Origin of the sequence: Paradesertivirga mongoliensis, from assembly GCF_024436395.1 — a bacterium.
Classification (GTDB): domain Bacteria; phylum Bacteroidota; class Bacteroidia; order Sphingobacteriales; family Sphingobacteriaceae; genus Paradesertivirga; species Paradesertivirga mongoliensis.
On sequence record NZ_JAFMZO010000003.1, the window covers coordinates 865,071 to 922,741 of the forward strand.

32 protein-coding genes (2 of these 32 cut by a window edge) are annotated in these 57,671 nt (G+C 44.3%); 7 read left to right on the plus strand and 25 right to left on the minus strand.

Going from position 1 to position 57,671, the window contains the following annotated elements; translation table 11 throughout:
* The 4 genes from J3P43_RS14925 to J3P43_RS14940 form a co-directional block, all read right to left on the minus strand.
* Window positions 1-1,044, minus strand: partial view of a SusC/RagA family TonB-linked outer membrane protein gene (locus J3P43_RS14925; RefSeq protein WP_255903813.1) — the start only. Its footprint begins 2,097 nt before the window's first position; only the first 1,044 of its 3,141 coding nucleotides appear in the window; its start codon is at window positions 1,042-1,044; its stop codon lies beyond the left edge, outside the window.
* Between the two features lie 322 nt (window positions 1,045-1,366).
* Window positions 1,367-4,399 carry a glycosyl hydrolase family 28-related protein gene (locus tag J3P43_RS14930; protein WP_255903815.1) on the minus strand — a complete coding sequence of 1,011 codons (3,033 nt, stop codon included), beginning with the start codon at window positions 4,397-4,399 and terminating at the stop codon, window positions 1,367-1,369.
* Between the two features lie 223 nt (window positions 4,400-4,622).
* Window positions 4,623-8,690, minus strand: a complete 4,068-nt coding sequence (locus J3P43_RS14935) for a hybrid sensor histidine kinase/response regulator transcription factor (RefSeq protein WP_255903817.1) — start codon at window positions 8,688-8,690, stop codon at window positions 4,623-4,625.
* Between the two features lie 288 nt (window positions 8,691-8,978).
* A complete protein-coding gene (locus tag J3P43_RS14940) occupies window positions 8,979-10,649 on the minus strand; it encodes a UxaA family hydrolase (protein ID WP_255903820.1) in 1,671 nt (556 codons plus the stop codon).
* 478 nt (window positions 10,650-11,127) lie between these two features.
* Between J3P43_RS14940 and J3P43_RS14945 the strand changes: the two genes are divergently transcribed.
* A complete protein-coding gene (locus tag J3P43_RS14945) occupies window positions 11,128-12,012 on the plus strand; it encodes an AraC family transcriptional regulator (protein WP_255903822.1) in 885 nt (294 codons plus the stop codon).
* A 15-nt stretch (window positions 12,013-12,027) separates the two neighbouring features.
* On the opposite strand, the gene J3P43_RS14950 is transcribed toward J3P43_RS14945, so the two are convergent.
* Together J3P43_RS14950 and J3P43_RS14955 are read right to left on the minus strand one after the other, a co-directional pair.
* The gene (locus J3P43_RS14950; protein ID WP_255903824.1) at window positions 12,028-14,196 is read right to left on the minus strand and encodes an alpha-galactosidase; all 2,169 of its coding nucleotides are present in this window, start codon (window positions 14,194-14,196) and stop codon (window positions 12,028-12,030) included.
* 13 nt (window positions 14,197-14,209) lie between these two features.
* Window positions 14,210-16,291: a glucosidase family protein gene (locus J3P43_RS14955; RefSeq protein ID WP_255903826.1), complete on the minus strand. Its 2,082-nt coding sequence runs from the start codon at window positions 16,289-16,291 to the stop codon at window positions 14,210-14,212.
* Window positions 16,292-16,614: 323 nt separating this feature from the next.
* On the opposite strand from J3P43_RS14955, the gene J3P43_RS14960 reads away from it, so the two are divergent.
* The 3 genes from J3P43_RS14960 (at window position 16,615) to J3P43_RS14970 (ending at window position 20,682) form a co-directional block, all read left to right on the plus strand.
* Window positions 16,615-18,144 (plus strand): hypothetical protein, encoded by a 1,530-nt coding sequence (locus tag J3P43_RS14960; RefSeq protein WP_255903828.1) that lies wholly within the window; start codon window positions 16,615-16,617, stop codon window positions 18,142-18,144.
* A 14-nt stretch (window positions 18,145-18,158) separates the two neighbouring features.
* Window positions 18,159-19,301 carry a glycoside hydrolase family 88/105 protein gene (locus J3P43_RS14965; protein ID WP_255903830.1) on the plus strand — a complete coding sequence of 381 codons (1,143 nt, stop codon included), beginning with the start codon at window positions 18,159-18,161 and terminating at the stop codon, window positions 19,299-19,301.
* A 67-nt stretch (window positions 19,302-19,368) separates the two neighbouring features.
* On the plus strand, window positions 19,369-20,682 hold the full coding sequence (locus J3P43_RS14970) for a BNR-4 repeat-containing protein (RefSeq protein ID WP_255903832.1): 1,314 nt from the start codon (window positions 19,369-19,371) through the stop codon (window positions 20,680-20,682).
* A gap of 359 nt (window positions 20,683-21,041) precedes the next feature.
* Here the strand turns inward: J3P43_RS14970 and J3P43_RS14975 are convergent, their stop codons facing one another.
* The 6 genes from J3P43_RS14975 to J3P43_RS15000 form a co-directional block, all read right to left on the minus strand.
* The gene (locus J3P43_RS14975) at window positions 21,042-22,790 is read right to left on the minus strand and encodes a glycoside hydrolase family 28 protein (protein WP_255903834.1); all 1,749 of its coding nucleotides are present in this window, start codon (window positions 22,788-22,790) and stop codon (window positions 21,042-21,044) included.
* Between the two features lie 46 nt (window positions 22,791-22,836).
* Window positions 22,837-23,844, minus strand: coding sequence for a glycoside hydrolase family protein (locus J3P43_RS14980; protein WP_255903836.1), 1,008 nt, complete (start codon window positions 23,842-23,844; stop codon window positions 22,837-22,839).
* A gap of 59 nt (window positions 23,845-23,903) precedes the next feature.
* Entirely contained in the window at window positions 23,904-25,448 is a 1,545-nt protein-coding gene (locus J3P43_RS14985) for a DUF4955 domain-containing protein (protein ID WP_255903838.1), read from the minus strand.
* 15 nt (window positions 25,449-25,463) lie between these two features.
* Window positions 25,464-27,059 carry a glycoside hydrolase family 28 protein gene (locus J3P43_RS14990; RefSeq protein WP_255903840.1) on the minus strand — a complete coding sequence of 532 codons (1,596 nt, stop codon included), beginning with the start codon at window positions 27,057-27,059 and terminating at the stop codon, window positions 25,464-25,466.
* A gap of 30 nt (window positions 27,060-27,089) precedes the next feature.
* Window positions 27,090-28,514, minus strand: a complete 1,425-nt coding sequence (locus tag J3P43_RS14995; RefSeq protein WP_255903842.1) for an alpha-L-fucosidase — start codon at window positions 28,512-28,514, stop codon at window positions 27,090-27,092.
* A 172-nt stretch (window positions 28,515-28,686) separates the two neighbouring features.
* Entirely contained in the window at window positions 28,687-30,240 is a 1,554-nt protein-coding gene (locus J3P43_RS15000; protein WP_255903844.1) for a putative Ig domain-containing protein, read from the minus strand.
* A gap of 404 nt (window positions 30,241-30,644) precedes the next feature.
* On the opposite strand from J3P43_RS15000, the gene J3P43_RS15005 reads away from it, so the two are divergent.
* The 3 genes from J3P43_RS15005 (at window position 30,645) to J3P43_RS15015 (ending at window position 35,162) form a co-directional block, all read left to right on the plus strand.
* The gene (locus tag J3P43_RS15005; RefSeq protein WP_255903846.1) at window positions 30,645-32,021 is read left to right on the plus strand and encodes an RICIN domain-containing protein; all 1,377 of its coding nucleotides are present in this window, start codon (window positions 30,645-30,647) and stop codon (window positions 32,019-32,021) included.
* Between the two features lie 21 nt (window positions 32,022-32,042).
* Window positions 32,043-33,308 carry an RICIN domain-containing protein gene (locus J3P43_RS15010; RefSeq protein ID WP_255903848.1) on the plus strand — a complete coding sequence of 422 codons (1,266 nt, stop codon included), beginning with the start codon at window positions 32,043-32,045 and terminating at the stop codon, window positions 33,306-33,308.
* A gap of 102 nt (window positions 33,309-33,410) precedes the next feature.
* A complete protein-coding gene (locus J3P43_RS15015) occupies window positions 33,411-35,162 on the plus strand; it encodes a polysaccharide lyase 6 family protein (protein ID WP_255903850.1) in 1,752 nt (583 codons plus the stop codon).
* A 101-nt stretch (window positions 35,163-35,263) separates the two neighbouring features.
* Here the strand turns inward: J3P43_RS15015 and J3P43_RS15020 are convergent, their stop codons facing one another.
* The 13 genes from J3P43_RS15020 to J3P43_RS15080 all read right to left on the minus strand — a co-directional run.
* On the minus strand, window positions 35,264-36,475 hold the full coding sequence (locus J3P43_RS15020) for a DUF4998 domain-containing protein (protein WP_255903852.1): 1,212 nt from the start codon (window positions 36,473-36,475) through the stop codon (window positions 35,264-35,266).
* A gap of 8 nt (window positions 36,476-36,483) precedes the next feature.
* A complete protein-coding gene (locus J3P43_RS15025; protein WP_255903854.1) occupies window positions 36,484-37,746 on the minus strand; it encodes a DUF5000 domain-containing lipoprotein in 1,263 nt (420 codons plus the stop codon).
* A gap of 18 nt (window positions 37,747-37,764) precedes the next feature.
* Window positions 37,765-39,693, minus strand: coding sequence for a RagB/SusD family nutrient uptake outer membrane protein (locus J3P43_RS15030; RefSeq protein ID WP_255903856.1), 1,929 nt, complete (start codon window positions 39,691-39,693; stop codon window positions 37,765-37,767).
* Between the two features lie 10 nt (window positions 39,694-39,703).
* The gene (locus J3P43_RS15035; protein ID WP_255903858.1) at window positions 39,704-42,934 is read right to left on the minus strand and encodes a SusC/RagA family TonB-linked outer membrane protein; all 3,231 of its coding nucleotides are present in this window, start codon (window positions 42,932-42,934) and stop codon (window positions 39,704-39,706) included.
* A gap of 334 nt (window positions 42,935-43,268) precedes the next feature.
* On the minus strand, window positions 43,269-45,635 hold the full coding sequence (locus tag J3P43_RS15040) for a glycoside hydrolase family 3 N-terminal domain-containing protein (protein ID WP_255903860.1): 2,367 nt from the start codon (window positions 45,633-45,635) through the stop codon (window positions 43,269-43,271).
* Window positions 45,636-45,655: 20 nt separating this feature from the next.
* Complete coding sequence (locus J3P43_RS15045) at window positions 45,656-45,985, minus strand: L-rhamnose mutarotase (RefSeq protein ID WP_255903862.1); 330 nt, start codon at window positions 45,983-45,985, stop codon at window positions 45,656-45,658.
* Window positions 45,985-47,325 (minus strand): polysaccharide lyase 6 family protein, encoded by a 1,341-nt coding sequence (locus J3P43_RS15050; RefSeq protein WP_255903864.1) that lies wholly within the window; start codon window positions 47,323-47,325, stop codon window positions 45,985-45,987. Before J3P43_RS15050 ends, J3P43_RS15045 begins: the two co-directional genes overlap by 1 nt.
* A 6-nt stretch (window positions 47,326-47,331) precedes the next feature.
* Window positions 47,332-48,540, minus strand: coding sequence for a glycoside hydrolase family 88 protein (locus J3P43_RS15055; protein WP_255903867.1), 1,209 nt, complete (start codon window positions 48,538-48,540; stop codon window positions 47,332-47,334).
* An 8-nt stretch (window positions 48,541-48,548) separates the two neighbouring features.
* Window positions 48,549-50,426 carry an alpha-L-fucosidase gene (locus tag J3P43_RS15060; RefSeq protein WP_255903869.1) on the minus strand — a complete coding sequence of 626 codons (1,878 nt, stop codon included), beginning with the start codon at window positions 50,424-50,426 and terminating at the stop codon, window positions 48,549-48,551.
* Window positions 50,427-50,437: 11 nt separating this feature from the next.
* Complete coding sequence (locus J3P43_RS15065) at window positions 50,438-51,616, minus strand: alginate lyase family protein (RefSeq protein ID WP_255903871.1); 1,179 nt, start codon at window positions 51,614-51,616, stop codon at window positions 50,438-50,440.
* Window positions 51,616-53,766: a glycoside hydrolase family 31 protein gene (locus J3P43_RS15070; RefSeq protein WP_255903873.1), complete on the minus strand. Its 2,151-nt coding sequence runs from the start codon at window positions 53,764-53,766 to the stop codon at window positions 51,616-51,618. The genes J3P43_RS15065 and J3P43_RS15070 overlap by 1 nt, the downstream gene beginning before the upstream one ends.
* A gap of 190 nt (window positions 53,767-53,956) precedes the next feature.
* Window positions 53,957-56,242: a glycosyl hydrolase family 95 catalytic domain-containing protein gene (locus tag J3P43_RS15075; protein WP_255903875.1), complete on the minus strand. Its 2,286-nt coding sequence runs from the start codon at window positions 56,240-56,242 to the stop codon at window positions 53,957-53,959.
* Window positions 56,243-56,804: 562 nt separating this feature from the next.
* Window positions 56,805-57,671, minus strand: partial view of a RagB/SusD family nutrient uptake outer membrane protein gene (locus tag J3P43_RS15080; RefSeq protein ID WP_255903877.1) — the 3' portion only. Its footprint extends 1,170 nt past the window's final position; 867 of the gene's 2,037 nt are visible here — the last part of the coding sequence; its start codon lies beyond the right edge, outside the window; the stop codon is at window positions 56,805-56,807.

The following is a 57,671-nucleotide window of genomic DNA, read 5'->3' on the forward strand; positions in this document are numbered from 1 at the left end:
CCAGCTGTTTACTATTGTAGCTTTATCATCGGTATAAGTAAAACCGGCATAATAGGTAGCGCCTTTCGTGCCCCCGCTTAGATTCAGCGACATAACTTGCTTGCGGCCTGTTCTATACAACAGATCCTGGTAATCATTATCAGAATTCAGATAGGGATTCACGGTATCTGAGGCTGGATTGTTGCCCCTGGCCACCTGCCTGAAATAACGAAGCTCGTCAGCAGATGTTAAACGTAACTTATGAGCCAGCTTGCCCATGGTATTTGTATAATTCGCCGAAATTAAAGGTCTTCCTTCTTTTCCTCTTTTTGTGGTAATCAATATAACTCCGTTCGCGCCCCGTGCGCCATATATTGCAGCGGAAGAGGCATCTTTTAAAACCTCGATTGATGCAATGTCTTGAGGATTGACAAAATTGGCATTATCACTTAGGGCCCCATCTATAACATATAAGGGCGCTGTGGATCCGCCAATAGTAGATGCGTTTCTGATCTGAATCGTTCCCTGGCCCGCCGGGTCTCCGCTATCATTTGTTACCAGGACACCTGCGGCCTGCCCCTGCAGTGCATCAAATAAGGTTACTGGCTGCCTTTCTTCAATTTGCGCGGCAGTAACACTCGAGATGGAGCCTGTTAAATCTCTTCTCTTCACTGCCTGACCATAACCTGTAATTACTACTTCGTCGAGCCCCGTGGTATTATCCTGTAAAGCGACATTTATAATCGTTCTACTTCCTACAACCTCTTCTTTCGTTATTGATCCTATGTAGCTAAAAACTAACACCGACGCCTGGCTGGGTACTACAATTGAAAATTTACCATCATTAGAGCTGGTAACCCCCGTCGCCTCACCTTTTACTTTAATACTCACCCCCGGAAGAGTCTCGCCTTTCGGGTCGGTAACGGTACCCGTTACTCTAATATTCGATTGGGCAAACACATTCGCCTGCAATAAAACAAGCAAGATTACAAGGAATTTTTTCCAGAGCTGGCTGAAAAAAATCCATTCTGGCCTAAGCCTGGTTGAAAGGAAACCTCTATTCATACTACTGAGTTTATTTATCGGTTTAAAGCCCTTTTTTTAAGCGATCCCGCGAAAAAAGAGTCTCGTTAATTTGGTTATTACTTTGTTGGTTACGTCTTGGATTATTGGTTATAATCTTTATGCAAGATAAGCCGGAATCTTCCACTTGTTGTTTAGAAAAATTGGCCTATCATTCATCTATTTTGGCATCATTACTCGAATAAAAACACACAATAAAGAATATACGACTAATAAACTGGTAATTCTTCACAGAGGTAACATGGCCTCAATTGTGGTTCGCTTCAGCAGCTCAGTTATATTAAAAATTTCTTTTTATATCGGTTTATTTCGTTCGCAATGGAAATGTATTTATTCCTTTATGAACAGTGTTCTTTGATACGGAAAGATCCGAGGGTGCGTTACCCCATTTCCCATCGAAAAAAACAGTATTCCGGACAACTATATCCCCAGCATTTTTTAATCCCAGCACCGCATCGTTGTTAGCCGGTCGCAGCATCTTAACATCTGTAATACGGGCACCAATCACATCATCAAAAAACAAAGCATATCGGCCATCTGCCTGTTCATGGCTGAAAGTGCATTTGCTGATATTAAGATCTTGGACATGTCTGGCCCACAATCCGTATGATGGCTGGACTTTTAAATTAGAGATATTGTATTGCCCCACACCTAACTCTGGCGGAACCTGGGATGTATCGGATACGGGATTACCGCCCTTTACCAGAACATTAATATCATTTAAGACTATATTTTTGATGTAACCCGTATGGTTGCCATTCGGCAATTTGAAGTTCAGGCCTCCCTCTACCACAGATGGATCTGGCAAGCTATAGCCTGCAATGATCGGGGTGGCCTTTCTTTGCTTCCCATCGTACGGTTTCCACCTGGTTTTTGCATCGCTATAGGAGCTTCCTCCATAAACTTCAGCGATATCAACACCGTTCAAAATGATATTTTCGACTTTACCTATATTGACATTATTTACCAAAAGTTCGTCGTGTTTTACCCCATTTTCATCAAACTTATGCCGGCTGACATTTGCTCCCAGAATGCGCGCCCGGTTAGAAATAGAAATAAAGAACGGAGCAGTGGTACGGAACATTTTGGAACGCGAATGCACTTTACCCGTGTGTCCGCAATTGAGGTGGATATCTTTAATATGAGCGCCGTCGTTTGTTGAGATAGAGAAACCTGCCTTGTTAGCCCCGAGGACGTAAATATTATCAACATGAACATCTGTGATATCGTCGGCTGTTTCAGAACCGATCTGGAAAAGATTGCAGTTGGTATCTCCTATTATATTCCGAACCATATACCCGCTGGCTGGGCGTGTAAATCCCAGAGAACAATCTGATCCCGGTTTGACAATATCATCTGAACTTACCTTTGAATAAATATTGGTTACCTTAACATTATTGCAGGCCATAAAATCATAAATATCCCTGGCATTAGAGGTATGATATTTAGCGAAATAGGTATCATGTACATTGATATTATCTGTTCCCGTCGCCAGTAATACAAAATGACCCGCACGATCAATTTTTAGCATATTATCAAGATCTTCGATTTTCGACCCATCTCTGCCTATATAATAGGGTTCGTCTTTCCCGGGGTCGTACCACAAGTCTTCCTCTCGGGCAAGGCCGCCTATTTCCAGATTGGTGCAAAGTTTAAGCGTAAACATTTTGTCTGCACGGTTTTCCGGAGGGTTATTCATTACACGGTCGCCGGTTACCAGATTTCCATTCCCAGAAATATATCCATTGCCAATAATCTTAACGTTATCCAGCCGTTCACCAAAAAACATCGTATTTCTAAAATAATGGTGTCCCACATCTTGCTTGGTGAGGTAATTTTCGGGATCAGCATAAGGACCGGAGTCTGTGGGAGAAAGCCCGGACCGATATTTTTTGTCGCTAAACCAGGTGGTCTCGGGAGCATCCGCACCTTTGAGTGCTAAAATGCTGGCCCCTTTATTCAGATACAGATAAACATTGCTTTTTAAATGAACCGTTCTGACCGAATATACTCCGTCGCTAAACAAAAGAGTGCCGCCCCCAATTTCGTTCAGATAAGCTATGGCTTCATTAATTTTCCCTGTATCATCACTTTTACCATCGCCCTTTACTCCGAAAGATTTTATATCAAGCATCCCAGAATAATACCGAACAACGTTAGAAAGGCCTTTATTTTCGCCGCCTTTAACCTTAAGTCTGAAGCTATAAAACCTATCAGGCTGCAGATTTGTAAGGGTTGCCGCAAAGTTTCCCGGCTTGACGATCGAGGCATTCCAGGTTTTTCCGTTATCCAGCGACTGCATCAATTCCACAGAAGAATTATTTTGGCCGTTCCAGTTCAAAGTTAAGGTTGTATACGTTTCTGGCAGGTCTCTATACTGAAGAGATCTGTTTACGACCTTTTCAAGGTTTGAAATAGTTTGCGTTGCTCTAAGTATCGCCGTTTCTGGACCAACACCCGGGCTGGTAAGTACTTCTGGTTTGGATGTAGTATAGTTTGCTTTAAACACGTAGCTGCCCGCCTTAGGCAAGTTAGCTTTATCGATGACGATTTTAAGATCAGGACCATTTGCCGGACGAAGGTCCAGGTGTTTGAACAAGAGGATTGATCCTCCGTCCTCAGATTTTAGAATTTGTACCTCTCCTACTTTAGAGTAAGAATAATTGGTGCCCACCCGCCCGATAGATTGCGTGTGCAGGTCTGCTAATTTAACGTCGCCGCGGCCAATTACGTTAACGGTAGTATTTTCAAGATTACAATTTATCCCGGGAGGAAGAAAAATTCTAACCGTAGCATCAGGAGACCTCTGTCCGGCGGTAAAGAAAATAGTTACGTTTCTATCGCTCTTCATAGTTATCTCATCTTCAGCCAGGCTTAACTCACCACTTAGGGCCATTGACTGTACTGAAATGTGATAGGTCTTAGTTTTTTTTTCTTCCGGGGAGCTAACTAATAAACGATCGCCGCTCTCAAAATTGCCGGATGTTTTTATAGCACCATTGGCTGAAATAACTTTATAGATTTGGATTGAGCCGTCTTTAGATTCTATTTGTGAGGATAGATTCTCTACACGAAGCTGCGTTGAGCTGAGCCCCTTGTCTTCCGGAGTATCAACCGTATACCGGTAAGTTGTACCGGTAATAAGCACGAGAGTGTCGGCGCCGATCCTGGCGATATTTGTCGACTTCATTTTAGAGGTAATCTCTGTAGCCGGTTGGCCAGCTCCGTAGCCAGCTGAAGCTCCCGAAAGGAGACAAAAGACATTTAGCAGGAGCAATAGAGTAACCCTTTTCATATTTCCTGATAAAGTCATGAACGTCTTAACACATCTGCTCATTTGCAAAATTTTGGAGTCGTGATTCACTAACTAATAAAATATAATAGTATGTCGTATCCCGACAGGTTTATTATTGGTTATTGGCAAAAAGCTGTGGCCTTTTTACTTTTTATAATCTTTTAGATATGCTAAATTAGTGTTGAGCCAGATCACAAGCTCTCATTTTTGTATGAAAATCTCTTCTATTTGTACAATAGGCGTGGAAAGCCTATTTCGATTGCAACTACAGGACAGGCTCCTTAAACTGTTCTATAAAAGCGGTTGGCGAGATTTTAAAATTCCGTTTAAAGCAAATACCAAAATAGCTGGGGGAGTTAAAACCAACCTTGAAGGCAATTTCTGAAACAGTATGATCGGAAGTTTTTAAGAGATGAGCCGCCCTCTTTAGACGGATATTAATTATAAATTCGTTGATCGACAGATCGGTCAGAGAGCGTATCTTCTGATACAACGCTGTTCTGCTCATGTTCATTTCTTTTACAAAAGCATCCACGTCAAACTCAGAATTGTCCATGTTTTTTTCGACCAGGGCAATAGCTTTCATCACAAACTCCTCGTTAGCCGAATTAGCGGCAACTTTTTCGGGTTCTGGACTTAGTTTCTTTGCGAAGGCTTCGCGTTGAGCTTTCCGGGTTTGAATAATATTTTTTACCTGGAGCTTGAAAAACTCAAGATCGAAAGGCTTTTCGATATAAACATCGGCCCCAGACTCCATACCTTCCAAACGCTGAGTGTCTGTGTTCGAGGCAGTAAGCAATACCACAGGTATATGGTTGAACTCTATATTCTGTTTAATCTCCCTGCACAATTCTACACCGCTTAGACGCGGCATCACGATATCGGAAATGATTAACACGGGATGTATCTTTTTAGCCAGTTGTAAGCCGGCATACCCATCACAGGCTACAGTCACTTTGTATTCTTTCGCCAGGGCATTGAACAAAAGCTCTCTAAGCTCTTTATTATCTTCAACCAATAGCACCGATGGTGCCTTCTCGTTGACATCTTTCGGTTCTATGGTCTCTTTCTCAAATTTTAGTATTTCGAGTAATTGCTGAGAGTATACAAATCTGTCGGCATTTAGGTCCGGCTTAACTCCCATGTCTTGTTCGAGGGTCTTAACTTCAGGAATATTTACAGTAAAACTCGTCCACTCGTCATCGCTTTCGGCGCCTATCGACCCTCCCAGAAGTTCGACCAGCTCCTTGGTAAATGCCAGTCCGATACCCGTATTCGGTTGTACCAGAGAACTCGGGCGATCGATATGATAATAATTTTCGAAAATGTGAGGCAATTGATGAGCGGCTATTTTTGAACCCGTATTACGTACTCTAAACTGCAGAACGGGAGTATCGAAGGATGTGTCGCCGACACTAAACACGCTTTTCCGTTCAACAGACACCTCGATAATACCACCATCCGGAGTGAATTTCACCGCATTTGACAGAAGGTTGTAAAAGATTTTTTCGATTTTATCCGAATCAAAATAAGTGATGATGCTTTTTGGCTTCCTACAATCGATCCTGATATTATGTTCTTCGGCAAGAGGCTCAAAAACCTGGGTTAAGTCTATGACGAAAGCGACAATGTCGCCTTTAATATAATGCGGCGCCACCGTATCATTATCAATACTTTTAAGCTCCATTAGTTGGTTAATCAGTTTCTGCAAGCGCAAGGCATTACGTTTTATATAGCCCAAATGCTTGCGTTCATCCTCATTTTGGGCGATCCTCATTAACTTGTTCAGAGGACTCAAAATCATGGTTAAAGGCGTTTTAAACTCGTGCGAGATATTAGTAAAAAACTGGGATTTAATGGCATGCAGCTCCTGTAGCTTGTTCTGCTCAAGCTGGGCGATGTGAAGCTGTGTCTGGAAATTTTTGTATCTCAGCCACAGATAAATAATTCCGCCAAGTACTGAAAAATAGAAAAGATAAGCCCACCAGCTTTTCCAGGGTGGAGGCAATACTTTAATCTCTAAAGTGGTAGGAACATCGTTCCAGAGACCGTCGTTATTTGAGGCCTTGACTTTGAATTTATAGGTCCCGGCCGGCAAACTCGAATAGCTTGCAATGTTCCGGACACCTATATAATTCCATTCCTTTTCCAAAGGCTCCAATTTATAAGCATATTGATTATATACGGGCGACGAAAAATTCAGAGCGGCAAATTCAAAGGTTATTACCGATTGTTTGTAGTTCAACACCAGTTTTCGCGTTGTACTGATACTTTCCTTTAAAGGCGAATTATCTTCATTTACTTTAACCGGCTGATTAAAGATCTTAAAATCGGTGATAACAACCTTCGGAATAACGCGATTATCTTTAATACTGTCCGGATAGAAGTAGTTAAATCCGTTACTGCCACCAAATATGATATGACCGTCTTTGGTCTTATAACTTACATACTTCTCAAATTCATTTCCCTGCAGGCCTTCGGATACGTAGTAATTCCTGAACTTCCTCGTTGAGAGACTAAACTTTGACAATCCATTAGACGAACTCATCCAGAGATTGCCCTTATTATCAGTTTGAATACCACAAATGATATTGCTTGGCAAACCCTCGTCTACCGTATATGATTTAAATTGCTTTGTTCTGGGATTAAATTGCATTAAACCCCTCCCCACCGTGGTGAGCCATAAATTGCCGTCGGCACCTTTTACAATCCCGGTAATATCTGGTAAAGCCCCACTATTTAAATTATTATTTTCCTTATGAAATCTTATAATTTCGCCGGTTTTCCGATTGTAATGGAACAGACCTCTGCGACCGCCAAAATAAATTTCGTTGGGGCTGTAATCATAAAAGCACTTTACATAATCGATACCATCTACCAGATTGAACTTACCGGATTTTAAGTCGAAGGTCTGTAACCTTCTGATGCTGGCCACCCAAATCTTGTTATATCTATCCTTAAAGACTCCGGGCACCATATTATTGGCAAGCGAAAACTTATCTTTTGGATTGTTAAGGTACTTCACAAACCGTCCGTTCTTTTTGTCGAAGATTATTAAGCCGCCCTCATGGGTCCCTATGAGTAACAGGCCGGGCTTAGCCTCTGCAATGGATAATACAAAGAAGTTTTGGGCACTCCGGGGATTAATCAGCATCCCGTCGTAATGGGTAAAAGTTCCCTTCTCGGGATTAAATTTGCTTAGATATCCTTCGTCTTTAGTCCCGATCCAGATGTCGCCATCGCTGTCCTGGAAAGCAGTTCGCACATTATTACTGCGCAGCCCGTCAGATTTAAAATTGATTTTGTAATGCGCAAATAGCTTATGATTCTTATCGATAAAATTTAATCCCTTAGCCCAGGTGCCTAACCATATGTTTTTAAACTTGTCTTTATAGATGGCCGTAAGTACCCCGCTACTTATACTTGAGGGATTATAGATATCATTGGCTAATATGGTGATAGTATTTTTTTGATAGTCCAGATAATGCAGTCCGCCACCATCACGCACAGCGAAGAGCATATTTCCAAACTCATCTTCAACTAAACCATGAACTTTATTACTTCTTAGAAAATTATTTTCAACCGCATATCTCCTGACTTGACCATTACGAAAGTTGAAAGCACCAGATGCTGAAGTGACCCAAATATCGCGCCTGCTGTCTTCCGAAACCGAAAGAACGCTCACTACAAAGGGCGTATTTAAACCGACCTTCTTAAAACGCTTTTTTTTATTGTCGAAGACAAAGAGGCCAAAAGTTGTCCCTGCCCAAACATTCTTTTTCGAATCTTCATAAAGACAGGCCACATTGCCCGCCAGGCTTGGATCTGTATTTCTCAGCCTCAGAACAGGTTTGTCAGATTTATCAGGATAAACAAACAGTCCTCGGGCAGTGCCTACCCACCTGTTGTTTTTACTATCTACCAATACCGAAAATATGCTGATGTCTTTTAGAACGGTATCTGCATGAGTCGATGCGGAGTAAATCTTGTTATCGGTCCGGTTAAGATAGTTTAAGCCTTTAGCAGTTCCAATCCAGAGATTTCCATTTCGAGGATCTTCATAAACACAATTAACGTAGTTGTTACTAAGGCTAAATTTATTCTTGGGATCGTGCCTGTAGATCAGGAAGTTTGCACCATCAAAGCGGGTCAACCCATCCTCTGTTCCAAACCACATAAAACCTGTCTGGTCTTGAGTGATGCACAGAACTTTATTCGACGATAATCCCTCATCTTTTGTGATGCGCTTAAAAAACAGATTATGTTTTTGAGCACGGGCGTTATCAGAAATAAAAAAAACAACAGCAATTACCCCTAGCAAAAACCTCATCATAACAGCTGGAAATAGTTAAATATTGCTATCGGAGCGAAAACTTATCGACATGGTACCACCTCTTGATTAACCAAATTCACACAAAAACCACACGTCACTAACCTATTAAAGCGATTTTAATGTATAAAAATAAGAATAATTAATTAATGAAAATAGAATTCTTGATTTTAAACACAGGGGTTAATGCCGATAAGCCGGGTAGCGTATAGAGGGAAGTAAAGGGTAACGCCAAGGGGTACTATATAGCCCGGCAGGCTGATTAAAACGAGCAATTTTCAGCAAATGCAGTTACAAGGACACCCCTCTTCTCCAGGGAATAAAATCATTTTGTTGTAAGATGCTGGATTTTGCCTGGACTTCACCACTGGCCACTTTAATCACGAAATCGATAATCCTCTCTCCTACCTCCTCAATCGTTTCACTGGCGGCTATTATCGTCCCACAATCAATGTCGATAATGTCTGGCATCCTGTTATAAAGCATGGTGCTGGTAGAGAGCTTAATCACCGGTGCGATCGGATTCCCTGTGGGAGTACCCAAGCCTGTGGTGAATAAAACCACGTTTGCGCCTGCGGCTACCTCGGCGGTGGTGCTTTCAACATCGTTACCCGGTGTACACAAGAGGTTTAACCCCGCCCGTGAAACTTTATTGGGGTAATCCAGAACGGCTACAATCGGCGAAGTGCCACCCTTCTTTGCTGCCCCGGCAGATTTGATAGCGTCGGTAATTAAGCCATCTTTAATATTACCCGGCGATGGATTAGCGTAAAAACCAGATCCGTCGGCCTCTGCCTTTGCGTTATAGATCCTCATTAGGTCCATAAATTTTTTCGCGGTCGGTTCATCCACACAACGATCGCATAACTCCTGTTCAACTCCGCATAGTTCCGGAAATTCTGAAAGTATGACTGATGAGCCAAGAGCAACAAAACAATCAGAAACGAAGCCTAGAGCCGGGTTTGCAGAAATGCCCGAGAAACCGTCGGAGCCGCCACACTCGAGCCCTATACACAGTTTTGAAAGGGGTGCCGGCTTGCGCAAAATTTTATTGGCTCGCACAAGTCCATTGAAAGTAAGTTTAATCGCCTTTTGTAATAATTTTTTTTCTGTACCCTCTGCTTGCTGTTCGAGAATGATAAGTGGCTTTTTAAAACCAGGATCTCGTTTTGAAATCTCGTTCTGGAGGATACTTGCCTGAGAATGCTGGCAACCTAAACTCAGCACCGTAGCGCCCGCAACATTAGGATGAGTAATATATCCTGCAAGCAAGCCGCAGAGTGCGTCAGAATCAAGCCTGGTGCAGCCGCAGCCCAAATCATGTGTAAGAAATTTTATTCCGTCGACATTGGGGAAAACGCGGGTGTCATTTACCTCTACCGGATGGTCGGTTAGTTCAGTATTAAGTATATCATCCAGTGTCTTTCCGTTGCGGTACATCGAAAGAATCTGCTCTACATTTTGTTCATATATCTGCGGAACACCATAACCCAATTTATTAATAAATGCCTCTTTCAACACCTCAACGTTCCGGTTTTCACAAAACACCAGAGGTATTACAATCCAGTAGTTGGCAGTACCAACGCTTCCATCTTCCCGATGATAACCCATAAAGGTTTTGTCTTGCCATCTTTCCACATCTGGTTTTTCCCAAAACAGCTTTCGCTCGCCCAGGTCAAAGTCTTTAGAAGCATGCTTTATATTTTTTAAGGAGATAAGCTCCCCTTGTGGAATAGCCGTAATTGCCTCGCCAACTAAGACTCCATACATGTAAATTTTATCACCTGGATTAAAGGCAAGCGTCGAGAATTTGTGCTTTGCAGGAACATCATTTTTTAAGGTGAAACTTGTATTTAGAAAACGTACCTGGCTATTGGCCTCTAAATCCTGCAATGCTACCAGCACGTTGTCTGAAGGATGGATATGTAAAAATCGGTTAGGTTTAGTAATAGTTTCTGCCATTTGACTTCCCTGTGTTTATGATCGGGAATAGACAAAGAAATATAAATCGGCCAAAAAGAATAAGTGTCGGATTTACATGTTATTAAATGATTTTACCCATTTTTCGCGTCAGGGCTTTAACAACTGAAGTTCGCCCGAGATATCAGCCACGAAACACGCCATCTGTACAAAATTCGCAAAGATGCGTACGCAAATGAGAGCCTCCCGCTGCATTAACTGATAAATTGCATTCAATATAAACCAATACCCGAACACCATTTTAAGATTGAAATCAGTGCAGCTCGCTATAAACGGGAGGCCTTTACGAATCGTTAATTTTTAAACGGAGTTGATATGAAGAAAGTAAAAATTAGAATGCCGACTTAAGCTGAGAAGTACTATTTCAGTAATCTGACAAACAACATTCGCTGTCAGTCAGAATCTAAAGCAATTATTAAAAGACCAATTAACCAATTTTTCTAAATAAGAATATAAGCTGATGAAACCGCAATTATTGAAGGTACCTACCGGACCTACGCGATCTTTTAGCGTAAGACAAGATCTTGTTCCTTATGTCAATAACAAATGGCACTATCATCCCGAAGTAGAGCTTATCTATTTCAAAAAAGGCACCGGCACCCAGTTCGTCGGAGACAATATTAAACGATTCCGCCCGGGTGATGTAATTTTAATAGGCACACAACTACCTCATTACTGGCGATTTGATGATGTATACTTTCAAAAAGACACCAAGGCTACCGCTGATGTGCGCGTTGCGCATTTCTGCGAAAACTTTTGGGGCGATAAATTCCTCTCTCTGCCAGAAAACCAACACATACGCTCTGTGCTCGAGAAAGGCAAAAGAGGAATACAGATAACTGGCAAAACGAAAAAGGACGTATCGGAAATTTTAAATAAATTACTGTATACTGATGGATCGCAGAGAATTATGCTGCTGATGGAAGCTTTAGAAGTAATTGGCAACTGTAATCAGATTGTTCAGCTTTCGTCTATGGGCTTTAAAAACAACTTCGAAGAACCCGAGAAAAGCAGGATAAACGCTATCTATGAGTATTCTATGAATAACTTCAGAAGGAAGATCCAGCTTGAAGAAATCGCAGATATCGCCAGAATCAGCCCAAACTCGTTCTGCAGATATTTTAAATCCAGAACCAGAAAGACCTACACACAATTCATCATCGAGTTGAAAGTGGGACACGCTTGTAAGCTTTTGATCGATAATGAATTAAGCATTAAGCAGATCTGTTATGAAAGCGGCTTCAATAACTTCGCCGGCTTTCACAAGTACTTTAAACAGATTACGGGAAAGAGTCCGCTGATTTATCAAAAGGAATTTTTTCATATTCAGCAAAAAGCCGGTTAAACCGGCTTTTTGTTTCTATTGTGCAGTTATTTCAAAAACAGAACTTGTTATCGGGTTGACTCTGCCAGGTGCCAGATTAAACCCCACCTTCATCAAATAATCACCGCTAAAGGTCTTACCATTATCCGGGTGAGTAGATTTTGTATCCGGGAGTAAATTAATCTCTTCAAATTTATATTGTTTCGAAGGATCTAAGCCATCTAAAAGTACCTTTCCGAGATATTCCTTTCTTCGATAGTTCAAAATATAATTGAACAACACAGCTCTGTTTTTATTTTCGCTGACGTACATCAGCGCAGCTCGCGGTTCTTCGTAGGGGGATACAAGACGATAAAGGTCGCCAAACCAAATTACATCGCTTATACGCTTATAATTTTTAACTGCTTCATTACTGAATTTTATCTCCTGTTCGGTCATGTTGTTCACACGGATGTCATAACCCATCTTTCCCATCATGGCAACATCTGTGCGAAACTTGACTGGTTGTTTACCCATTGATGTAACGTGACTGGAAACCGTAAGCGAAGGAAAAAAATTGAGGTATCCCCACTGAATAAAGACACGTTCAAAAGCATCGGTATTATCACTCGGCCAAAACTCTGTAAAGTACTTCAAAGCCCCGTAATCGGTACGACCGCCCCCGCCTGCGCATAACATGATGGGTAAATGAGGGTACTTTTTTCTAATCCGTTCCAGAACAGAGTACAGGCTTTTTGTATAATCGATAAACAGATTCGATTGATTCTCCTTGAGATAAGGTGAATACTGGTTGGTCATCATGCGATTACAATCCCATTTAATGAATGCTATACCCGGATTTTGGGTCATTAAATCATCAACGATCTTGTATACAAAGTCCTGAACTTTGGGGTTGCTGAGATCCAGAACCAGTTGATTTCTGGAATAATGTTCCTCCCGGTTTGGGAGCTTTAAAACCCATTCGGGATGTTTTTCATAAAGCTCACTCTTGGGACTAACCATTTCGGGTTCCAGCCAGATACCAAACTTTAAATCCTTGTCTTCCGCCTGCTTTACCAAATAGCCAATACCACTCGGGAGCTTCTTTTTGTCAACCTGCCAATCGCCCAGCGCTGTTTTATCAGCATCTCTGGGATATTTATTTCCAAACCAGCCATCATCTAATAAAAACAGATCGACACCTAGTTTTTTAGCGCCGTCAAAAAGCTCCACCAACAACTTTTCGTCAAAATCCATGTGGGTTGCTTCCCAATTGTTAAGCAAAGTTAAACGTGGTTCTTTACCGTCGAGAACACCATAGTTCCTGGCCCAGCGATGTAGGTTTCGGCTGGCCTGCCCCTTCCCCTTTTTTGTATAAGTGAAGATGAATTCGGGGGTTACAAAGGTTTTTCCCGGTGCTAGTTTATACTCAGAGGCATATGGATTCATTCCGGAAACTACACGTAGTCCATTCGACTGATCAATTTCGAAAAGACACTGAAAGTTGCCCGACCAGCCCAGTGTACCTGCAATTAATTCGCCACTTGTCTCATCAGATGGCTTGTTTAACGACAGATAGAACACGGGGGTTCGGTACATATGAGCTCTCGTACCCAATTTGCTGTCCAATACCTTCATCCCCGTACTCAATTGGTTTTCTTTCATCCGCATCTCCGTCATGTAGTCCCCGTCAAATTGAGTGAGCCAATATTTCGAAGCGTCAAAATGCAGCATAGAAGATGCATAGTTAGTCAGGGTAACAGCCTTTTTCTCCTGGTGTTTAATCTCTGTCCAGGTCCTGATAATATCCTCGTTAAAGTGTGCTGCATAGTGCAAGGTTACTTCTACCGGATATTTGGGGTCTTTTAAATAAATAGATGTTACGGTGATGTTGTCGCCTTGTTTAACACTGCTATGTTTTGTGTAAAGCAATTGTAAGGAAGGATTTCCATCGGCATGTACCATGCGAATGGCGGGTTCAAATAAATCCTCCATCCCGGCGGCGATGTAAGCCTCTTTACGGGTGACTTTTAGCAGATCCCTGTCTGAAGGATGACTTAACTTTTGTCCTAAATAACTTTGATAAACCTTATTATTACTCCCTACAGTAAGAAGCAGTTCGGTATTATTAGTTTGGATGGCGATGGTTTTGCTGCCCGACTGTGCATAGAGATGTTGTTCAGACAGCAGACAGAAAGCCAGCAGTAGCGCGAAATAGCGAATCATGGATGTGAAATTATTATAATGTGATCTTTTGAGTTGCACCTTCTTTAACGGTGTATTTTTTTGTTTTCCCGTCATTATTTACAGCTATGGTCAGCTTTTGCCCCGGAGCTCTGTTTATAGTAATATCGAATTTGCTCCCGAATGAATGTACGTTTTTTAAAGCCATCTTATCCCAGCCTTTCGGTAATCTGGGAGTGCAATCAAAGCTTCTGAGACCAACCGGACGCATTCCGAACAGGCCTTCGGTAAAAATGCGACAGTATAAGCCACTTTCAGCAGATAAATGTCGTTGATTTCCTTCGGGATAGGCTTCTACCGGATAAGGTACATGCTCGCCAAGCAATCGCCTGCGGGAATAATAGCGGATGAAATCCATCGCTTTCTCGGTTTCACCTGCTTCTAGCACGCCCCGTAAAGCGTAAAGAGTTGAGCGGTCCCAGAAAGTACCTTTGCCCGCTTCCGTCGCCAATCCATCTTTTGTCCATAGGCGCGGAGAGAACAGGGCATTGATAGTACCTTCTTTACGATCAAAAATACCCACGGTCAATGGGAGACAAATCCAGGCTCTGAGCACATTGAGTCCCTCATGATACCGATACGTTTCAAAACCCTCTACATTTGCAGCGAAGTATTTATCGATATTTTTTCGCAGCTCTGCTGCTTGTCGCAGATATGCCTCAGTTTGTGACTTGGGCTTTCCGAGATGCTCTCCAAGCATCGCAGCAGAACGCAGTGCATCGTAATATAAAGTATTGGTAGAAAGGTTTGCTTTACCAGCAGAGAAACGATTTTCCAGTTCATCACTGTCCGAGGTCACTACCCCATCGCCATTTAATTTTCGCCGGCTGTATTCCAGGCTCCACTCAATTAAGGGCCATAACACTTTGGCAGAATCGATATTTCCATACGATAGCGCATAGCGTGACGCCCCGTACGCAATCATTGCCATGTCCCCGCGGTCTTTAGCACCATGCCAAAAAGCATCTCCTTCGGCGACTATCGAACTGGGGATGGGTTTATATTCCGGATTCATATAGCGGGCAAAATGCCTGTAAGCATTCATCGCCGAGAGATTGCCAACCCTGTCGCCTAAAAAAGCAAAAAACGGGTTCACATACTCGGCCTGATCGTTCGCCCAAATAGCAGCGTAATAAGCCAGCCCGCCCGGGCCATGCATGTATCCGCCTTTGGTTTTATAAATACTTTCGGTTGCCCGGATCTTTGCGAAATCGAAAGCAGTATTTAATATCTTATCCGGGGTTTCTAATTGCAGGCGATCTAACACTCCTTCAACACGTTGAATACGTGCTTTTTTCTCTTCTTCGGTATTAATTGCCGCCAAAGCATTCGGAGTATCGCTTGCAAGGAAATACACTGTAAACGATACCGTCTTTCCGGGAGCAATTGTAACGCTGCCATCATTCACAGTTCCGGTAATAATAGAATGCTGCGCGGCTTTGCTGCGTGTAGGGTCAGTTCTCACCTCTCTCCTTAGATATTCCATAAAAACAGTTAGCGGCTGATCGGTAATGTTCTTAAACACAAACTCTTCCAGTGCCATTGGTCGCTCTGTCGACGGAAACAAAGACCGTTGGATGCTCACCATGGCAGGGCTCCCCGCCTGAGCATTTACCCGCATTACACCTTTATGACTGATATCTTTTATATTATAGGAAAGATCGCCGGTGCGGCCCTTTCCGTTTACTGCCGAGTCGAGTCTAATCAAGCGGTTGTTAACATAGAACCGCGGCAGGTCGCTATCGCTAAATGAATGACTGATATGTGTACGTGTACCATCGGGAAGCATCCGGAACGTAGGAAAAACTACCGTTCGCGAAATCTTTGATCTTCCAGCTTTATCCAGCCCGTATTGCACCCATAAAGCCACCTTCTCGCCCGCCATCTCAATGTGGTCGGTATGTGGTAAGCGGTTTTGAATATTCCACTTAATACTTCCATCGGGTTGAATCGCCCAGCGGTCATCCTGAACGGGCAGTGTCGTGTTTTGTGCCGACACGTCAAAACCAGCCAGGCAAAGAAAGAAGAAAGTTATAACCAGTTGAATTTTTCTAAAGATGAATTTTTCGGTTCTCATATAATCGTATGGGTGTATTTTAAAATGCTGCAATGCATCGGCTGTTGGCGGTCAGTTTCGCTTGCTTAACCGACGCATTTTTTCACTCTGCTATCAATCAAGGAATCATTCAAAAACTTTGGTTTTCACTCAATATAATTGGAGTATGCAATTGAGAAATAAAACCAAAGTTTTTATTTAGCATAGTTAGCTTAATATTCAACTGGATTACCATAATGGCCCAAAAACAGGCCAAAACAGCTCAATACGCAACTTTCCGCATCGGGCCGGATTTTTTATACAGGATTTTGGACTTACCTTTAATCACCGATTAATAATCCTGTATGAAGTTTTTAAGAGTTAAAATGTGTGTAGCCTTTTTCGCGGCTTTGATTTTGTTTTCTTTTCAACCTGCCTACTGGCAATCTAAATTCATTAAAGTAGATCAAGACGGAACGATCAGTTACATTCCCGATGAGAAAGGAAATATCATCCCAGATTTCAGCCGGGTGGGGTATCATAAAGGGAACCGGGATATTCCTGTTTTACCGATCGTAAAAACCCTTTCGCCATCGGGAAGCAGTACCGATGAGGCGGCAATCCAGTCAGCCATTAACGAGCTCTCCAAAAGAGATCCCGACAAGAACGGATTCAGAGGGGCTATCCTCTTAAAAAAAGGAGTGTATAAAATCCCCGGAACTATTCACATAAATGCCAGCGGTATTGTTTTACGAGGAGAGGGGGACGAACAATACGGGACGAAGTTAATAGCCACCGGAAAAGACAAGCGAAATCTAATTTCTATTAGCGGCCAGGGATCGCTGGCGGAAGTTACCGGCAGTCGCAGGAAGATCGCAGATTCATATGTACCGGTAGGAGCTTTTTCATTTATGCTGGAGTCGGCCTCCGGATTAAAAGCAGGCGACAAAATTGTCGTGCTCAGACCGGGCACTAAAAACTGGATCTCAGATATCAAGATGGACCAGATCGTAGAGCGCCAGGGCACCAAGCAATGGCAAGCCAAAGAATACGATCTTCATTTCGAGCGTGAAATCACCAAAATAGAAGGCAACAAAGTCTTCATCGACAATCCCGTGGTGATGGCAATGGAAGCTAACTATGGAGGAGGTGAAATTTATAAATACAGCTTTAATAACCGCATTGCTGAAGTGGGAATTGAGAATATGCGATTTGAGTCGGAGTATGCAAACGACACCGATGAAGAGCATTCATGGATTGCGGTGGAAATAAACAAGGCAGAAAATTGCTGGGTTAAGAACGTAACTTCTAAATACTTCGCCTACTCCTGTGTAAGCCTCGAAAATGACGCAAAGTTTATCACCATAAGGGATTCGAAATGCCTGGATGCAAAATCTGTGATTACGGGCGGGCGCCGGTATTCCTTTAATAACGACGGGCAGTTGAATCTGTTCATGAACCTGGAAACTACCGAAGGCCGGCACGATTTCGTTACCGGAGCCAAAGTACTCGGGCCTAATGTATTTTACAATTGCAAAGCATCCCAAACACATGCCGATATCGGACCTCACCATCGCTGGGCTGTGGGTACTTTATACGACAATGTGCAAACAGACGGCGCCATCAATGTTCAGGACAGAGGTAAAATGGGAAGCGGACATGGCTGGTCCGGAGCTAATCAGGTGGTTTGGAATTGCAAGGCAAAAGAAGCAGCTGTACAGAATCCATGGGCCTCGGCAAAAAACTATTGCATTGGATTTCAGGGAAAAAAAGCCGGTGGGGCATTCCCCGACCGTACCGATGGTGAATGGGAAGGACATAATCAACCCGGGCTTACCCCTCCATCCTTGTATCGTGCGCAATTGGAAGCACGCCAAAACTCAAAAGAAGAATAACAATCGATAATTATATGAGGACAACTATTGTTAAAAGTTTAATATGTGCTGCAGCCTTTCTGCAAATAGAAAGCACTGTTTATGCCCAATCAAAAACTGCGGATTATTTTAAAAACTGGCCAAAAGGAACTTCACCAAAACAAATAGGAGATCGTGTGGCGAACCGGTTTATCGAAACCCCGCATCCCAATTTTGGCCGCCCAACGCCGCCCGCCCGTATCACCTATCCGGAAGTATGTGCATGGTATGGTTCATTAACGTTTGCAAGGGAAAGCAATAATAAAGGTCTTACTAAAAAGCTGGCGAAACGATTTGAGCCCCTTTTTGGCGAAGAAGCTAAACTAGTGCCCCTCCCCGACCACGTAGATCATACCGTTTTTGGAGCTGTGCCATTGGAGCTTTACATGCAGACAAAACAGCCGAAATATCTCACGATGGGGCAGCACATGGCCGACAAGCAATGGGGGCCGCCGGAAGGACCTCGTGTAAAACCAGAATCGCATGAGTTTTATAAGCAGGGATTCACCTGGCAAACCCGACTTTGGATTGACGATATGTTCATGATTACGGCCGTACAGGCTCAGGCTTACCGCGCCACCGGTGACCCGAAATACATCGAGCGGGCAGCCAGGGAGATGGTTTTTTATCTTGATAAATTACAAAGACCAAACGGATTGTTCTATCATGCGCCAGATGTTCCTTTCTTTTGGGGCAGAGGAGACGGCTGGATGGCCGCCGGAATGGCTGAATTATTAAGCTCGCTGCCACAAAACAACCCCAACCGGGAGCGCATTATGCAGGGTTATAAAACGATGATGTCCTCCTTATTAAAATATCAGGCCGAAAGTGGCATGTGGCGTCAGCTGATCGACGACCCCGAATCATGGCCCGAAACTTCTTCAACCGGAATGTTCACGTTCGCTATGATCACCGGGGTAAAAAACGGCTGGCTCGAGAAAGATACTTATGGTCCGGCTGCCCGGAAAGGTTGGCTTGCGCTGGTATCTTATATCGATGAAAATGCCGATGTACGTGAGGTATGCCAGGGAACAAACAAAAAGAATGACCGGCAATATTATCTCGACAGAGAGCGTATAACCGGCGATATGCATGGCCAGGCGCCGGTTCTGTGGTGCGCAACAGCCTTACTTCGTTAGATAAATCATGCTTGTTTAATGCCCTTCATTGTAGATATTGATGAAGGGCATTTTTTATTTCTGCGATATGTACAAATCAACTTTAAAAAATGTCTTCGGTACGCTTTTCATCATAGCCGCTGTGCAATCCTATCTGTTAGGCCAGGAACGTTTCTCTGTCTCGAAACTCAGCGAAGACGCAAATATCCGCTCGGACCAACGGCCAATCAACATAGGTTTTTATGATAAAACCAGCGATCAAACATTTGTAACCTGGATGGGAGCAAAAAGCACGGCGGTAGTAAAAGCATTGAATCATAAAACCAATGTCTGGTCGGATGATAAAGTTATTGGCAATTCCCCTTTTGTGGACAAACACAATTACCCGGGCATGCTAAGAGGTAAAGATAACCGGCTTTATGTATTCTATGGCTGCCATAATTCCACGTTAAAATTGAGTATTTCGCCAAAGCCGCTCAGTATTGATGGAATTTGGGATGACAAGTTTATCGACATAGCCGAGCGGGCATCTTATCCTGCTCCGGTTATTACAAGCGATGGGACTTTCTATGTCTTTTACCGCGACACCCGCCAAACCAATAAGTACTCAGACGACCGGCCCTATCAATTTGTAAAGTCAACAGATATGGGAAAAACATGGACACGGCAAATGGCGATCGATCCTTTCCCCAGAACCACCGACAATATGTGTGAAGTTTACAATGGAAAAGTGACTTACCAGCCAGCCAGCAGAGGACAAAAAGCCAAAATCCACCTGGCCTGGACCATAGCAGGCGAAAAACTGGGCAAGCATGCCCATGCCACCTACGGGCGGAATGTTTACTACGCATATCTGGATCCCGCAAACGATCACTTATACAACATCAGTGGCAGAGACCTTGGAAAAACCATCGAACAGACCGAGCTTGACGACCATTGCCTTGTACTCGATACCGGTATCCCGGAAACGGGCCACTTAGCCGGACTGCAGGTTTCTGTCCACTACCGCGACAATGGTTTTCCGCTGATCTATTTCGACAATCAAAAAATGGGCGGCCCCGGATCTGCTACCTGGGACGGCTCAAAGTGGATTTTTGCCAGTATCGAAAGTCCTGGTAACAGTGTCAGGGATTTAAGGGATCCGCGGGAACTTGAAAAATTTGGCCCGGAGTCTTTTAGAGTCTATAAGCCTTCAAACGACTTAATTAAAGTTTATAAAACCACAAACGGGGGCCTGAGCTGGCTATTCGAAACGACAATAGATGTAGGCCAGAAAGTAGACCGGGTTCATGTGATAGACAATGCGCATAATGATGCTAAATTATTGATTACGGAAGCGGGGGACGGCACGATGGATGTGCCGAAGAGGGATGTGTTTATAGGCCGGATCGCATCTAAATAATGGATTCGGCTTTTCTAAGAGTATTATCTGGTCTCGACTGACCAATTCTAGGGTAAAATAGCAAGGACCGGTAAAATTACAACCCTAACTATATTTAATAAAATGCAGCGGTGGTGACACAACCCCAACCGCCTGTGGCACCTCAAGTCTGCTGTTGGTGTCTCCACCAATAGCTTAATGACATTGACCAACCGCCTGTGGAACAATATCTAATTTCTAATCGAGAAGAATCCCAGGGCATATTCCTGCGGTATGGAGTCATAAAAAAGCACGACAGATCTTGCCGTGCCTAAAGTATAACCAATATATGTGGCAGGTAGGATCTGAGGCCACATTGCAGGAAGGAACATTCTCTTTTATTATACCCGAAGCTTCAACGATTTTTCCGAGGCCCCGGGACCATAAATCACCGGTTTAGTGGCTTTACTTATATCGCCGCCATCTACTGTTACTCGGGCGCTGCTGCCCTCCAGCTTCATAAAGGCCCGTGCCGGGCTCAATAAGCGGGTGCCGGCGAACAATACCTCGCTGCTATTTACCATCCGGATCGTAGATTCAGCTTCAGCACTCCCCTGCACACTTAAATTCGAAACAGCCGCATCGTGCACGTTATCGAAAACTATCGCGGATCGTGCTTCGGCATTTTGGTACTCAAAGCGGACATTTTGCAGCGTCAAGCCTTTCACATTCCGGGCATACATCCCATAGGCCGGCGGACCAGAAGGTTCAGGATCCCAGACCGTAAAATACTCTCTGGCCGTTTGAGGGATATCACGTTTTGCAGCCAGTTCTTTGGAGCCGCCGCCCGCGTAGGTAATATGCACATCGGTAAAGCTTACGTTTTCAATAAAATTATTACCCAGGGCATTTAAGGTAATGCAACTAAACTGTTCGCCGGGATAAACTTTAACATCGAAAGGAATATCAGGGTGATTAACAGGCGTAGACACTACGGTAGCCCGGATGCCATTAAAAGTAATATTTCTAACAAATGACTCCTCAGCCGGTTGGTTCTCCGCATGGGCTGCGCCGGTACTTCTGTTGGCACTTCCGCTGAAGCCGATACCGATTGGCCCCGTTACGTTTCTCATGATAATATTGGAGAAGGTGAGGTTTTCGAGGCGCGCCCGTCCCGAACTGATCTTTATCGGACACCCATAGGTTTCATAGATCAGGCAGTTGGAAACTGCAATATTCTGAGCTTCACCTCCGCCAAAACGAAAAATTGACCAGCGCGTACTAAATGAGCAATTGGTAACGGTAACGAATTGGTTGCTGCCAAATAAAGCGCAGGCATCGTCCTGGCACCTGACATCACAGTTGGTAATATGAACATATTTGCAGCTGTTGAAGTGGAAACCATCGTTATTTTTGTTTACACGATTATAGATGCGGATTCCGTCGATATTTACCTGTTCGCAGTGCAGAATGCGGAAGCAGTGATAGGCGCTTTTCGTAAAAAACGTATCACGCAAAAGCAGGTTATTACATTTGTAAAAAATCACCAGGTGGGGCCGGTCAAAATAACCACCGCCCGGAGAATTAGGGCCCGTATTATCGCCCTGACCCGTATAAAAAGCCACGCCATTTCCGTCTATGGTTCCTCGCCCTTCAATCGATATGTTATCAGCATTCGCGGCATAGAGCAGAACGATGTTCCCGTTCCCTTCAGGAACTCCCTTTCCGGCCCGGTAATCCTTTTTATCAGGGCTTCCTAATAGTCTCCCTTGTGTGGAGAGATGAAGAGCAACGTTGCTTTTTAGTTCTATTGTCCCGATAACAAAGCTTCCTGCCGGAACCAAAACCATGCCCCCGCCATCTTTAGTGCAGGCATCGATTGCCTGCTGGACAGCTACTGTATCCAGCGTTTTGCCATCGCCTTTGGCGCCAAAATCTTTGATATTATACACTTTAGCGCCAGAATTCGCATCGGCAGAATTCTGGACAAAAGACTGAGCTGCCAGAGCCGGGCTTGCCATCACGCTGGCCCCTACCGCGGCTATCGCCGGAAAGGAAACTCTACCTAACCATTGTCTCCGGGATAGCGCATCGCTCACAACTGAACTCTTTTCTTGTCCATTCTCAAGTTCCTGGGGTGTTTTCTTCATGTTGTTTTAAGTGCTGTGCGAGTCGATAAGCTTCGCGGTAAAAGCATCACAAAAATTTAGGGCTGGGTGCGTTAAAATAAAATTTCGGCACTTTGTATTTGTTCACAGGGTTTACCTCAATCCACGACTGTTCTTTCCCCTCGGCATCCTGCGTTAAGCAAGAAGTAAAAAAAGCCGTTACTCTACCCCTTTTATCCGTGAAAACGAAAGGCCGCTCACGCCGTCTGAAAGTGCGACTGGTGCCATCGTCGTATTCCACCGTTTTGGTATAAACCGATTCTTTAGAAACCAAATGATAATTTATTCCATCGCTCGAATAATATTGTGCGCCGTTTTTATTGATGCCCGTTGCATCTCCCGTAAAATCACTCAAAATCACGTTGTACTGCTTTTTAGACCACCAGATAGTGGGGTCTTCGAGCTGATTCTGACCGGGCAGCAAATTATTCCCGTTGTTAAGAAGCGTATACTTTTGATTAAAGGCGGGTGCTGTATAAGCCTGGGCAATGCGGATATTGCTCACTGACTTCCTCCCGAAAACGTATACACTGCCATTCTTTTTTATTAAAGGAGCGGGATTAGAAAACGGCATAGGCAATGTATCAACCCGTTTCCAGGGACCAGTTATCGAAGAACTATAAGCGTATCCCGTTTCATTGGCGGAAGAAATATAATACAGCACAAACGTTTTACCCGACTTTACAATTTTGGGATTGTGCGCCCGGTCGTTATCCCAAAAGCCTTCTCTTTTTTGAAGTACTACTTCACGAAAATTGTAAGGCCCATATAGATTATCAGACTCTGCTCTTACTATCTCTGAATATTTCGTCCAGCCTCCCAGCCCGTATTGCTCTGGCCAGCGCGAAGCAAACATGTGATACATCTTTCCAACCTTTATTACTGTAGGGCACCAGAGGATGTAACCAGCCATTTTAAAGCCGCCATTTTTCACAGCGGGTTTTATCGCATCCCTGAGAGTTTGAGAATACCCCGATAGAGGCAAGCATAAAACTGCCATTGCGACAAAGAAAGAGATGCGTAGTTGTTGAACCATTCCGAACAGTTAAATTTTCTAAAGCGCAGTATAAATTAGTCAAAGCATTGGCTGCGATTCTATCTGGATGCCGCAGCGATATTTTTTCCTGTTAACCTAAACTGTAATTGTGCCTCAAATAAAGATTTAGGGAATACTGTTTCATTAAACATGATGTTCATGCCAGTGTTGTCGAACGTAACTTTAGTATCCGCCTGGAAACCTACCAGGATCGGACTGGCCATAGTATAATTCCTGCGGCGCTCCATATCCCAGAAATTATAGTGGAAGTCTCTGGATGAACTGTGTCGGAAGTTCCAGAATACCATTTGATGCCCATGATGCGGATGGCCAGCTTCCGGGCCGCCCAGATTACTAAAAATGCCGCCATGGATATCATCAAAAAGCGTTGCATAAGGCTGCCCTCCATGACTGTCGAAATGCTGATCTTTGCCCAGGGTACTTTGAGTGACCACCGTACCGGCGGCACTGTATCCTGTTCCCGCGCCATGGTGCTGAGACCCATTAAAACTGCATTTCTTAACCAGCACACCATAGCCGGTACGGGCATGAAATGAAGTGTGTCCTTTCTTGCCATTAAAGGTTACATTTTCGATGGTGATACCATACCCTGCTCTACAGAAGATACCATCGTTCCAGTCAGAAAAAACACAGTTTCTTACCCAGGAATTTTTGGCGTATTCCATACCGATCGCCATATAGGCGTTATCGTGAATAGCGTTTTTATGATGTACAAACTCTTCGGGATAATTTTTCCAGTTACTGCTAAACAAGATATCTTCCACACCGCATTCTTCGATAGCGTTGAAGGTATAAAGCTCAAAAGGTGCCGAGTTGACCAGCCTCACATCAATGTGAAGAGGGTTTTTAAACTTTATTTTATTGCCATTTATACTTTCGATGGTGTGAATCTCCGCAATTTGCATTCCTCCATTCGGGCCGAAAAGCCGCGTCCATTGCGATTTAAGTTGGAGCGGGGCAAAGTACAGTCGTGTAAACTCTTCGCTGCGATGACGAAGTACTACATCCTGGCCAACACGTAGCCGGGAAGCATCCGCCACCTCGACCACGAAACTTTCGCGAGCGGCATCTTTGGTAAGGATTGTGAGCTTCTCTGATTTATTCTCTTCCGCTTTGAACAAAATAGAGCGGTTATTAACCCACATATTCGCTTGGTATATTTCGGTTCCCCCGGCGCCAGATCCTGCGCCTTTCAGCACAATGTTGCTTTTTGTTACGCGAATCTGCTTTCTATTATTTGTGTCGGCTGAAAGCAGAAACTTCCCAGCCGGAAAAAACACTATCCCTCCACCGGGGTTCTGTTCCGCAGCAGCTATAGCTGCCTGAATTCCTGCTTCGTCGGATCTATGGTCGTTAGGAAGTGCTCCAAAATCGGTTACCTTAAAGTGTTTTCTCTTCGATAAGTCTGGTATAGCCTCTTCAGAAAAGTGATAACCCGCATATGAAAAATCGGGCAAAATTGGTGTTTTACCGTTCTTTTTTGAGTCCACAAAATCTTGCCAGATGGGTAACACCTTTTGTGCGTTTACTGTCAGACTACTTACAGCAATCAAAGTAAATAGCACTATGCTTTTTCTCGTCATTTTTTAACCGTTTCTTTAATTTTTTACAGACGCTGCAGATGTAACCTCCGCTGATTTTACAACCTTCTGCTTAACCGCCGAAATATCATTGTCCGCCAGCTTAATTCCTTTACTGCCTGCACCTTCAATCCGTACAAAAGCCTCAGCGCCACCTTTTATATCGTTGTCTTTGATCACTGCGCCATCCACATTTTCCAAACGAATAATGGCCTCTGCGTTATTCGTTTCCGGGATCTCCCAGCCCTCAACCAGTACGTCCATTCCGTCTTCTATTATCAAAACCGGCCGCACATCATTAGTCGCAAGATTAAATTTAATATTTTTTAGTTTTAAGCCCTTTACATGCCTGGCCCAAACACCATAGGCCGGTACACGAGGTCCAAAAGTCTTAACTTCAGGATACTGATCAATAGCTTCGGGAACAATATGGCGGGCATGTTCTGCGCTACCACCGCCTGCCAGACTTATTTCAATATTCTCTAGCGTAAGATTAGTGATGTTATGACCGGGGACGCCAGTGATTAAAATTCCGGAGGGCGGCATTAGTTGGGCATTTGCAGAAGCCTTCGCCTTTACATTTTTAATCAGCACATTCTCAAAAATTCCGGTTTGCTGCTTTGTATCCTGTCCTTTGCGAAAAACGCTAAGCCTTGAACCGAGACGGAACAGCATTGGCGTTCTTACATCGTCCATCGTAATATCAGAAATCTCAACATTTCGCAAATGAGCCCCATCTACTGTGAGCAATTTTATACCGCCATTTTTAGTATCGTAGATATAGCAGTTAGAAATTTTGATGTTTTCGAAAGGCGCCATCGATTCGGTGCCCATTTTAATACCTGCCTGATTACTTTTAAGGCGCATTCCGGTTACCACAATATCTCTGTTAGCCATTTTACTAGAGGTGGTTTTGAACACCAATGCATCATCCCCACTTACCACGTCACAGTTTTTAATACGCACATCCTGGCAGCCATCTATCCCAATCCCATCATTATGGGCTACACCTACACTCATAATTTTCACATTTTCGATCCGCACTTGCATGCTCTGGAAATAATGCGAGGTCCAGGCGCCAGCATACTTTAAGGTTACATCTTTCACATTGACCCCGGTGCAGCGAACTATCCTCAAAAGAAAGGGCCTTAAACCCCAGCGCTGGCCTTCGGGGCGCGTGTCTGTTTCGATATGTTTTGCTTTTAATGCAGAACCCTGACCATCGATGGTTCCCTCGCCTTCAATACCGATATTCCTGGCATCTACCGCCACCACCAAAGCCCATCCCACATCAATACCTAAACCTTCTGTGAAGGGATCAAGATTACGATAATCCTTCAAATGAATGCTGCCAAGTAAAACAGCGCCCTTCTTAAAATGAAGCGTCACGTTGTCTTTCAAAACAATGGTTCCGGAGAGAAAAGTACCGTCCGGAAAAAACACCTTGCCGCCACCGGCTTTATGACAGGCATCTATTGCGTTTTGAATGGCATGGGTATTTAGCGTAGTTCCATCAGCTATCGCGCCATATTTTGTAATATCAAAATCTGCTGCCCGCGTCAAAGCCGAAAATGCCAGCGTAAGTGTGAGAACTATGAATTTTAGATACGTCATGCTATTTCCTGATCCTTAGTAATTATACGCCTAATCGAGTTCGCCCGTTTTCATTGCAGCACCGCCTTTTGCAGCTGTTGCCGAGAGTCTACCTTTTAGTTTAACTTTAATTACTGATGCTATTCCATCAGGTGCAACCGCCGGCAGTTCAAACAATACTCCCTCCTGGGATACTTGCGATTTTACTTTGGTACTGCCGGATAGTAAACCCGCCGACTTTACCTTGTTAGTCAGACCGGGGACAAATAGCTTCCCATCTTTCGGCCAATTAAACACACTGAGGTATAATATGGTATTTTCTCCCTCAGGCTTCATGGTAATCCGGCCCCAATCCACAGACGCCAGGGGATTAGCTTTGGTAGCATAAATCGCTTCACTGTTCACTTTCATCCATTTGCCCACAGCTTTAAGCCTGTCGATGCTTTGCTGCGGAAAGGTTCCGTCGGGCTTAGGCCCTACATTCAGGAGGTAATTGCCCCCTTTTGATGCAATATCAACCAGATTACGGATAAGCGTTTCTGTAGATTTCCAATTATTGTCGGAGGTTCTGTAACCCCAGGTCCCGTTCATGGTCATGCAGGTTTCCCAGTCGCTGCCATCGCCCTGTGCCGGAATTTTTTGCTCAGGTGTACGTGTATCCCCAGGAAAATTGGGGCGCTTTAAGCGATCATTGGTAATAATGTGCGGCTGAAGCTTTAGTACTTCCTGAAGTTTTAAAGCCGCCTCATCCGTCATATTTGTGGGTGTGTCCCACCATAAAACCGCGATATCCCCATAATTAGTTAAGATCTCACGCACCTGAGGAACCGCAACGCGGTCTATGTATTGTGCAAAAGTTGCCGTTTCCTGAACGGGATCCCAATGTCCGCTATGAGCTTTTGTATAAGCATCAATCTTTGCCGAATCCGGATTTGGCCACCCTTCTGCCATCACTTTTCTGGCAACAGAACCACCAGGATTACCCCAGTCTTGTGCCTGTGAATAATAGAACCCGAGTTTCATACCGTGTTTACGGCAGGCTTCTGCAAGCGGCTTCAATAAATCTTTTTTGTAAGGAGTCGCATCCATTATATCCCAATCGCTCGCCTTTGAATCAAAGAGAGCGAACCCGTCGTGATGTTTAGCTGTAATAACAATGTATTTCATACCCGCATCCTTCGCCATTTTAACCCATTCGTCGGCATTATAATTAACAGGATTAAACTGGCCGGCTATGGCTTTATATTCCGCCACCGGAACCTTCATCCGGTTCATGATCCACTCCGCTCCCCCGCGGGCCTGCTGATGCCCTTTGTATACACCGGCCATTTGAGCGTAGATACCCCAATGGATAAACATTCCGAAGCGAGCCTCGCGCCACCACTTCATTCGCTCATCTTTCGGAGTCTGATTTTGAGCAAAACCAGAACTTTGCATCAACAGCAAGATCGCGATAGCAAGCATTAATTTCTTCATTTTATACGGGTATTTTGGGTTTAAAATTGATAAGCAACTAAGCAATAATTCTGCAGGTATTGGTCAGCCTCATTATCAAAAGATTCAACAATTTTGACATCAAAAGCTTCGCCGAAAAGCTTTACAGGAATAAACAAAATACATTATCTCCATAACTTGTCGCCCGCTTCTTTTATTCATCGGCCTTTCTGAGACTTATCAGAACTACACCATGTTTGTTCACGCTGGCAGGAAAGGAGTTTACAAAAGTTCCAAGATCTTTTTGACGCCACAAATCGCGTACAATGTATTTTCCTACAATGTTTAAGTCGGGCCAGCGCAGGGTGACCGTCGTCGTAGTATCGCCGGTATTAAATAGTCCTGCAGCAATTGAGCCGTTTTCAAGATCCTTCGCCATTATTCCGGTCTCTCCGCGTTTTGATATGGTCGTTGCCTGTAAACCCAGCGGATCTTGATTAACATCCAGAACCTCGTCGTTTGTTAGCAGGCTAATGGTGAATTCATCCAGTTTGGTAAGGTCGTTGCCCAACAAAAGTGGAACAGACATTAAAGCCCATGCGGAAACGTGAGTATATTGTTCATCCGGGGTAAGGCGTGTAGGTTTAGGTGTTTTGCCCCAGCCTACATAGCCCAGTATCATCATATCCGGATCGTTCCAATGGCCGGGGCGCGCATAAGGAGCCCATCGGTCCTGAGTAAACAGGCGCGCACTTAGACTTTCCCAGGTGTCCCTGATATCACCTCCGGTGCGCCAGGCGTTGGAGACGGTCGACAGTTCTTTTATCGATCGGTATGGGGTACTGTTAGAAAGGCTGAAAATGATATCGCGGCCACTTTTCCTTAAAGCATCATACATCAGCTTTGTTTCGGGATATTCGATGGGATTCCAGTCGTATTTCAAATAGTCAAAGCCCCATTTCGACCATTGCTTCGCATCGTTTTCAGCAAAAATATATTTACCGATGGCATACGGTATTTTTTTCTCGCGTCGGGGTACATTTACTTTTACAGGTTCGAAAGTACCTGCTGGATTCATAGCTGAACCGCCGATTCTGTGCGCGTAGGTCTCGATCCACGGCGAAGAATAAATACCGATTTTGAGACCCATGTTATGCACCTCATGCACAAGCCCCGACATATCCGGAAAGCGGCTCGAATCGGGAAGTATAGCATTGAAGTCTCCTCCGCGTTTTCCCTGCCAGGCATCATCGATGTTCATATACGACCAACCGTGATTAATTAATCCGGAATTTACCATGGCTTTCGCATTTGCCATCACCGCCTCCTGAGAAACCCGGTCGCCATAAATATTCCAGCTGTTCCAGCCCATCGGAGGTGTCAGCGCGATTTTCTCTCCTACTACTATCTTAAACTGCCGGCTGGAACTGCCAATATTATTTTTCGCATGGAGATTAATGGTATAAGCCCCTGCCTTCGTAATTGACCCGCTGAGTTTCCCGGTCAAGGCATCGAGAGTTACTCCCGCAGGCAAGTTAGTTGCCGAAAAAGTGATAGGCCGGGTACCTGTGGCTGTTACCGTAAAAACAATAGGGTGCTTAGGCCGTACTCCAAAAACTTTAGGTCCGGTTATTTTTGCAGCCGGCTGAGGCTTAGGCGTTAATATATATTTGCTGAGGGTATCCTGAGCCTTGGTTGCCACAGGATTGAAAACACTCATTAGCGCAACAAAGACAATAGTATAATTAAACAGTTTATCTATTTTCATCTGATATAATTTGGTTTACAATTGGGAGATTTCTGCAAGAATACCGCTGTTGCATACTCTCAATACGAAACATTCCTATTCTCAAATATCTGCTTTAGCATTTGAAGAGATTATTCAGGATTACCTTAATACTATCTTGTACTAACATTCCGAAAATAAAAAGGGCATCCCCACAGCTTATCCAGACGCATTTATATCCAAAAGGAGTTATACTCCTCACTACAAGCTAATTAAAGATAATAAATTGCCAAGAGGCTAACCTATTCCATTTTTAAATCCAACACTTTTGAATAACCAATTATATACATCAGTTGTGATTAGCGTACAATTCCCGCCTCGTTTTAATCGCTAATTGTCTACCGTGTTTATAAGGATTAATTAATTAACCAACAAATCATTAAATCATGAAAAGTTTTAAATTAAAGAATCTTTACTCTGCCGGGATGTGGGCCTTAAGCCTGTTTATTCTCATCGGCTTTATCGTCACGGCCTGCAAACAAACCAACACCACCGACCTGGTTGAAGGCAGCATGAAATCATCCGGAAAGGAAGTTGCATCGGTTTCTGCGGCCTCTGTTCTATCCGCCACTGCCAGCTCGGGCAGCGCCTACAATGTGATTACAGCGGCTGGCTTTGAGCACGAAAATCCTGATTGTGAACATGGCTCGTTTGGAGCACACGTAACACAAGCATCAGACAGCCAGTTGGGAAAAAACGTATTTGTTTTCCATAGCCATATCACAGCCGATAACGACCGGTGCACCAATTTCGACCGGGTGCGCATGGAAATTAAAGGCTGGAACAGCAATACCGAACATACCCAGGGGCAAACAGCACATTACCGCTGGAAATTTAAACTCGACGCCAATTTTGTAGGCGGTAGCTCCTTCACCCACATTTTTCAGATAAAAGCGAAAAGCGGCGATGCCGGAGCGCCCTTGATCACCATTACTCCACGTACAAGCATTTTGGAAGTAATACATGATGGTGGCGATGATGGAACGGGAACCGATTTAGGTCGCTTAACCTCGGTCGATCTTGCCCCTTTCAAAGGCACCTGGGTGGAAGCCTATGTGAAATACACCAGCAGCGATAATGGTTCTTTCGAAATCACGCTTAAAAGAATAAGCGACGGGGCAACTTTACTTAGCTACAGTAAAACCAGTGGTATTGATATGTGGAGGACTGGATCAAGCCAGGTGAACCGCGGTAAATGGGGCGTGTATCGTTCTAAAAACAGCAGCGGCTTACGCGATGAACAAGTGCGTTTTGCCGATTTCTGTGTTACAGAAGGCGGCGTTTCAGAATGCCCGAGCAGCATTGGTTCTGGTGGAGGTGGCGGTTCATTTTCGGGATATTACCGCATTACTCCACGTCATAGTGGAAAAGCACTGGTGGTTCAAAGCGCTTCTACCACCGATGGAGCCAATATAATTCAATATACCTATGGCGGATCAAATACAAACGACGAATGGCAGCTAAGCAGCATTGGAAGCGGCTATTACCGGATTATTAATCGCAATAGCGGAAAAGACATGACGGTACAAAGTGCCTCGACAAGTGACGGAGCAAATATCTTCCAGTATACTTATGGGGGATCGGCGACCAACGATGAGTGGCAGATAGTAGATAACGGGGGAGGATATTACCGGATTATCAATCGTAACAGCGGAAAAGCAGTTGAAGTAGCGGGTAGTTCGACTTCTGATGGAGCCGCAGTAAACCAGCGAACCTGGAACGGTGGCACCAATCAGCAGTTCCAGTTGGTAAGTATTCCATAAGCATCTAAAACATTCAAGAACATGAAATATCTACATTTTAAAATCAGCACAAAAGCTGTCTTTACAGCGTTTGCTTGCATCCTTGTATTGTTGCTTTCGATAGCATGTAAAAAAGGATCACCTAAAAAACAGAACCAGATCATCGCAGAATCAACAGACAAAACTGCGGTTGCCACAACATCATCGGTAATATGGGTGGCTAATCCAGCCGATGGAGCATCTAATACCTTCAAGGCTACTGGAACGGGAAATGTCGAAGCTCCCTCCTCTATAACCTCGGCCAGCGACGCAAGCCGCGGCACCGTATGGCGATTTCACAAACCCTCTGGCAGCAACCGTTGTGAAAACCACGGCATAAAAGTGAACGGCTCCGGATATGTATTTCAGAATAATACGGTTTATTACCTGGGCTGGTACACCAAACTGACAAATACATCGGATAATAACGCCAACTTCCAGTGGAAATCATACGGCTCGCATACACAAAATTTTCCGCTTGTATTAAAAATGATAAGTGGTCAGCTTTCCTGTCAATACACCGCGCCGGGAGGTAGCTCAAGCATCATTTGGGATACTCCATTTAGTGCGAACACATGGTACCATATTGCATTAGCCATACGCACCGATGACAATGCCAGCGAAGGATACGTAGAACTCTGGTTTAACGGTGTAAAACAGACGTTTAATAACGGATCACAGAGGTACTATGGCAGAACCTGGGATACTGGTGATCATAACTGCCCGAAGTGGGGCTGCTATGGCCGAAGCGATCTAGATATATCGAACTATATTGACGATCTAAAGCTCGGAACATCCTATGCAGATGTAGCCATGAGTGGTTCCGGAGGTTCTTTTTCGGGCTATTATCGCATTACACCCCGCCACAGCGGAAAGGCGCTGGTAGTGGAAAGTGCATCTGTTGCTGATGCTGCAAATGTGATTCAATATACCTATGGAGGCTCTAACACCAACGATGAATGGCAGCTCAGCAGCATTGGAAGCGGGTACTATCGGATCATTAATCGCAATAGCGGAAAGGACATGACCGTGCAAAGCGCGTCGACCAGCGATGGCGCCAATATCTTCCAGTATACTTACGGAGGATCGGCAACTAACGATGAGTGGCAGATAGTTGATAACGGCGGCGGCTATTACCGGATTGTAAATCGCAATAGTGGAAAAGTAGTTGAGGTAGCGGGCAGCTCAACGTCTGACGGTGCGAATGTGAATCAACGGACCTGGAGCGGCGGCACTAATCAGCAATTTCAGTTAGTGACTATCCCTTAGGGAATAATAATATTTCATTTACTGAGAGGCGCAGTAAGACTATTAACGCAGTTAGTCCCATGGGCTACTGCGTTTTCTTTTAAAAATTTAAAAATCAAATAAATGAACAGAAAACGGATAACTACAAGGACTCTTCTATTTAGCTTGCCTTGTGTTGTGCTCTTTAGCTTTTGCAAAAAAAGTGCGGCGCCCCCATCAGTTGAAGGCCAGAATTACGCCAATTCAGTAAATATCGGGGTAAGCAATGAAATGCCCTTAATTGGTTCGACCGTTACGCTTTCAGCGGTATATACCGGCAAGATCGACAAGCTGATATGGACGGTTGATAACGCCGTTATAGCTTCCGCCGATCAGGCTTTGAACTATACTTTTAAAGACCTTCAGGAGCATACCTTTAAAATAAGTATCGAAGCGGGCCCTAATAAATTCACCTCAGCGAAAACCATAAAAGCGATGGCCGGCAGCGCCGATAATGAAATAAATAAAAACCTGATCCCGCCCGCAGGTACGCTTAGATATTGCACAACCTGGTTGGAGTTTACAGCCGCCGTCAATTCTTCATTACCAGGCGATGTGATCCAGTTGAAAGATGGTACCTATTCCGGAAATCTTGCCATTTCAAAAAGCGGAACATCCGGGAAGCCAATCACTATTATTCCGCAAAACCGCGGTGGCGTAATCATAGGGGGTAATTCTGAATGGGAAATCAACGGCAAATACATTACAGTTGATGGGTTCTATTTTGCCAGAGGCTCGAGTACACACCCAATTTCCTTTGGCTCAACGTCGGCTTATTCGCGTCTTGTAAACAGCGCCATTGTAGAATGGAATCTAGGTGGAGCTGATACCAGGCTGATCACTATAAAAGGAAATCATAACGAAGTTGGCTATTGTTTCTTGCGAAAAAAGAACACCCCCGGAATGATGCTGGAAGTTGTCAGAGAATCCTCTGCCAGGAACGATCATCTCATTCATCATGTCTATTTTGGATATTTTAAAGATCCCGGATCAGGAAATGGGTTTGAAACTGTACGTATCAGCACAAGCGGGCAATCCTTATCTGGAAGTTATACTACCCTGGAAAACTGTGTTTTTGAACGTTGCGATGGCGAATCCGAAATTCTTTCGAATAAAAGTGGGTTCAACCGATACCGGGGGAACACTTTTTTGAACTCTGATGGAGCTCTCACCTTAAGGCACGGACACGACTGCCTGGTAGAAAACAACTTTTTCATTAATACAAGTCAGGGAAGTAGCAGCCGGTGTAATGGAGTGAGAGTTATAGGCGAAAGACAAATTGTAAGAAATAACTATTTCCTGAATCTTCCCTCCGGCTCACAGGCCATACAGCTGGAATACGGGAATGAGGTTCCTCATGCGCTTACACAATACGATCAGGTGAAGGACGCAGTGATCGAAAACAACACGGTTTACAACTGCGACAAAGGCATTAGAATAGGTGCCAGCCGTAACAGCAGCGATAATCCTCCACGAATATTAGCTCCTAACGGGATATTTAAAAATAATCTGATAGTAAGCGCAAACGGCAGCAACTACTCTTTAGAACTCGAAGATGAAGTGGTAAACAACAACTTATTCACCTATTCCAATAACCTTATTGCAGGAAAAAACAGACTGCGCCCTGTTGCAGCAAATCTTCCGGCGGGTATTCAATACACGCCCACCCTGCAAATGACCGTCGACAACAATGGGCTTTACTGGCCCGCAGATCAACAGGTAACCGCGGGTTCCTCCAATATGGTCAAACCTCTTTATCAGGATGACGTGGTACCCTATTGGATAAAGATTAAAATGACGGAGAAGCATCCCGATTTCAGTGGGATCCCCTGGTAAAATCTCAGAATTCAATGAGATCACTATAAAAAAAGACTACAATATCATCGGCCAAACGCTTTTGATATTGTAGTCTGTCTAAAGGTGCTAGTATCGCTCTTTTAAGGTATTTTAGCGAACTTGTATACTTCGAGCTCGGCGATGTTGATGTTGGTATCGGCGTCTCTTAAACCCACATTGATTTTAATGAACCTCGCTTTAAGCGGGACCAATTTGGTGTCGTCGTTAGGATCTTTTGAATAAAAGATATCTTCCTCCTCGGGTGCACCAAATTTTATGTAGGCTCTTTTCCATTTTGTATTGGTTCCTACCGAAGATTCCTCGGAAGTCAATACCTCATAATAGGTGATTTTATTCGGATCTTTGGAGATATAAAGCTGGGTGGTATTAAATTCCTTTACCGATCCCAAATCCACATAGAACCATACATTTAGATCTCCACGCTCTCCGCTGCCGGGTTGCCACCTCGTTGAACCGGTACGATTGCCGTCGGTTAAAGGAGTTCCGCTTCCACCGCTTGTGGTTATGGGTTTGGCCCGTGCCAGATTTTCATCCGCAGGCGGCGGAGGGATAGGGACGTAGGTTCTTATATCCGTTATCTCGGTATACGCCGTATAAAAGGTGTCGATGGCTCCCGTTTCCGGCAAATAGCCGGTTCTGTATTTCAGGCTCTTAGTTCTATCATAATTCGGCAGAATATTGGTAGCATACCACACCGGTGCAAGAGCCGGGTTCAGCGGGTTGATTTGCTTTTTAATATCCAGGGCTTTAATAGCTCCGGCCCTGTCGGTATAGATCACTTCCACTTTCACAGCTTGCGTTCCCGCTCCGAACCATGACAAAAGTAAATCATTGTTCGGGCGGAAACTGGTAGAATCTAATGGCCTGTTGCTGATAGTCTGTTCGTAGTTTTCTCCATAGGCCGTACCGATAGTTTCCACCATAATTGACCGGTTCCCCGCGTTATCGTAAGTATAGACCTGGAAAGTGTACGCGTTCTCAACCAGGTTTGGGATAATGACTTCGATCTCCTGCTCTCCCGTGGTCCGTTGAATAGGAACCACCATCGAATCTGCCCTGCTATTCCAATAAACCACTGCCTTATTTATTTTAGGGTCAGAAACCAATAGCCATTTCAGCTTAATTCGGTTCTTGCCAGGAAGTGCCTGCAGCGCTTCTGCCTTTCCTGTATAAACTTTTTCGCCATCTTTAATAAAATGCCCATAGTTGTCGTCCATCTTACTACAGGAAGCAACCATCCCGCTTACTGAGATTAGGATAAGGAAGTACCTTATATATCTGATTTTCTTCATTTTTGATCTTATTGAATTTGTCCCCATAACTTCAGTTCGGCCATATGCAGATGCCCGAACGTCCCTTCGATTGAAGCCCAGCTGTCGATATTTTTCCAGGCGATATAACGCACGGCAGTATTATGATCAGCAAACTCAAACTCATGGCCTGCCAGAGCAATTTCCCTGTCATCGTTGCTCAGGATTCCTACTGGTAAACCCGAAGGCTTTTGGAGCACACGGGCATCTAACTTCACCCAGCTATTTGGATCACTTAGATTGTTTGTACCCCATATCTCCCATTGATGTGGATTTCCATGGCTGTAGAAATAATCCTGACCATTTGTGTGCAAGCGCTGCCACCATTTATATCTGCTTAATTTAGCTGTAACGCCCAGATCCATAGTTATCCAGATGGGCTGTGCAAAGCGCTCTTTGGTGTGAAGCCCATCGCTATGACCGTAAACGTCGTTAAACAGCTTGGGTAATTCCCACGAGGAACTGTATACTTCAGCGTGTTTAACTTCAGAACCATCCAGCGGCAAAGGCGCGACCTGGGGAACCGGGTGTCCGCTTTTTACATGCTTGATTTTGCTTCCGTCGATTTGCTGTTCAAAAATCGGAGTCATCTCCCTGATCAGGGTGTCGGTAACATTGTCGAACCTATCTTTGATAAAAAATCCAAATTTTTGCTTTTTAGCTTCAAGGCCCCTTACCGAAAACTTTCCATCCACAAGGCCGCTGTAATGCATATCGATTTGATCCCATTCTTTAGCCAGGGAATCATAGCGAAGCACGCCAATCCGGATGTTGCTATTCACATTTAAGCTATTGGCTGCTGGATTGTTGAACTTTACGAGAAATCCCCCGAACGACTCGCTGATATCAAGCGTATTAAAAACATCATACACCGGCGCAGGAAGAGGCTTTACTTTAACCGTGACTGGCTCAGATAACTTTTCAGATCGGCTTACAGCATACAGTGTTACGTCATGCACAAGTGTATCGGCGAAACCTTCTACCACAACGAAACTCTTATAATAAGATGCCTTAGCCTCTTGCTTGACGCCCGGCTTAATTTCAAAAACCGCCTTTACATACAATAAATTTGACGAATTAGGCAGGGTATAGGATATTCTTGCCGAACCCTGCCCCGGTTCAACAACAACGTCCGAAACCTTCCCTGGTGGCGTGCTATCTTCATCGATAGGATTTAAGGAATCGTTTTGACATGCATACGAGAGTATGGCAAACAAGACGAAAAGTGAAATTTTGAATTTAAATGTTTTCATTCTTTTATGATTATATGTTTACCATCCGGGATTTTGAACCAGATTCTTATTGATTTGCATTTCAGTTAATCTGATTGGAGTCAGATAATCTTTAGTCGTGAAGCGCTGATTCCAGAGAAGCACCTCCCTGTAGAAAGACACGGCATCCGACTGAGAGATATCCCAGGCCTTTATCGGCTTATTAAGTTCAATGTGCGCAGTCTTCCATCTTCTCAAATCCCAGTATCTATGTCCTTCAAAAGCTAATTCCAGTGCCCGCTCTCGCTGAATAATTTCGCGCAAACCTGCTTTAGTTTTATACTTATCTGGATTTGTAGAATAATTAGTCCAGGCCTCCTCGACCGATGGTAACCCAGCCCTCTCTCTCACTTTATTTATTCCCTGGGTGGTCTCGGCAGAGTATCCCTGCGCTTCATTAAGAGCTTCTGAGTATAGAAGATATAAATCCGCCATTCTGAACTCGGGCCATGGATACTGCTCCTGGTTGGCGCCGGTTACATTTCCGTCGCTGGCCGCAACAGTCTCGATATTTACCAGCTTTTTAATAGTATAACTGGTGATAGAGTAATTACTAATCCCCTGACGGGCAGCAATCTCTCCTTTTCTGCCCCTAACACCAAACAGGCTCTTTATATCGTAATTGTTTACCCAGTTGCCAAACCAGACCCCACGGTCAAAACCGATATAAGCATAGAACCGTTCCTCGCGACCGAAGTGCATCTTAACAGTAGTTTCCGTTTCCAAAATGTGGTACTTATCCTCCTCACCTGCCGTTTGAAGGTTAAATCGTTGTGCATATGGATAGGTTTTATCCTCATCAATCGGTACTCCATTTGCCGAGTAGAACATCTCCACAAACTTTAAAGTGGGTGCTAAAATCCCTTTCGGACCGCTTCCGCTAACACCTGCAGTTATTAATGGCATTGACCAGCGCTGGATATCGGTAGCTCTGCTGAGAGTATTGGCCCAAATCACCTCGATGTTGTTTGCTTTATCTGTAAGCGCCGTGCGAAGGTCTAACTGGGTTTTAATAGAATCGTTATCCCCAATTTTATATCCACTATTGCCCTGGAAATGATGCAATCCATAGCCAACTTTTTCGCAAAGGTCGATTGCTTTTTTACAGGCAACAACTGCACTGTCCCATTTCACAGGATCGTAGGTACTGCTAATCAACTGCATCCCACGCTTGTCTTTAAAAGAGGCATAATCGGGATTACCGTTAAATAGCGGGCTTGCGGCAGTCACCAAAACCTTTGCCTTAAGGGCTAAAACTATAGTTCTCGTTATCCTTCCAAGCTCAGAGGTTTCTGTTCCCTGTAAGCGGTCGGGCAGATCCGAAATGGCCGCGGATTCGTCTAATAGTTGCACTATGTACTTTACAACCTCATCTACAGGCTCTCTGAAAACATGCACCTCATCCGTTGAACTTCCCAGAGGAAGATTCTCGCGAACAATAGGGATGGGGCCATAACTCCTTAACAGGATAAAATGATAGTAGGCTTTAAGAAATTTAACCTCTGCAATCCATCGCTGCCGCTCATATTCTTCCAGATCAGACACTTTTGCGATATTTTCTAAAAAGATATTGCAGTCTCTTATTCCCTGAAAAAGCGGCCGACCTTGCCTTGTGCCTTCCCAATAGTTGGCAAAGGGATCGGAAACATTCTGCAATCCGCGTGCTATACTAACAATGTCGCCGTTCACATCAGCCAAAGGGACTGGATGCCATACCTCGTCTGCGGCATTGAATGCAGCATTAGTATTAAAATGGCCGTTCCTCGGCATATAAGAATAGCAAGTGGCCAGAAACCTTTGGGCCGACGAGCGCAGAGTGAAGGCATAGTCGATGGTGGGAACGTTATCAGGAACTACGTCCAAATATTTCTGACATGAGCTTGCAACACCCAGAAACGCAATAATTATGATTACTTTATACTTTTTCATCTCGTACTTTTTATAGACCCACCTGAACTCCAAAATTTATTACCCGCTGAATTGGATATCCCAGACCCTGTCCGCCCATCTCGATATCCCAAAGATCAAATTGGCTTATGGTGAATAAGTTGGTGGCAGTACCATATAGCCTTAGATTATTAATTTTCACCTTTTTCGTCATTTTAACCGGAAGCTTGTAGCCGAGTTCTATCTGCTTCAGGCGAAGAAAAGCTCCGTTGCGCATAAACCATGTGCTCCTCTCATCGTTGTTACCATTTTGATAAGCCGTTAAACGAGGCCATAATGCGTATAAGTCTCTGTTTTCTTCAGACCAATGATTCTCCGCATAGGCTGCTATAAGCTGAGTATTGTTCACAAACGGCGATGTAGCGTTTACATCTATCCAGAATGAAGACCTTGCAGATCCCTGGAAAAAAGCCGAAAAATCAAGGTTTTTGTAACTCGCTGAAAAACCAGAACCATACACAATTTCAGGCCGCGTAGGGAAACCGATCGGCACCTGATCTTTAGTCGTGATCTGCCCGTCGCCGTCAACATCGCGATACTTAATATCTCCGCCCATAGCGATAAATCCGTTGAAGTTTTGAGTCGGCGAACTTCTTACTTCTTCATCATCCACAAACAGACGCTCGGCAATGTATCCCCATTGCTGTGCAGTCGACTGGCCCGCACGATACTGCCAGTAATTATCGTATATCGGCTCTTCATATTGGGTATACATGTTCTTGGCGTAGGTCATATTTCCACGTACCGAAAGCACCCAATCTTTGCCAAATCTATTGTTATAGCTAAGAGTTAAGTCAACTGCGCGGCTTTTTGCGCCCCCCACATTGGCCTTAGGTGTGCTACCCTGTAAACCCATGGTTTTAGGAATAGATGCTCGATCCATCAAAATATTATAGCGCCGCTCGGTAAAATACTCGGCAATAATTTCGAAATTGTCCTTAATTCCCAGCTCTAGTCCAAAAGTTGAATTAGCTGCGGTCTCCCAGGTAACTTCGGGATTTTCATAGCGATTTAACGATATGCCATTGATATTTGAACCTGCTGTACCGAAATTAGCCCCGTAAGAAGAGTTGTTCATGTTCACCTCCGACAGATAAAAAAACCGTTCTTCAGCGCTTCCAATAGCGTCATTACCAACCAAACCGTAATTACCGCGCAGTCTCAGTTTGCTAACAACGCCCCTGAAAGGTTCAAAGAACTTCTCATTTGATACCGCCCAGGCTGCTCCTGCAGAAGGGAAAAAGCCGAATCTTTTACTAGAATGGAACCTTTCTGAACCATTGTATCCAAAATTAAACTCCACAAAATACCTGCTGTCGTAATTGTAGGTCGCCCGACCCGAAACACCCATATTTCGTCCAGCTAACGATTCCTGTAGACTTCCTGCATTACCGGCCAACTTCGACTGCATGGTGAATACGGTCATCCCCGAAACAGTATGCTTATCCTTGAAAGTGCGCGAGTAGTTAGCGGCTGTCTGCATGTAAAATTCGGACGATACGGTCTCCGTTCCCGGACTAAAATTCAAAAAGTCGGTTCCTGTATCCGGATTAATTGGCGCCAGCGCAAAAGTATTTTCTGCCTTATCGTATGTACTTACTTTATAAAGAAACGGGTTATACTGGCGGGTGACATCAAAATATGCCCGACGATTCGTATTAAACATCCCGTTAAAAGTCAAACCTGGTGTCACAAAGGCAAGGTCCTGCTTCACTTCCAGCTGTGCCAGCATTAGTGAACGTGAATATTCTTTGTAGCCCTTCACCATATCAGCATAAGGATTTAAAAAGCCTCCCAGATCAGAATTTCCGAAAAGAATGTGATTGGCCGACTTAAACTGATCTGTTGGTTCGTAGTATGGACGGAACAAAGTCTGTGGTGCGTGCATCACTTTGTTATAAATCCCTGAACCCCCGTCAATCGGGCCATTATAATCATCGAAAAGTCCGTTCAGACGGACTCCTAAAGTAGTCCCTTTAGCCACATTGATGGAGACGTTAGATCGCAGGCTGAAGGTTTTAAGGTCGATATTGCTGTTAAAATTATTTCTCTTATCAACTTTGAGTATACCGTTATCCTGCGCAAACGAACCAGCAACATAATAAGTTGCAACCTGACCACCTCCGCTAAGACTCATATTGGCCCGCTGATTGATCGTTTGCTTTTTAAATAATTCCTTCTGCCAGTCGACAACAGGAAAGGCTATCGGGTTAACCCCCGATTCGGTATTATCAATTTTGCTCTGCGAATAAATAATACCCTGTCCGGAAGGATCCCTGGTTAATACCGCCTGAGTATGTAACTTCATATAAGTAACCGGATCTGCGAGCTCTATATTTCGCGTAGGCGAGGAGATAGAGTTTTCCATACGAACGCTAATTTTCGGTTTTCCCTCTTTACCTTGTTTGGTAGTAATCAGGATAACACCATTTGCGCCCCTCGCGCCGTACAATGCATTTGCGGTGGCGTCTTTCATAATAGAGAAACTCTCAATGTCATCTGGCGTCAACCTTGCCAGCTCCGTTGTGGTATACTCCATGTTATCAATCAATATCAGTGGCTCCTTCTTATAACCGAAAGTGGTGGCACCCCGAATAAAGAACTCAGCGTTATCCTGCCCGGGCTCACCGCTTCGCTGATAAGCAATCACTCCTGCCACACGACCGGCAAGAGCTGTAGTCAGATTACTCGAGGGCACCTTTAGTTCGCTGGGCTTAATAGTGGTAATTGAGCCTATTACTGATTCTTTCTTTTGAGTGCCAAATGCAACAACCACTGCTTCATCCAACATTTGAGAGCTGGTTTTAATCACTACATCAATAACCCTCTTTCCTTTAACTGGCATCTCAACGGTAGTATACCCGATCATCTTGAATACTAAAACAGCTTCCTCATCAGGCACCTCTAAGATGTACTTACCATTCAGGTCGGTACTCGTACCGATACTTGGATTACTTTTTAAAAAAACCGTAACCCCGGGCATAGGTCCAAGTGTATCAGACACTGTACCCGTAACCTCTTTTACGAGGCCCTGCACGGCGGGCTTTTTCTTAGGTTTTTCACGGGCTAGACGATTTGAAATACTTGAGTGAATCCCGCCTGAGGATTCTGAGAACGATGCAATTTTCCCTGTGTTTTTATCAAGAGAAAAAGCACTCCCCCAACAAAACGCAAAGACAATAAAAAGCAACCCCCACTTACGGTGAAGTAATGAAATGACCATAAAACTTTGTTATATATTAAAAACTAGACTATTAGAATTCGAAAACTCGCAATAAAACCAGCACTACCTGGGATGTGAAGAAATATTGTCAGAAAATCTGCAAATGCGGCTGAATGGTGTTCGTAAAAATATCATCATACGGTTCACAATTTGTAACAGTCTCTTCAGGATAGGAGTGAGTACTGTTGGGTTAGTATTGGTTAATTTCTTTGAATAAAATTAGCGTAATGAAGCTCCCCTTATTCCACATTATTGGCCTATTATTCATCTCGATTAGCATCCCCTGGACTATATTTTGTCAACAGAAGATAATTCGCGCGAATGCAGCACTTCCTCAGAGATTGATCCTGGCTTGCAGTCTGATGTCTTCAGACGACGATCCAAGTAGTATTTTAAAGCTGCCCGGCTCTACCACCCGCTCCATATTACGGTTCAGCAAAGAAAAATCCCTTTTAGAAAGCAAAAACTGCAAGGTTTTCTCTTCTCCGGCTTTTAGCGCAATACGCTCGAAGCCCTTTAACTGTCTGACATAAGTGGTAACCGAACTGAGCTCGTCATTAATATAAAGTTGCACAACTTCATCCCCCTCGCGTTGCCCGGTATTTTTGACCTTGCAGCTTACCAGCACGTGGCCCTTAGTAGCGTAGTCATCCGTGTTTACCTTCATATCTGAATAAGAGAATGTGGTGTAACTGAGTCCAAAGCCGAATGGGTATAAAAATCCTTTGACGTCAGCATCCCCGTTTCCGCCGGCTCCCGGCTTAAGTGGGAAAGAAAGTGGAATCTGACCAGCAGATTTAGGAAATGGTACAGGAAGCTTTCCTCCGGGATTATATGTCCCGAAAAGAACATCGGCAATGGCGGTACCCATTTTTTCGCCTAAGTACCAGGTCTCGAGAATGGAGGGAATGTTTTTACTGGCGAAGTTTATCGTAGCGGGTCTTCCACCTACTAATAATAACACTGTTGGTTTCTTAAGGGCTGCAACTTTGCGAACAAGCAATTCCTGCCTTCCCGGAAGGTCAAGGCTAAGACGTGATTTCGATTCTCCGACAGTCTTATCATTATCGCCTACTGCCAGAATAATAACATCTGCCTTCGCGGCAAGGATTATGGCCTCATTCAATAAAGCATCTTCTTCGGGGCTCAGGTCAAAATCCTCTACGTCGCTTGCAGGGAAATTCTTGTCGGTATGTTCTGCCCCTTTTGCATAACTTAATGTTACCGACGCCGGCAGTGCTGCTCTGATACCTTCAAACACCGTAACTACCTTTGAATGTGTAGGGCCATACCGTGAACTTAAACTTTTCTCTTCTTTTACGTTGGGGCCGATAAGTGCGATGCTTTTTATTGAACTTCGGTTTAGCGGTAACGTATTATTCTCATTTTTCAGCAAAACAATGCCTTCTCTTGCCGCTTGCAAAGCCAGCTCCTGCGCTTCTCTGTTATGTACCATTTTATCGGCCAGAGCCGGCTTTGAAATATAAGGCGTATCGAAAAGCCCCTGCCAAAACTTTACACGGAGTACTTCACGTACCCGCTCATCTACCACCTCCATAGAAATCGAGCCATTTTTGACACCGCGTCTGATACCGAGCAAGTAGGGCTTGGGACTTTGGAAAGTCGTGCGAACGTTCATCCCTGCCTCTAAAGCCATTTTTCCCGCATCTGCAGTGTCTTTAGCTACACGGTGTTTGTTAAACAAATACTCAAAGGCCCAGCTGTCGCTGACAACATAGCCGTTAAACCCAAATTGCATGCGAAGGATATCTGTCAGGAAATACTTGCTGCCTATTATCGGAACACCGTCGTAGTCGTTGTAAGAAGCCATGGTACCTTTGGCGCCCGCTTCCTGAAAAGCGACTCTGAATGGTTCGAGGTAAAGATCCCACATCTCGCGGGGCGCTACTTTAGGGTCGGTGCGAACGTCGCCATCGCGACCGCCAACAGGGATGCTGTATACCGCGAAATGCTTGGTGGTAGACACCACATTATTTTTCTGAATAGCAAGAATATTCTGTTTACCCAACTGCCCAACCAGGAAGGGGTCGCAACCATAAGTTTCTTCAATCCTTCCCCACCTTGGATCACTTGATACATCGAGAATTGGCGAGTAAACATTGGTGTAGCCAAGCGCCTTTGCTTCCCTTCCTGTAACCTCTCCTATTTTATAAACCAGTTGCTTGTTGAACGACGAGCCTTGTGCTATCTGAGCAGGAAAGTATGTGGCTTTCATGTGATTAAGTCCGCGGATACCCTCAGTGGTAAAATCGACAGGAATCCCTAAACGGGTTTCTTCAACGAAAAACTTTTGAATTTTGTTAATCGCTTCGGCGTGTGAAGAATAGGGATAGGCATATAGAGTATCCTTGCGCAAGCCTGTTAATTGCTCATCTATATTGGCAATTCCGTCTTTCCAAACACTGTCCCGCCAGCCGTCGGTTGGCAAACGATCTTTCAGAACCGCACCATAGCCATACAAAGTGGCCAGCTGGCAAGTTTTCTCGTCAACAGTCATCTGGGATAACAGATTCTCCACGCGCTTTTCAACAGGCTGGATGGGATCTTCGTAGATGTCTTTCCGTCCATTCTTGTTGAAATCTATCCAACCTTTTTTATAAATAGGTTTATCTTCCTGGCGGAAAGAGAAAAGTATCGTGACAGCGCAAAGGGTAGAAACTGCTATTGTAACCTTTTTCATTAATGTACGACTAAGTTGGTTTAAAGTTTAAAGACAGGATTCATCAAAACCCATTTTTCGCCGAGTTTCGAACCGGGCAAAGATTGTTGGAAATTCCACATAAGCGCTTCCCATGCCCGCACTTTAATGTTCGACGCATCGCTGGCGGCCTTATCAGCGAAGCTAAATGAATCAGATACGTCCATGATCATAAACAAACGGTTTTGACACCGGTAAATTTCCATATTCTCTATTCCGGACTCCTTTATACTGGCCAAAACTTCGGGCCATACGTTTTTATGAAGCCGTTCATATTCTGCAATTAAAGTTTCGTCATCTTTCAAATCCAGCGCAAAGCAATATCTTCTCATTAGTTTCTATTAGTATTTACAGGGACCTGGTAATCAACGCTGGCCTTCATCCATTGAGGACCAACTTTTTCTCTTGTCCAGAAAGGGATTATCTTTTTCCTTCCAGCTATTTTATAGGTATTGAAATTCGTTCTTTCCATCCGGATATCTTTCAATTTAAACCCTTCGGGAAGTTTTGCTGAACCGGTCGGTCCAGACACGCAATTATCGCGAAAAGCGACAATTACCTTGTCGTCGTACCATTTCAGAGGCTCCTCTTTTCCGATGATAATATTCTTTGCGAAGGTGGTGTTGAGTGCAGGCAGGTATCGCCCGGCCTTATACCCTGCGGCGATGGCAAAAGGCTCTTTACAATTGATGATTGTGTTATTGGTTATTACCGCATTCTTCACCTGCCAATGGCTTGTCAGCTGCGGATTTGGTAAACCCGCCATTACCGAGATGGCTGCGCTTACGCTTGTTCCGGTAAGCTCCTGGAAATAGTTGTTATCAACCTTATGGTTTTCACCAATAATTCTCACCCCACCCGTGCCAGGTTTATTATTCCCCAGGAAGTAGTTGCCAGAAACCTCTGAATCGTTTCCGTGCCGTAATGTTAAGGTGGCCCTGCACTCGTAAAACAGATTATTGCGGATGATATTTTTACCGGATTTGACCGAAACAGCTTCAAGCTCGCCATCGCAACGGTCGAAAATATTATTTTCTACTACTGTTCCTGAATCGTGAAACGACCAGGTGCTCGTTCCGATGCGAATAGTTTCTCCGCCATTCCGTCCTAGCTCTGGCCGCGGGCCAAAATAATTATGATCAATTTGATGATAATTAGGATTTTCGGACAGCCAAACCACCAATGTTACTCCCTGATGTTTTTTACCTTTAAAATAGCAATGATCCACCCTGTTGCGACTGCCATTTATCGACACCCATTTGTAGTCGATCTTATCGTCGGGGTGATTGAAATCTATAATAGCGGTATTGGTTACCCTGCAATTATTCGAATTGCTTTTGAAAAGAATTACGTCGCCTTTTTCCAGATATCCATCTGTAAATAGTAGGCCGTCCACTTTTAGCCAGATTCCGTCTATTTCAATACTTGACCTGCCCGAAAGCTTTACCTGACCTTGTTTCTCAGCTATCAGCTCAATAGGATCCTTTTCGGTACCAACTCCCTTAAAAACCAATTTCTGATCTTTCCAGTCGCCTGCCTTCAAAATTACTTTATCACCAGCCTTTAAATCAAGGGCAGCCAATTCTCTTGCCGATTTAATCTCATATTCCTTGGCCTGAAGCAATTCATTTGTGCTGTATAAAAACAGAAGGGTGACAAAAAAAACTCTCATACCTCTTTAAAGTTGAACTACCGGCTTACCTTCTTCCAGATTCTTCTTCCTCAATAAGGCTTCCAGATAATAGTAATCTGCATAGCTTAAAGGAACGTCCACTTCACTTTTTGACGGGGCGGCTCCGGTACTGTGCAGAAGAATAAACCCTTTGGCTTGTCCCGGAGCTGCAGTATATTTTGTAGTCAAGCTCTTCATTATTTTGTCGGCAGCCTTGCGCAAGCGCTTACCTTGTTTACTATAAAGACTCAATTCATACAATCCGGAAGCGATAACAGCGGCAGCCGATGCATCTCTGGCTTCGTTAGGAATATTTGGCGCGTCAAAGTCGCTATAAGGCACCATGTCTTTTGGTAAGCGCTTATGTTTTAAGATAAAATTGGCAATGTTTTCAGACTGCTTAAGATATTGAGGATCTTTCGTTTCTCTAAAACACATAGCATATCCGTAAAGCGCCCATGCCTGCCCTCTCGACCAGGAGGATTCGTGAGAATATCCCTGGTGGGTATTTTTTTTCAGTACGGCACCTGTTTCAGGGTCATAATCCAACACGTGATAAGAACTATAATCCGGACGGAAATGATTTTTCATGGTAGTGTTGGCATGAGATACTGCGATTTTATAGAACGATGAGTCTCCGGTAAGCTTTGTTGCAGCAAAAAGCAATTCGAGATTCATCATATTATCAATGATCACAGGATTTATCCATTTGTCGCTACTGTGATCCCATGAACGCATGACACCTGTTCTGGGATTAAACCTACCAGACAAGGTTTTGGCTGATTCTATAATAACGTCTTTGTAATGCCTGTCTGCGGTTAGACGATAGCCATTACCAACACTGCAATATATCTTGAAACCCATATCGTGGGTACCACCGTTTGTTTTTTCTCTCTCGATCTCTGCGGTAAACTTCTTTGCTTGTTTCTCCCACTCCTTACTTCCTGTATATTCTGAAAGATACCATAACACTCCGGGAAAAAAACCGCTGGTCCAATCGCGGGAAGCGACCAATTTTAATTCGCCTTCATCAAGAGTCCGGGGCGACACCAGTTCTGGTTTTGCCGGATCCTTAGCCTTTTCAACTTCAAGCAGCATTACCGATGTTTGTTTTGCAGCATGGTCGAGCGCTTTATCAATATCAATTTTCTGAGCGTAAGAAAAGCTGTGAAACACCAAAGACACAATCGCTGTACTGATACACTTATATTTCATATTCAATTTTAAATCACTCGTATTAGCTGGACTTCCAGAATTTTCATCAATTCAGTCCCCTTTATCTTTAATGGTTTGATGGTTAGCCGATGCCGGGCTTTATTCAAATTTACCATACCCAAATCCTGAGTTACAACAGCAACAGCTTTTCCCGAAAGCGTTTGTGCAGTTGTCTTGAAATCGCCGAGACTTACACTATACGAACTGCCCGCTTCCGAACCCGGAAGATATTTTATCACTATTCTATATATGGCAGGCTGCAGAAGCAGAACATCCCAGGAAATATGCTGATCGCTACTTTTCCAGCCGTCTACGAAATAACGATCGGTTTTTCCGTCGCCGAAGCCAAAGCCTGTGCCGTGTACTTGCGCGTCGAAGGCCAGTAAACGATTGGTATACCCGCTGGTAGCCAAACGCCGGATCGGCTCAGCTTTAATTTCTGAGCTTGTTTCTACTACTATTACCGCATTTGATTGATCTGGAGAACTGAAAGGAACCTTTATTTGATGGTCGGCATTGCCTACTCTCTTGGCAGTAAGATTTTTTTTCGAAACATCTGCCAGAAGATATGCCTTTGTGATATCGGTTTTCATTCCTCCAAGAACCAAATTTCCATCCTTTGGCCAGTTAAACACATGCAAATACAGTTTCCTACCCTTTTGAGTGGTAACTCCCCATGCCTGAAGCGGGAGCGCAGACCTCCCTGTTGTGTATATACTTTCGGCATACTTAGCCACCCAATTGCCTACACTATCCAGGATTTGTTTGTCTTTCGAATCAAAACTTCCATCGCCCTTGGGACCAATATTAGTTAACAGGTTTCCTCCGCGTGACGACGCTTTTGCCAGCAACTGAATAAAGAACTTTGCAGGCTTATGACTGTTATCGTGCTTCGAATAGCCGTAAGACTCGTTTGTTGTGGGAATAGCTTCCCAATCGCCCTCTACCGGCCGAAATTCGGCAGGTCTGTCACCTGTATTGATATAATCGCCAAAGTTGCCAGACGAGCTCCTCGCCAGCCGGCCGTTTACCACGATATTCGGGTCGGTTTCCCGGATGGCTTTAAGAATCCGGATATTTTCTGACAGAGGAAGTTTATGCGGCGTATCGAACCACAGAATATCAGGGTGATAATTATTAATCAGTTCCTTAATTTGAGGAATCGCTTTGTGATCTACATATTTAACTGCTTTTGGCAGCCATTCGGGATGCGTATCAAACCAGTTAGCTCCCCCTAGAAGTTTATCGCCACCAGGGTTTTGATACTCCCAGTCGTTACCCGGCGCATCAGGATGCTCCCAATCAAAAGCATGGGAATAATAAAAGCCGAATTTAACGCCATGTTTCTTCGCAGCAGCGGCAAGTTCGGCCAGTGGATCACGCTTAAATGGCGTTTGGTCTTTGATATCAAACTCCGAAACTTTGGAATCCCAAAGGGCAAATCCATCATGATGTTTGGCCGTTATGATGAAATAGTTCATGCCCGCTTTTTTGGCACTCAGAATCCATTCATCTGCATTAAACTTTACCGGATTAAACCGATGGGCAAGTTCCAGGTATTCAGCCCGGGTAATCTTCTCCTTCCGCATCAGGTGTTCCGCATAACCACTAACAGTCTTTCCTTTCCACTCCCCAGCTGCATCAGAATACACGCCCCAATGCACAAACATGCCGAACTTAGCGTCGCGCCACCAGGCGATACGCTGATCATGCGTTTTCATCGACTCTGCCCACCAACCGTTCCTGGCTTCATCTATCGCTTGCTGATCCCTTTTTCTCGCATGGTTAAACATGTCTTTATCTTCATCACCCACTACCTGAGCTACAGAAGTATAACTTAGAATTGACAAACCCGCAATAAAGCTCCTTAATACCTTTCTCATCATGCACCCTCTATTTAATTGAACCATATAAGGGGATTTCTCACCGGCAGGTTTCTGATCACTTCCTCTACTTGCGGGTTGTGCTCCAATGTCTCCCAGGTTTCAAACCAATCTTCATTTTTATACCGGGCAGCGCCAAAAACCAGAAATGGATGCGCTACTGGCCAGTTCTCCCAGTACATCACATCTTTAGCAAAAGGCCATTTCGACTTATCGGCAACAAAAGGATAAAGAAAGTCCAGGCCTTTTTTTATCGAACGGCCATCTGCTAATTGAAACGACCATAAATCGTTTTGCTTATCCGAGAGGATCAGGCAGACCATGGTCATGGCATCCAGGTTAAACAGAGAATAACCATATGGCTTGGTTCTTCTGATTTCGCGGGGGAAACTTCCATCAACGGCCATCTGATTGGGCAGGAGCACGGTTTTATAGCGATCGCGACAAAGGTTTAATAATTCCTGATTCTGAGTAAGCTTCGCAAACGAGGCCACCTGCATCACCCAGCAAGTGCCATGGTTGTTTTCAGCATTCATTTCGTCTTTACCATACTGGTGAGTTGTAAGCCAGGTGAGATAGTCGCTGAACCATTTTTTTATGCCGCGCAAGGAAACCTTGTCCATAGCTTTCGACTTCTCCATCACCATAAGCCCTTGCGCCACTTCTATCAGATGGATGGTATCAATAATGCCAATTCCCCGCCCGGTAAACCTACCCTGGATAGCCTGAGCGTACAAAAGGTGCGGACTCATAAGCGTTTCTGCATCTACAAACCACGCTTTTAAATGTACAAGTGCATGCTTCACATATTTTTCGTCGCCAGTAATTTTGTATGCAGATGCTAAAGCGCCAATAATTTTACTAAACCGTATCATGGCAAGACGATGAGCCACAAAGTTTTCCGGATTCGTCATACCATCTCTCTGGATGTAGGGGCCCGGGGGATTCTTGGGATCGGGCCACCAATAATCTCCTTCAGAGAAAAAATCGTGTTTTGTACCAGCACTGCGCAAAGAGCTTTGAGCGGTTACTGTCAACGGCATTTGCGTCAGAGCCCAGGTTGCTTCCTCCAGAATGTGACTACGCAGAACTCGCTCTGTTTGCTTCTTATATTTTTTCGTAAGCAGCTTTTCGCCACCCGCAACCGGCAAAAGAAAAGCGACGAAAAGAAGTATGCAGATGAGCCGCTTCATTATTTAGTCATAAAAGTGAAACTAACCTTGCCTATCGTGTTCGGCTTACCTTTTGCTGCCGCAGAAACCGAGCCTTTCATCTGGCCATTTTTCTGCTGCACTACCCTGATATCCCGCCAGGTAAATTCTCCCTTCTCGAAATTGAAGGTTTCGCCGTCGTCATCGTACAGCTTATAGGCTCCACTTTTTTCACCGTAATGACGTATCTCTATATCTACCTTCTCCCCTTTTTTAGGAGCATGAAGCATCGCCGGCATCATCGGTATAATTCCACCATTTTTTACGTACACCGGAATTTTATCCAGTCCCGGAGTTACGGTAATTACCTGTCCTTCTCCCGCGAATTCGCCAGTGTAGAAGTCATACCATTTACCTTTAGGAAGCACTACCTTACGTGATGTTTGCCCTGTAAACATTGGCGCAACTAACAAGTATTCGCCCGCCATATACTGATCTTTGATTTCTTTAGAAGCCGCCTCGGCATAAGGGTTTTCCTCAAGGTTAACATTGGTAAGCACTTCTGTTTTCACTTCCTGATTAAATCCTTCTTCGAGATTCATCGCCCGGAAGGGTGGAATTCCCTCAAAATGATACTTGGCAAATTCTGTATACCAGTAGGGCATCATCCTCATCCGCAACAATGCAAACTCTTTAACCTGCTTTTCAACTTCCGGATAGGTCCATGGTTTGGTACCGCTCGACCAGGCGTTGATCATCGCCATTGGAGAAAAAACATTCGACTGGAACCTTCGCAGCCACTCTTCGCCTGTTTTGGATGCACGCACTTCAGGCGTCCATAACACGCCGGCAAAGCCGCTGTTGATCAGGGCAGTAATAAAATCTTCGTGGTTATAGTAATCGTTGTAAATCACATATGGGAATGATGTCCCTCCACCGTTCGATGCCCTCACCAATCCAAAAGTGCGCTGATTTCGCTTTTTAAACATTTCTGCGCTATAGCGCATAGCCAAAAGGCCATACGTCTGCCGCATCTGCTCTGCACTGATCCCGGAAGGGAAAGTGGCAACATCGGGCCACAGATAATGATCGTACCCATCTACCTCGTCAATTTTATAGCCGCTTACGCCAATGTCTACCTGATCCTTCTGCAACTGGCCAAAGAATAAGTTCCTGGCCTCTGGCATTGTAAAATCGGGAACAGCGCCAAGCCACACTGTATGTGAACTGGTTAAAGGGCGAATCGCTTTGTAAAAAGGAGCATCGGGAGATACATAGGGATTTATCCACAAGTTTAGCCGGACACCACGATTTAGCATGTTTTTCACAAAAGCAGCTGGCTCCGGAAAACGGCCTTTATCCCAGGAAAATGTTCCGGGATAAGCTTTGCTCTGCCAGCCGGGCTCTAATCCAACGAAATCAAGCGGGTAACCTTTTTCGGCAAAGGCCTTCACCTCGTCCTCTACCTCTTGTGCTGTGAACTTGGTTTTTACACGCTGCGTGAACCCAAGCCCCCAGCGTGGCGGAAGATATCCGCCGCCATTCAGTAAGTTATATCGCTTCACGGCGTCGAGCGGTTTGGGGCCCCCGAAGACATATACTTCAACCCCATCGGCCGGAACGAGCATTTCTACCGCATCAGAATATGGTCGCGACGCCCATGTTTTGTCTGTATTGCGATCTTTCGGCTCGGGGAAATTCGGACTATCCTTCCGCACTCCCGAACCTGCCCAAACTTTAATATATCGGGCGGAATTTATGAATACCCCGTATCCGTTAGACGACACATAAAACGGTGTTGGGGCATGTGTGCGCCCATTATCTTTACCTCCGTAATGATCTACGTGAAGTTCGAGGATTTTACCCCGCTGATGGACTGTCTGAAAATTCAGTCCAAAACCGAACAACTGTTCGCCTTTCTGTAAAGGAAAACGCAGAAAGGTTTTTCCGTTGATCACCTTAAACTCAATATCTTTTTCACTTAAGGGAAAAGCTGCCCCTCCCAGTTTAGCAAGCGCTTCGTTATTCGGGACCGCTCCGGCAGCGTTCAATAGATTATAACTGTCTGGCTTTCCTACTACAGCCTTCCAGATTCCGGGTTGCACCTCAGACCATACTACTCCCTGGGCTTTTACAAAAACGTTAAGGCTTAAGAAAAAAAAGCTGAGAAACAGTATTCTTAATTGTCTCATAAAACTCTGTATAATAATAAAAGGGTTAAGTTTAATCAAAGCGCACATCACACCTTAAGGAGTAACGTCAATAACGTCTTTGATTTCATATTGGTTATAGTTTCGTTTACATACGCAAGTAAACAGAAATCTGGCAGGTTTTATTCTATTACCTTATCTATCCATTCAACTATTTTGGCAGACAATATGCTTACAGAATCTCGATTAGCTCATTTTCCACTGTGTCAAAACTTAGTTGCTCACCTTCAAGCATTTCCGCCTTCCCGCCATTGCGCAGTAATTGTACCCGGCGGCCGGGCCAGGGGTTCTCTACATTACATTTTCGACCTTTCTCGCTCAATATTCTGATATATTCAATTTTACCATTTTTCACATTACTGCTTACTAAAAATGCTCCATAGGCCCGGAGTTGTTTAAAGCTTGCATCCTTCTTCTTATTCCAGTTGGGGAATATTCTGATTATGCCTTCATAGCTCTGCATCAACATCTCATTTATCGTAAGCGGAACAGCGGCCAGAGTTTCGATGCCGCCGCCATCTTGAGTAATGTAAAGATTAGGGTAAGATTTCGCCGCGATCCTTTCTTTCAGATATCGCAGTATCTCCTCAGAGTTATAGCCGACTCGTACGGCTCCGGGGAATGAAGTTTCAATGCCATTGCCGAGAGTATTTCCCCAGGAACCGGGGTTGATAGCCTTATTTTTCCAGTTGGCTATATCGCTAAGTAGAATCTTATTAAGCCCGGGGTCGGTTTTTGTGCCAACCACACCTGCAGGTAAAATAAGTCCATGAATTGAAACCCTCGCCAGTCCTGTGGCCCGGGGATTTTCTGAGGAAGCGTTTCGTTCCACACTTTTAAGTGTCAGTCGCCCATCTGCCTCGCCTATCGGGAATTTACTTAAATGACTGATGATATGCCGCCATTTCTGCTGGCGGTTATCGTCGACTTTAAGAAAGGTGCTGAGGTCCAATATTCCTTTAAACAGCATTTTCACCAAACCCAGCGAAAGTGTCGAATTAAAATCACCCAAACGGTTACGCCATTGCCCGTTATTTTTGAGATTGGGCATCACTTCGTTAAAATGATCCATATAAATCACGTAGCGGCCATTCTCAAATTTCAGGTAATCCTCCCAAAAATTGGCGCATTCTAAAACATAAGGATAAACCCGTTTCGCATACTCCACATCATAGGTGCTATAGAACCTCATCATCATATTGCCCACGCTAAACACGGCGTTGATTTTCTGACCAAGAAATTTATATCCCCCATCAATAGTATTCTCTGGGGTGGCGTAGCGTCGCTGCATTTCTTCGGGTGTAAGTGGCCAGCGCGTGGTAACCAGTCCTCTCGGGCCAATCCCTACAGGATAATAGATTCCACGAATATTAAGAAGAGTTTGTGCGTGCTCCTTACCTTTTTCCATATAATCCAGAAGAGGCTGATCGAAGTTATCTACCTGGTCGATGTAGTTAGATGAATAGGCCGCCCAGTACGGCGCCTGGTAATTATAGTTTAAATGATAATCACCGCCCCAGGATGAAGAATCCTGGGTTATAAAAGGCCCCCAGATACCTGGAGCAAACTTATTTTTAGCGGAACTGCTAAGAAAAAGGTATTGCGAAGCGTAATAATATTTTTCAAGAAAGGAATCTGAAATCCGCACCTCTGATTTACTCCAGAGACTTTTCCAGTGAGCTTCATGCCTGACACGCAAACTCTCGATCGCCGGGATAGTTAAACTCCCGCTTTCTTTTATGGCAGCCTCTTTCCAGTCCTTACGATCGTGGTTAGTATAAGCCGTGATGGCGATGACAACCTTTTTATCTGCCGGAAGAACGAGACCCTGGTTAGCCGATAAGTCTGATCCGATGACTTTCATGGCTAAGGCAATATGTGAAGGCCACTCTAATAAAGGCGTATTTTCGAATGATCTTGCTACCCAGTAAACCCCATTGTCTTCTCCGGAACTGGTGACAGCTGTATTCCCCTCGGCTGGCCAAAGGTTCAGTTTTACCTCGCAAGCTTCATTGGATGTAAACTCTAAGATTATCTGGTTGGATGTGGCTGAAACCCAGGCCTCCACCGAAACCGCAAGCTCCCCTTTTTTAAACTTGCCCGATATAAAAGCCCGGTCGAATACCTGTTCTGCATAGTAATTTGCATTCTTCAGTGCATCAATATCTACGTTTAAAGCCCCCGGAAAAGCAATACCCCCACCTGGATATACCGGGTAAGCTCTCCAGAAATCATTTTTTCCGATGTAGAATCGCAGCCGGTCTGGAGCACCGCCAAGCGTCAGGCCGATATCGCCGTTGCCGGCAAGCGGGGCATCGGTAGTTTTTGTCGACGGGACCACTTTAGGTGCAGTTGTAAAAACGGCTTTATACTTTCCGGCATATATATCCTGTGCGAATACATCAATAGCTGATAAGAGGTAACATACGACACAGAAGGTGCAAACAAATTTTGGCATAGTCCAATTCTAAAGGATGAATTTTTAAACCAGGAAGTGCCAACTTCGGAAAATATAGGAGTTAATTATTCCACTGTATTAGCTATTTATTAATGTTATCTGAAGATGTTGCCCGAATTCGGAATTAGACGAGAAGGGTAACAACTATCAAAGTTACACCATGGGCGCAGATAATGGGCTTGAACCAAAACCCAACTTCTAACTACATAATTTACGATTTTAAAAACGGCAAAAAAAGCCTTCACAAGATCGTGAAGGGCATTCCTTAATGGGTGATTCTCGAACCACTTCATAGGAGATTTAGAAAAACTAGCCCGTTTAGCAGCCATTTTGATACGACGCAGACACCGAATATCCGTTGAATAGGACCTTTGTAATGCGGCTTGCATATCGGTCGCACGGCATTGTGTCCAATTACCAAAACTTAAATTGTATTTGAAGGTCAGTCTTGCACTTGTATCTCCTCCTGAACTCCATACAAGCGCTCTTCTTTACAAAAAGAGGTGCAGTTATGCACCCCTTTTTGGTAAATGACAGATACGTCAAAATTGGTTTAGGATTATTAGGGCTGCGCTAATCCGTAGCCATTTGTTATGTTTCCTTTTGATTGTCTGACTGTTTCGGAAGGGATAGGCCAGTAATATCTTGGCGGATCGCCAGCCGAGCTTATACCGGAAAGCGTGTTCCTTTCATATGCCGCTTTGTAAGTAACAATATTATTCCCCCAATTGGTCTTCACATATCCCTGACTCTTCAGTAATGTGGCTTCCGCACTGGTTTCAGGTATAAACCGGAATAAGCCCTGTATTGCAACATTATGATTAGTTCCCACTACCTTACTGGCTACAGACGGAATTTTAGTGTAATCATATTGACCTCTCCATCCAGGGTACAGCGCCGGGTTAGTTATATCTGCATCATAAGTTAAGGGATTAGGTAAATTAACCATTTTAGTCCAGATATAAGCAGGTATTTCATTGCCGTTAGCAAAGCGGTGATACCCCTGGCTTTGGATATTATTGATCATTGTGGCCATTTCCTCTTGAATAGCAACAGCTCTTTCAGAGAACGTACCAGAACGTATCAGGTCCCAACGACGCGTTCCCTCACCCAAAAGCTCCAGCTTACGCTCCCGCATAACCGCATCTTTTAATGCCTGGCCGGCTAAAGCACCAATATTGTTAGCAGAATTGCCAAATGCTCTCTGGCGGATTTGATTTACCAAAGCAACGGCATCATTGTCACCCAGCTCCGCTTTCACTTCAGCAAGCATCAGGATAACATCGGCCATCCTTAGCATCGGCCAGTTAATGCCAGAATTCCGTTGAGAAGCAACGTAAGGTGGGTTCATACGATTATCGTCCCATTTGTTTGTCGCTATTCCTCCGGTGTTCTTATTACCCGGCACAAAAGAAAGCATCATCTCATT

What these genes read in the sequence shown, in the direction of transcription:
- J3P43_RS14955 (WP_255903826.1), bottom strand. Translation starts at nt 16,291, where the DNA reads ATGAGAACCGAAAAATTCATCTTTAGAAAAATTCAACTGGTTATAACT.
- J3P43_RS14930 (WP_255903815.1), bottom strand. Translation starts at nt 4,399, where the DNA reads ATGAGCAGATGTGTTAAGACGTTCATGACTTTATCAGGAAATATGAAA.
- J3P43_RS15025 (WP_255903854.1), bottom strand. Translation starts at nt 37,746, where the DNA reads ATGAAAACATTTAAATTCAAAATTTCACTTTTCGTCTTGTTTGCCATA.
- J3P43_RS14935 (WP_255903817.1), bottom strand. Translation starts at nt 8,690, where the DNA reads ATGATGAGGTTTTTGCTAGGGGTAATTGCTGTTGTTTTTTTTATTTCT.
- J3P43_RS14960 (WP_255903828.1), top strand. Translation starts at nt 16,615, where the DNA reads ATGAAGTTTTTAAGAGTTAAAATGTGTGTAGCCTTTTTCGCGGCTTTG.
- J3P43_RS14950 (WP_255903824.1), bottom strand. Translation starts at nt 14,196, where the DNA reads ATGATTCGCTATTTCGCGCTACTGCTGGCTTTCTGTCTGCTGTCTGAA.
- J3P43_RS15055 (WP_255903867.1), bottom strand. Translation starts at nt 48,540, where the DNA reads ATGAAATATAAGTGTATCAGTACAGCGATTGTGTCTTTGGTGTTTCAC.
- J3P43_RS15000 (WP_255903844.1), bottom strand. Translation starts at nt 30,240, where the DNA reads ATGAAAATAGATAAACTGTTTAATTATACTATTGTCTTTGTTGCGCTA.
- J3P43_RS14990 (WP_255903840.1), bottom strand. Translation starts at nt 27,059, where the DNA reads ATGACGTATCTAAAATTCATAGTTCTCACACTTACGCTGGCATTTTCG.
- J3P43_RS15070 (WP_255903873.1), bottom strand. Translation starts at nt 53,766, where the DNA reads ATGAGACAATTAAGAATACTGTTTCTCAGCTTTTTTTTCTTAAGCCTT.
- J3P43_RS14980 (WP_255903836.1), bottom strand. Translation starts at nt 23,844, where the DNA reads ATGGTTCAACAACTACGCATCTCTTTCTTTGTCGCAATGGCAGTTTTA.
- J3P43_RS14970 (WP_255903832.1), top strand. Translation starts at nt 19,369, where the DNA reads ATGTACAAATCAACTTTAAAAAATGTCTTCGGTACGCTTTTCATCATA.
- J3P43_RS14975 (WP_255903834.1), bottom strand. Translation starts at nt 22,790, where the DNA reads ATGAAGAAAACACCCCAGGAACTTGAGAATGGACAAGAAAAGAGTTCA.
- J3P43_RS14965 (WP_255903830.1), top strand. Translation starts at nt 18,159, where the DNA reads ATGAGGACAACTATTGTTAAAAGTTTAATATGTGCTGCAGCCTTTCTG.
- J3P43_RS15030 (WP_255903856.1), bottom strand. Translation starts at nt 39,693, where the DNA reads ATGAAAAAGTATAAAGTAATCATAATTATTGCGTTTCTGGGTGTTGCA.
- J3P43_RS15020 (WP_255903852.1), bottom strand. Translation starts at nt 36,475, where the DNA reads ATGAAGAAAATCAGATATATAAGGTACTTCCTTATCCTAATCTCAGTA.
- J3P43_RS14945 (WP_255903822.1), top strand. Translation starts at nt 11,128, where the DNA reads ATGAAACCGCAATTATTGAAGGTACCTACCGGACCTACGCGATCTTTT.
- J3P43_RS14940 (WP_255903820.1), bottom strand. Translation starts at nt 10,649, where the DNA reads ATGGCAGAAACTATTACTAAACCTAACCGATTTTTACATATCCATCCT.
- J3P43_RS15005 (WP_255903846.1), top strand. Translation starts at nt 30,645, where the DNA reads ATGAAAAGTTTTAAATTAAAGAATCTTTACTCTGCCGGGATGTGGGCC.
- J3P43_RS14995 (WP_255903842.1), bottom strand. Translation starts at nt 28,514, where the DNA reads ATGAAGAAATTAATGCTTGCTATCGCGATCTTGCTGTTGATGCAAAGT.
- J3P43_RS15065 (WP_255903871.1), bottom strand. Translation starts at nt 51,616, where the DNA reads ATGAAGCGGCTCATCTGCATACTTCTTTTCGTCGCTTTTCTTTTGCCG.
- J3P43_RS15045 (WP_255903862.1), bottom strand. Translation starts at nt 45,985, where the DNA reads ATGAGAAGATATTGCTTTGCGCTGGATTTGAAAGATGACGAAACTTTA.
- J3P43_RS15015 (WP_255903850.1), top strand. Translation starts at nt 33,411, where the DNA reads ATGAACAGAAAACGGATAACTACAAGGACTCTTCTATTTAGCTTGCCT.
- J3P43_RS14985 (WP_255903838.1), bottom strand. Translation starts at nt 25,448, where the DNA reads ATGACGAGAAAAAGCATAGTGCTATTTACTTTGATTGCTGTAAGTAGT.
- J3P43_RS15040 (WP_255903860.1), bottom strand. Translation starts at nt 45,635, where the DNA reads ATGAAAAAGGTTACAATAGCAGTTTCTACCCTTTGCGCTGTCACGATA.
- J3P43_RS15050 (WP_255903864.1), bottom strand. Translation starts at nt 47,325, where the DNA reads ATGAGAGTTTTTTTTGTCACCCTTCTGTTTTTATACAGCACAAATGAA.
- J3P43_RS15075 (WP_255903875.1), bottom strand. Translation starts at nt 56,242, where the DNA reads ATGCCAAAATTTGTTTGCACCTTCTGTGTCGTATGTTACCTCTTATCA.
- J3P43_RS15010 (WP_255903848.1), top strand. Translation starts at nt 32,043, where the DNA reads ATGAAATATCTACATTTTAAAATCAGCACAAAAGCTGTCTTTACAGCG.
- J3P43_RS15060 (WP_255903869.1), bottom strand. Translation starts at nt 50,426, where the DNA reads ATGATGAGAAAGGTATTAAGGAGCTTTATTGCGGGTTTGTCAATTCTA.
- J3P43_RS15035 (WP_255903858.1), bottom strand. Translation starts at nt 42,934, where the DNA reads ATGGTCATTTCATTACTTCACCGTAAGTGGGGGTTGCTTTTTATTGTC.